The sequence below is a fragment of the Capnocytophaga ochracea DSM 7271 genome, assembly GCF_000023285.1.
GTDB lineage: Bacteria > Bacteroidota > Bacteroidia > Flavobacteriales > Flavobacteriaceae > Capnocytophaga > Capnocytophaga ochracea.
The window spans coordinates 2106200-2163870 of sequence record NC_013162.1 but is presented as its reverse complement, the minus strand read 5'-3'; the positions used below and the strand labels follow the sequence as shown (position 1 = coordinate 2163870).

Genomic DNA, 57671 nt, shown 5'->3' with positions numbered 1-57671 from the left:
CGTCTTTTCTTTATCTGCTCGTGCAGCTCGTACCATTTTTTGTTCGCCTTTTCTTTATCTGCCCGTGCGACTCGCACCGTCTTTTGTTCGTCTTTTGTTCGTCTTTTGTTCGTCTTTTGTTCGTCTTTTGTTCGTCTTTTGTTCGTCTTTTGTTCGTCTTTTGTTCGTTAATTGTTTATCTGTCTGTCGTGCTACTACTACTTTGCGTGTTTTAACAGAAGAAATAAAATATTTAATTTATAATAGTCAATTATGAAAATAGCTTTACTCGGATATGGCAAAATGGGTAAAACCATTGAACAAATAGCCATCGCTCACGGACACGAAATCGTGTTAAAAATAGATAATGCCGAAACTTCTTACGACATTACAATAGCCGATGTGGCTATAGAATTCAGCACCCCCAGCAGTGCCTTTGCTAATATTAGCAACTGTCTCACACACAAAGTACCCGTGATTGCAGGTACTACCGGTTGGTTAGCCCAATACAATGAGGCAGTAGCTTTGTGCCAAAAGCACCAAACCGCTTTTCTCTACGCCTCTAATTTCAGTATAGGGGTAAATGTATTCTTCGCACTGAACAAAACCTTAGCCAAACTGATGGCTAAACTCAAAGACTATGAGGTAGCTATCGAAGAAATTCACCACACTCAAAAGCTCGATGCCCCCAGCGGTACTGCGATTACTTTGGCAGAAAGTATTATCGCTGAAACTGATAAAACAGGTTGGCATTTAAACACAGCTACCGAGAACGAAATCCCTATCGTAGCCAAGCGTATAGATAGTGTCCCAGGCACTCATATCATCACCTATACCAGTGAGGTAGACACCATAGAAATTAAACATACCGCTCACAATCGCAAAGGCTTTGCTCTCGGTGCCGTTATGGCAGCCGAATGGATTGTAGGTAAGCAAGGAGTATTTACGATGAACGATGTACTCAACCTTCATTAAGCGTATTTTTTAATCAAAAAACTACTTATCTTAAAAAAAGGCATTATCTTTGCACTCTAATAACTCATAATTTTTAACATAGGACTCTTAACTAAAAGAATGTATAAAATTATCTTTTCTGATATCGATGGCACTCTATTAAGTGGTTCGCGAACCCTTACGCAGAACACCATTCACGAAGTAAAACAACTGAAAGACAAAATACCTTTCATTTTAGTATCTTCACGTATGCCTGAGCAAATGTATCACATACAAAAAGACTTAGGCATCGCAGGATTACCACTTATCGCTTATAATGGCGGATTAGTGCTCAATGGCGAAAAGGTGCTACACTCTACTACTATCCCCTACTCTATTCTCGAAGAAGTAGTCGCCCTCAACGAACAAGAGTTCAATGCTGAGATACACATTAGCTTTTATTATAACGACGAGTGGTATGTACCCGCTAACGATGAATGGGCACAACGTGAAGAAACAATTACCAAAGTAACTCCTACCGTGCGACCCAATCGCGAAGTTCTCACTCAGTGGAAGCAAGCAGGACACGGCGCTCACAAGCTAATGTTAATGGGAGAAGAAACTCTTATAGAGCGAATGTTCAAGCTACTAAACGAGAGATATACAGAGGTAATGCAAATCTATCGCGGGAGAGAAACTTATATAGAACTATCAGATATCAGTATTTCTAAACTCACAGGAGTGAAAATAGTATCAAACGAGATATATCATTTACCTTTGAGCGAAGCAATAGCTTTTGGCGATAACTATAACGATTTGGAGATGCTCAAAGGCGTAGGTTGTGGTGTAGCAGTTGCTAATGCTCGCGACGAAGTAAAAGCTGTAGCCAAACAAATAACACTTCACCACTCCAAAGATGGTGTGGCAACATTCTTAAAACAATTAAGAGAACAAAAAGTAATGAACCTTTAAACGTTAATCATTCATCATTATGATATATTTATATATTTTAATCATTGCACAGCTCATCAATGGGCTATTCTTTTGGAAAGGATATGAAAAAGCAGGTTACAAAGCGTGGCAAGCCTTTGTTCCCTTTTACAATACCGTTATTTTCTTACGTATTATCTCTCGTCCTTGGTGGTGGGTATTCCTGCTCTATTTGCCTGTAATAGGTAATATTATGGTAATTGTGATGACTTACGAATGGTTACACGTATTTAACTATCGCAAGAAGCGTTACACCCTGCTATCAATAATTACTTTGGGACTTTTTGCTGCCTACATAACCTATTTACCTTCTACACACTACGTAGGTAAAGATGTAGAAGCCATCAAAAAGAATGTTTCCTCTTGGGTGAGTGCTACTATCTTTGCGGTAGTAGCAGCTTCGGCTATTCACACCTACTTTATACAGCCTTATATGATACCTACTTCTTCTTTAGAAAAAACCCTCTTGGTAGGCGATTTTCTTTTTGTAAGTAAGTTTCACTACGGAGTGCGTGTGCCTATGACTCCTCTATCATTACCTATGGTACACGATTCAATTCCTATAATAGGCACAAGATCGTATATCAAAACGCCTCAGTTACCTTATTTGCGTTTACCTGCTTTGCAGAAAGTACAGCGCAATGATATTACGGTATTCAACTGGCCTACCGATACAGTAAGGTACTTCCGAGACAATTCGGGCATTCACGTAGATAAGCCCATAGATAAGAAGTCTAACTATGTAAAACGCACAGTAGCTATCCCTAACGATGTATTAGAAATCAAAAACGGCGATGTATGGATAAATGGTAAAAAGGAAATCTATCCTGTACGTGCCAAGTTACAAACTTCTTATATAGTGGTTACACAGCCCAATTTATTCAGTCATCCCGATGAGTTTAGAGTAGTGATGTACCAACAGTACGGTGTTACCGATCCCGCTTATCCCATCAACAACGACACTTATATTTTTACTTCCCTTACAGATGACGTAGCTAAAGCATTGGAGGCTAACACGAGTATTGTGTCAGTTACTCGCAATGTAAATAAGGCTGGGGTCTACAATCCTGCAATCTTCCCTCACAGTCCTACTTTTGCTTGGAATGAGGATAATTACGGACCTATTACCATTCCTGCTAAAGGAAAAAACGTAATACTTACTAAAGAGAATTTGCCTTTGTATAAACGCATTATTAGTGAATATGAACACAATAAATTAGAAACAAAGGGTGATGATATTTACATCAATGGGCAGAAAGCTTCCTCTTATACCTTCCAACAAGATTACTACTGGATGATGGGAGATAACCGTCACAATTCTGAAGACAGTCGTTTTTGGGGTTTTGTACCTGAAGATCACGTACTTGGTAAACCCGTACTCATTTGGATGAGTTTAGACAAGAATGCCTCAGGATTTAAGAAAATACGTTGGCAACGTTTGTTCACTACCGTAAATGGTGAAGGTGAACCTGTGTCCTACCGATATATTGTATTTGGGTTACTTGGTTTGTGGTTGGTATATAGTTTGGTTAAAAAGAAAAAAGTAAAAGAATAATATGGTTGAACAAGTATTATTACACCCTACTTATTTTCCTTCTATTGCTCAATTTCACTTGATGTTGAACAAACCTTGCGTTTTAGAAGTCTCTGACAACTATCAGAAACAAACCTTGCGCAATCGCACATATATTTACGGTGCCAATGGCAAGCAATCCCTAAACTTACCTATTAAGCACGTAGGAGGTGAAACTGGACGACAGTTGTTCAAAGATGTGAAAGTAGAGAATAATTTCCTATGGCAACGTCTGCACTGGAAAAGTTTAGAGACAGCCTATCGTACATCTCCTTATTTTGAGTATTATGAAGACGATTTGGTTCGTATTTTTGAAAAGCAATATACTTACTTACTCGATGTAAATATCGACACAATTGAAACTGTTTTAGCCTGTTTGTTAGTACATATTAACTTTGACAAGACAAAAACGTATGAAGCCGAGCCACAAGGAGTGAAAGACTATCGTTTTTTGAGTAGTGCTAAAAAAAAATACTCTGTAACAATGCCCCCTTACCACCAAATATTCTCAGATAAATATGGTTTTATTCCTAACTTATCTATTTTAGATTTGCTTTTCCACGAAGGGCCTAATACACAAGAGTTTTTAACTAAGGTAAAAGTGTAGCACTATAATACAGTGTGTAAATACACATCATAAACGTATAATTACACAAATTAAAAGAAGGTTACAAAAAATAATTACTTTTTTATTATCAAAAAATACTTCCTTATAATCAGTAATTTACAAAATATAATGTAAAGGAATATTTTTTTGGCACAGAGTTTTCAATATAGTAAACAGAAGATTGCTAAAAGAAACATTGTTAAAACAAGAATTAGAAAAAACATTTTCATTAAAACTATCAAACTTAAAACAAAATCTTATGTAAAAAAACTTTATTACTGAGAACAGTAATAGAGATTCTAAAACTGAAAAATTTTCTTCATTTTTGGAGTTAGTAGTAGTATTTATATGCATTGTGAAAAAGGCTCTCTAAGAAATTAGGGAGCTTTTTTTATATTTAGAATGCTATTACTAACTTCTTTTTATATAAATACTCATAATAGAATATTTTTTTCTTAATTAATTTGGTACTTTAAAAAAGTCGCTGTACTTTTGTGGTTCATTTTAACACCAATTCATTTATGAAAAAATTCGTATTCTTCTTTGGGCTTTTATATGCCACAACAGTTTTTGCACAAAGCAAACCTAATATTATACTTATTGTTTCAGACGACCATTCGTATCAAACGATTGGAGCTTATAACAATGGGGCTACTAATGCAACTCCTGCAATTGATAAACTTGCTAATGAGGGTGTAAGGTTCAACAAAGCTTTTGTAACCAACTCCATTTGTGGTCCTAGTAGGGCTTGTATTCTCACGGGTAAGTATAGCCATAAGAATGGCTTTATGGACAATGAGACATCACACTATAATTCTTCACAACAACAGTTTGTGAATCTCTTGCAACAAGGAGGCTACCAAACTGCTTGGGTGGGAAAATACCACTTAGGTGATGACCCCAAGGGCTTTGACTTCTTTAAAATCTTAGTAGACCAAGGTCGTTATTTTAACCCCGACTTTATCATTGAAGGTAAAAAACGTGTAAACGAGCAAGGTTATGTAAGCAATATCATTGAAGATGAAGCCGAAAAATGGCTCGATCGTCGTGACCCTAATAAACCTTTCTGCTTGGTTGTGGGGCATAAAGCGGTGCATCGTACTTGGATGCCCGATTTACCTGAATTAGGAGCTTATGAACAGGTAAACTTCCCATTGCCCGATACTTTCTTTGACGATTATGCAACTCGCAAGCCCGCAAGTTTGCAAGAAATGTCCATTGGTAAGGATATGATAATGGGTTACGATTTGAAGATGTTCAAAGATGAAAAAGAAGAAGTGCAAGATGCAAACTTCTCTCGTATGACCGCTATTCAATTAGCACATTACAACGATTTTTACAATCCTATACGTCAACAGTATTTCAGCGCAAACCTCAGTGGTAAAGAATTAGCACAATGGAAGTTTCAACGCTATATGCGTGATTATCTATCTACCGTAAGATCGATGGATAAGAACATTCAGCGTATGCTCGATTACTTAGAAAAGCACAAATTGAAAGACAATACTGTGATTATATATATGTCCGACCAAGGTTTTTATATGGGCGAGCACGGTTGGTTTGACAAACGTTGGATGTACGAAGAATCTTTCCGTACCCCAATGATTGTCTCTTACCCTAAGCTCTTTCCTAAAGGCACAACCAACGATGATTTTGTGTTGAACATCGACTTGGCGCCTACTTTCTTAGAATTAGCCGGCTTGCCTATCCCTGCTGACATACAAGGCAAATCGTTCTTACCTTTGTTTGCTAAAAAAGCCAAACCTATTCGCAATCAAATATTCTATCACTACTACGAAAACGGAGAACACGCAGTATCACCTCATTTTGGTGTTCGCACTGATCGTTATAAACTCATTCGTTACTACAAACGCGTGAATACTTGGGAGCTATTTGACCTCAAAACCGATCCTAAAGAACTCAGCAACGTCTATGGCAAAAAAGAATATCTGAAAATTACTAAACAGTTAGAAGCTTTACTTTTAAAAGAAATTCGAGACAAGCAAGACGATTTGGCTGAAAAGGTATTTTTCAATAAAGAGTTTCCTGTGAAATGAATTTTATAACGATTCAACTTTGCCAAAATTTGTAACATATTATTTGTATGAAGAACTACCTATACATTATTATATCATTTTTTCTAACTATAGTCTCTTATGCCCAACACTTGGATTCCATTTTTGAAAATCCAGCACTGCAAGAAATCAATCGAATGTCAATGCGTGCCTCCTACTTTCCGTTTGAGAATATAGCTAAAGCAAAAAATGGTATGATAGAGCAATCAGCACGTTTCCTAAATCTCAATGGCTTGTGGTCATTCCTTTGGAAAGAAGACTACCGTCAGTTGCCAAAAGACTTCTACAAAACCAATTTTAACGAAAGTCAGTGGAAGAAAATTCCTGTACCTTCTAATTGGGAAGTACAGGGATATGGCATTCCAATTTACGTGAACGCTTCTTACGAATTCAATCAAAAGAACCCTACTCCTCCCGATATTCCTGATAGTCTCCAACAAAATGCTGGTCTGTATCGCAAAACTTTTGATTTGCCCACTTCTTGGCAAGGAGAAAAGGTATATCTACATTTAGGAGCAGTGAAATCGGCATTTAAACTGTATATAAACGGTAAATTTGTGGGTATGGGTAAAGACAGCAAGTTGGCTTCTGAATTTGACATTACACCTTATATCACTAAGGGCAAAAACCTTATTGCAATGGAAGTGCGTCGATGGACGGACGCAAGCTATCTCGAATGCCAAGATATGTGGCGCTTTTCTGGGATTTCTCGTGATTGCTACCTATATATGCGACCTAAAGTGCATTTATACGACCTTAGTATCAGCGCTGGTTTAGATAAAAACTACACCAATGGCAAACTCACCACTTCGGTAGAAGTATGGAACGAAACTCCAAGCGATGTCTCCAAATACCAAGTGGAAGTAAGTCTGTTCGACAAAGAACAACTGCTCTACCAAGAGCAAAAAGCAACTATCGGACTCAAAAAAGCCTTTGGTAAAACCGAATTGCAATTCGAAGCACAATTGCCACAAGTGAGAGCGTGGAGTGCTGAAACGCCTTATCTGTACCGTTTACAAATGGCGCTGTACGATGCTGAGGGAAAGGTGAAAGAAGTAGTAAGTCGTCCCATAGGCTTTAGAACGATTGAGATAGAAGGGGCTAACATTTTGGTAAACGGCAAACGCATACTCTTCAAAGGGGTGAACCGTCACGAAACCGACCCGCATACGGGACAAGTAGTGAGTCAAGAACAGATGGAGAACGATGTAAAGCAGATGAAAGCCCTCAATTTTAATGCGGTACGTACCTCTCATTACCCTAACGACCCTTATTTCTATGACCTTTGTGATAAATATGGGCTTTATGTAATGGACGAGGCTAATATAGAAAGCCACGGTATGCATTATGAAATGGATAAGACTATCGGTAATGACCCCGTGTGGGAATATGCTCATTTGCTACGTATGGAACGTATGGTAAAGCGCGATAAAAACCACCCATCAGTATTGTTTTGGAGTATGGGCAACGAGTCAGGTAACGGTTGGAACTTCTACAAAGGTTATCAACACATAAAAGGCTTAGACTCCTCACGCCCTATTCACTATGAATTAGCTCACTACGATTGGAATACTGATATTGAGTCGCGTATGTACCGTCGTATTCCTTTCCTTATCGACTATGCGCTCAGCAATCATACTAAACCCTTCTTGCAATGTGAATACGCTCACGCAATGGGTAACAGTGTAGGTAACTTTCAAGAATATTGGGACGTGTATGAACATTATCCTAAACTACAAGGTGGTTTTATTTGGGATTTCATCGATCAAGGGCTTTATAAAACCTTATCTAATGGCAAGAAAATAGTAACCTACGGGGGTGATTATGGTGATAAAAATACTCCCAGCGATAATAATTTTCTTATCAATGGAGTAATAGCTTCCGACAGAAGTTGGCATCCTCACGCCTATGAAGTACGCAAAGTGCAACAAGAAATAGGCTTTCAATATCAAAATAACCAACTGATATTGCGCAATAAACATTTCTTTAAAGATTTATTAAACTACGAAATATATTGGCAACTGCTCAAAGAAGGTGTTCCTGTTCAAAGTGGTAATATTACCAACTTAATAGTATTACCACAAAGCGAGGCTACTTTTTTACTACCTCCTCTTAAAACAGACGATAAAGCAGAATATATCTTGCAATGTACCGCCCGTCTCAAACAAGACGAAGGCCTTTTAAAGAAAGGTACAGAACTCGCTTTTGCCGAGTTTCCTCTCACCTCCTACTCTCCTCAAAAAGCTATTGCTGATACAACACCTTTACAGGTAGAAGAAACAGCCAGTCATATTCTATTGTATAATAAGCACTATACAGCCAAAATAGATAAACAAACAGGCAAATGGGTATCGTTTCAAGTGAAGAATGAAGAACTCTTTGCTCCCGAAGGCTTAGAGGTGAATTTATGGCGAGCTGGGACTGATAATGATTTTGGGGCAGGTTTACCTAAAAAACTACAACAGCTACAAGAGGCAGATAAAAAAGCTGATAGTGTCCGTATATCGGTAGAAAAACTCAACTCCGGTCAAGTGAAGATAACCCTACGCAAGCGATTGGTAGAAGGTACAATTAATTATACTCAAGAGTTGCTTTTTGATGGCAAGCCTTCCGTAACGGTGAGCAATCACTTCAAACCGCTAAAGAACGACAAAACGCTTACTTTTAAGATAGGCAATCATCTTACACTACTGCCTTTTCAGCGCATTCAGTGGTATGGTAGAGGTCCTTGGGAAAGTTATTGGGATAGGAAAACATCGGCTATGGTAGGCTTGTACGAAGGTGCTATTGTTAGCCAGTATTACCCTTATGTGCGTCCGCAAGAGAATGGTAATAAAACTGATGTACGTTGGGCAAAGCTCAGTAAGAAAAAAGGAGTAAACATTGCCATTTATAGTACAGGTTCTTTACTAAATATAAATGCCCTGCCTTATAGTCCTGCACAGTTATTTCCTGGTATAGAAAAAGGACAAACACACGCAGGTGAACTCACCCCTGATAAGTATACTCACTTAGACATCGATTTGCAACAATTAGGTTTGGGAGGTGATAACAGCTGGGGCAACTTACCTATGGAACAATACTTACTGTATCTGTATCAGCCTTACAGCTATAGTTACAGAATAGAAGCTTTTTAATGGCATATTCTTATATAAGCAAAGCACAGACTTCTTGATAAACTCAAGTCGTCTGTGCCTTTTTGTTAAACCCCTTATAAAATTCTTTCCTTCTAATATATATCAAGTGTTCTTTCTTCTTCAAAGCTGTCAGGAAGCGTAAATATAATAGTGTAGCGTCCTTTGGGTAGATATACTTTACCATCAGTAGCAATAGGTAAAAATATCTTTTGAAGACTCTTCTCATAGGCTGTCTTACCCGCATAAGACATCGTCAAGTCATAAGGTATATAATTAAACCCAACATTTGTCTTATAAGTAAATGTTTGCAAGGTAACACGTCCTTTCATCACTTTTATAGGTATTGATAAATTTTCCTTTGAAGCAAAAGCATAGAAATACACATTAGGCTTCACAGGTTCTTCCCATTCGTTATTGGCATTTCCCCAATTCGTAGAATAAGGAAGCGTAATAGGTGTTTCAAGTGGATAAAAATCTTGCGAGGTAATCGCCACTCTTAGCTCTTGCATCATCTTCACCGAGGTGCGAAAAATACCACGTCCCAATGTCGCAACTGTCATTTCACCATTTGTTTCGTCTATATAAATATCGTAAACACCTGTTTCCGGCAATCCTTTGCTGAATGGTTGCCAACTTTCACCTAAGTTAAACGAAATATACACCCCATTATCAGTTCCTGCATAAAGAATCTGACTGTTTTTAGGGTCTTCTTTGAGTACATTTACTTTACTATCGGGCAGGTTAGAATGAATATCTGTCCAACTCTTGCCATTGTCATTACTCATAAAAATAATAGGGTCGATATTGGAATCATCAGTACTAATAAGGGTTGCCAATACCCGGTTACGCTGGTGTTTAGAGGCAATGAGGTTGTTCACTTTTAGCGGACGCGGAAAGGCGTTGTATATCTGTTTCCACGATACCCCTCCGTTGTCGCTGGTGTAAATCATACCATCGTCACTACCCGTATAAAGCAAACCAAACATAAAAGGCGATTCAGCTATAGCCGAAATTGTACCATATGCCTTGTTGCCCTGCTTGTTACCATTGGTTACATCGTCCGAAATAGTCCGCCAATTCCGACCTTTGTCCATAGAAATGTGCAATTTATCGCTTCCTATGTAAATAATATCTTTGTTTTGTGGCGAAATAAGTAGCGGTGCATTCTTGCCAAAACGCAACGGTTCCTTGTTTTCACCGTAATAAGCACTTCCTAACGGAAAAAGCTGGTCTCTATCAGGCAAAAAAGTAAAGAACTTGCCATAAGGTTCTGCGGCATAGCTATCATTGCCAAACGATAGCAAATGAATAGCTTTTCTGAACGTATTCCAATGACTGTTATTTTGTGCCAATACCACTTGGTCACTCACATAGTAAGGTGTTTTGTTAGCTTTGTCGTAACTCAGCTGGGTAAAAGCCATTGCCTGTGGCACATTCTTAAAAGCAAAACTTTTTCCGTTGTCGTAAGATACCTGTAATCCACTGCGAGTTGTACAAAATAGAGTACCCTGTTGTAAGTAAAGTTGTTCATAGCTATTGTCCAACGAAATCGGTTGTTTGCTTTTCCACGTCCTGCCTCCATCGGTAGATTCCAATAAGGGATATCCTCCTATAAATAAGTGTTTTTTATTACTAAGGTCTACACTGATGCCCCCAAAACGCTCTCCGTTTTGGTAATACACATCATTCAGAGGTTGAATATTCGTCTTTTGCCAAGAATTACCCCCATCTTCGGTTACGTACACTTCCGCACCTATAACCTCTTGGGTACTTACACCCAAATAACTCAGTAGTTTAGCAGGAGAGGTTACCTCTGCAGCTATCATATCTTTGAGATTCTGAGCTGTATATTTCTCGTCCTGACCTATATTGTGCAAAAACACATTTAAACGGTTGTTATCTAACGCGAGGAAATCGGCTTTGCTCATCACATCAAAATCTTGAACGGAGAGATGAATGCGCACTACTTTCTGTACAGTATTAATGCTCTCTTTCTTTTTGGCATTGCGATTATCTACTACTGCATAATAAGTCTGACTGTTAAAGCAACTCACCCCTATCTTGCCAATGTTATTCCCTTTGAGAAATCCATTGTTTACCGTGATTTTCGTCCACGTATTGCCTTTATCAGCGCTCTTGTAAATACCACTATTACTGCCATAAGGAGCACTGTCCCACTGACTATTATTCACTTCCCACGATACAGCCAAAAGCATTGCCCCATCGGGCGAAGCAGTAATTTGCGTAATCCCGGCACGCGTGCTTACAAATAGTTTTTGTTGCCACGTTTTTCCGCCATCGGTAGTTTTGAAGATACCGCGTTTTTCATCAGCTTTATAAGGGTTACCCAATACTCCCGCCACAAGTTCTTGGGGGTTAGTAGGGTTGATATACAAACTGCTAATGCGTTGCATTCCTCCCAATCCCTTAAAGTCAGTTGTTTTTCCTTTATCGGTAGAAATAAAAACACCATAAGGGGTCGCAACCGCCAAAGTCCCCGATTGCCAATCTACTGCCAGTGCTGTGATACTTTGTGTAGGGAGGGTTGAGCATAGTACTTGGTAGGTTTCCCCGCCATTTTGGGTAAGCCATACACCTCCGTTTTCTGGAGCAACTATAAACTCACTGCTATTTTTAGGGTTTACACTCAGCGCACTGATGCGATTGCCTATCTCTTTTACTGTTACTTGCTCAAAAGGTGTTTCGCGCACCCACGAACGTGCTTTGAGCTCCTCTTTCTGACGCAAAGGAAGCGGTAGCAGTTCTTGGGCAGTGAGAGTTGTCGTGATGATTAATAAAGAAAATACAAAAGTAAAGATTTTATTTTTCATATTTATTTGCAGAATTCTCTTTAAGTTGTTGTTTTTAGGGTGCAAAAGTACAACAATTTATTGAAATGAGCTAATATTCTAAGAATATTTATCCCATTACCCTTGTCATTCTACTCATTTGTCACTCGTCATTTCTTCTTTTTCCCGTCTCCACATTCCCCCTCTCCGAGGAAGCCAGCGAAAGCTGGGTATGTGTAAGGGGGAGGTTTCTTTTAATTTTTCGTCACATCCCCCCTATTGCCTATGACCTAAGACCTATCACCTCTTCCCTTTTCTTTCGCCTCGAAACCCCATTTTTAACATTTTTAGCCTTGTTGTATTATATTATGAGTCAATTATTTATATACCCTTTCTATACCAATCGTCCAAGATTCGTATAAGCTTCCTATAAGCTCTCTATAAGCTAACCCCACCCTCCTAATAGCCTTTTTTCGCTAAAATCCCTCTCAGTCCACTTCTGATATTTTTCGTTTTCCTCCGAAGTCTAAGCCCCTCCGATATTCTCCAACTAATTCCCACATTTGCTAATTCCCTCATTTCCTCATTTCCTCATTTCCTCATTTCCTCATTTCCTCATTTCCTCATTTCCTCATTTCCTCATTTCCTCATTTCCTCATTTCCTCATTTCCTCATTTCCTAATTTCCTCATTTCCTAATTTCCTCATTTCCTAATTTCCTAATTTCCTCATTTGCTAATTAATCTCTTACGTCAAACTCCCTGTCAATTCATAAAATCATTATTAATCATTAACCGCTAACCATTAATCATTGATATTTATTTTTGTAATTGTATATTATTTTGTACTTTTGCGCCCTCAGAAAATAAAGAGATATCAAGATGTTTAGATGGATAAAAGCCAGCTTCTGGGGTACCATTGCGGGCTTAATATTGCGCAACCGAATTGCTTTTTTACTACTCATAGCTGCTATCACTGGGGGCTTAGCTACACAGTGGAAGAACGTTCACTTTACCTTCACCGAAGCAAATATGCTCCCCGATGATCACCCTGTGAATATGGAGTACAAGCACTTTCTCGATAAGTTCGGCGAAGAAGGTAACTTGATATTAATGGCGTTAGACGACAAAAAAATCTATACACCTGAGGTACTCAACAAATGGATTGCCCTTAGTAACGAACTAAAAAAGTTCAAACAGATAGACGCTGTTATCTCTATTGACAACTTGCCTATCTTAGTGAAAGACACTGCACAGCAGCGCTTTGTTACCCATAAGTTTATCGAAGGAAAAGTAAAAAACCAAACTGAAGCTGATAGTCTCAAAAAAGTACTTTCCGAGAAACTACCTTTCTACGAAGGTCTCATCTACAACAAGAAAACAAATACCTTGCAAACAGCCGTGTATATGAACAAAAAGATTGTCAATACACAAGCCCGCAAGGATTTTATCCTCAACGATTTTATTCCCATAGTCGAGAAGTTCGAAGCGCAAACCGGACTCAAAGTGCACACTTCGGGTATGCCTTATATTCGTACCCTCAGCGCTCAAAACATAATGGACGAGATAGGTTTATTCATCTTGGCTGCCTTACTCTCTACTTCAGCCATCTTCTTTTTCTTTTTCCGTTCATTCAGGGCGATGTTTATCTCTATGGGCGTGGTATCGATTGCAGTAATGTGGGTATTTGGCTTTTTAGGGCTTTTCGGCTATGAAATCACCATTCTCACAGGACTTATTCCGCCTTTGGTCATTGTAATTGGTATCCCGAACTGCGTATTCCTCATCAATAAATACCAACAAGAAATCAGTAAGCACGGCAACCAAGCTAAGTCGCTTATTAGGGTAATCCGCAATGTAGGCAATGTAACCCTGCTCACCAACCTCACTACGGCTATCGGTTTTGCTACCTTTATCTTTACCGAAAGTTCTTTGCTCAAACAGTTTGGGGTCATTGCTTCTATCAATGTAGTATCTATCTTCTTCATCTCTCTATTGGTAATCCCGATTATTTACAGTTATATGCACATACCTCAGGAAAAACACCTAAGGCATTTGCATCGCAACTGGATGGGTGGACTTATCAAGTTCATTGAGAATACAGTAAAGCATCACCGTATTGCAGTATTCACTACGGCTATCGCTCTGCTTATCCTCAGTATTATTGGTATTTACAAAATAAAGATTTCGGGTAGTCTCATCGAAGATATGCCTAAGTCAGCTGATTTTTTTGACGATATCACTTTCTTCGAGAAGAATTATGGCGGAATTATGCCTTTGGAAATCACTATTAATACGAAGCAGAAGAACGGTGTTACTCGGTTAGTGAATCTCAAACGCATTGACGAACTCTGCACTCATATCGAGGAAATCCCCGAAATATCCAAACCGCTTTCGTTGGTAAACTTGGTAAAATACGCCAAACAAGCCTATTACAATGGCAACCCTAAATATTATAGCCTGCCCACTACCCAAGAGCAAAACTTTATCCTTTCATACGTCAAAAACTCTAAAGGTAATGCCAATATGCTCTCCGCTTATGTAGATTCATTGGGGCAAACGGCACGCATCACTACTTTTATGAAGGATATTGGTACTGAGAAGATGCAACAAATCGAGGACAATATTTACACCAAAGCTCAAAAGCTTTTCCCAAGTAATAGGTATGAAGTGAAGATTACCGGTAAAGCCTATTTGTTTACCAAAGGTACTAATTATTTAGCTACCAACCTCATTTGGTCATTAGCCTTGGCTATTTTGCTCATTGCGCTCATTATGGCGTATATGTTCCGTTCGTTCAAGATGATAGTTGTCTCACTCATTCCTAACCTCTTACCGCTACTCATCACCGCAGGACTGATGGGCTATTTTGGCATTCCGCTCAAGCCTTCTACTATACTCGTGTTCAGTATTGCCTTTGGTATTTCGGTAGACGATACTATTCACTTCTTGGCTAAATATCGCTTAGAGTTAGTAGCGCGTAATTGGAAGATAAGCAAATCGGTATATGCAGCTTTACGCGAAACAGGGGTAAGTATGTTCTATACTTCTATCGTGCTACTCTGTGGTTTCTCAGTGTTCTTGCTCTCCAGCTTCGGAGGTACCAAAGCACTCGGCGGACTCATATCAGCCACTTTGCTTTTCGCAATGATGACGAACTTACTACTCTTGCCAAGTCTATTGCTTTTCTTAGAACGCAGTCTGTCAAACAAAGAAACTATCAAAGAACCTAAGATTGAGATATTCCCTAAGGACGAAGAAGAAGAAAACACTGAAAAAGAAAATAAAACACTATAATTACACTCTATTATTGGCTAATCGACAAATTTGTTAATTAGCTAATTAAAATAATCATTATGGAAAACAAAAAACATATCGTAATTGTGGGCGGTGGCTTTGCTGGCTTAGAGCTAGTAAAAGTGTTGAACCGTTCTGGTAAATATAAAATTACCTTGGTGGATATGAATAACTACAATTTCTTTCCACCCCTACTATATCAGTTGGCTGCAGGCTTTATGGAGCCTTCATCTATCTCCTACCCTTTCCGCCGTCTATTTCGCAAGTATAAAAATACACGTTTCAGAATGGCTACCTTGCGAGAAGTCGTTCCATCGGAAAACAAACTCATCTTGAGCAATGGAGAACTGCATTATGACGTATTGGTAATGGCTACGGGAGCTGAATCAAACTTCTTTGGTAACAAAGATGTAGAAGAAAAAGCAATGCCTATGAAAACCGTAGGCGACGCCCTTATGCTTCGTAACTTAGTATACACCCGTTTGGAGCGCGCTACCCGTACTGAGGACAAAGAATTGCGCCGTAAGCTACTCTCTTTTGCTATTGCAGGAGCAGGTCCTACTGGGGTAGAGTTATCAGGTATCTTTGCTGAAATGAAACAGAACATTATGCGCAAAGATTACCCTGAGCTTACTTATGATGATTTAGGTGATATTTATCTCATCGACGGACAAAACACCGTACTTGCTCCTATGAGTAAAAAAGCCCAAGCATATACCGAAAAAATCTTGCTTAAAAAAGGTGTAAAACTCAAATTAGGAGTACAGGTAACCGATTTTCTAAATGACGAAGTATACCTTTCGGACGGTACAGTGCTCGATGCTCGTAACCTAATATGGGCAGCGGGGATTTCGGCTAAAACCTTCAAAGGTATTGACGACAAGCAACACTTGGGGCGTGGGCGACGTATGAAAACCGATGCTTATAACAAAATGGAAGGATTTGAAAACATCTATGCAATCGGCGATTCGTCTATTATGACTTCCGACCCTCACTTTCCTCAAGGGCACCCTCAGCTCGCACAAGTAGCCATACAACAAGCCAATAACTTAGGAAAAAACTTCAATAAAGATTTTGTAAACCCTACTCCTTTCAGTTATGTCGATAAAGGTTCAATGGCAATTATTGGTCGTAACCAAGCCGTCGCCGATTTGCCTAAACACATTTTCCTCAAAGGTTTCGTAGCGTGGGCTATTTGGGCGTTTATACACATAATGTCGCTGGTAAACTTCCGCAACAAGCTGAAAGCTTTGTACAATTGGGTAGGTTATTACATCAGCAAAGACCAGTCGTATCGTATGGTATTACGCCCTACCGAAAAAGCTAAAGGATAAAGTCTGGCTTTCCTATATACTTTGCCAATGTTTGAAACATTGGCAAAGTTGAACCTACATAATTACAAAAACATAATTTTTTTTAATTTTTAAAGAATTCTTATTCAATTTCTCTCCCGTAACGGAGGCTTCTTTCACTAAAAAGCAAAGAATGGAGAACACTGCTAAACAATGGAAACAACAACTGCAATACCTGCTGAAAGGGAGGGACTACGAGTCGCTTATATACACTTCAGCAGAGGACGTTCCTATCTTACCTTTTTACACTTCCGAGAACGTAAAAAGCCCTTATGCAGTTGATATCCAAACACAAGTAGCTATTCCTCTTTTTGTATCCAATAAAGAACAGACCCTCAAACGCATTGCTTTTTGGCAAAGCCAATCAGTTCACTTTTTTTTGCTCAACCTGCACACTGAGCTTATTCAAGACGAAGTACAACAATGGTTACCTACTGATTTACACTACTTGTTCACCAATGCCCTCACTGTAGATACCTCAACCTACCAAAACACAGGAGCTTCAATGGTGCAACAAATCGCTTTCGGAGTAGCCCAAATGCAGGAAATACTGACTACTTCAAAAGTAACCACTGCTTTTATAAAAATAGCAGTTGGAGGTAGCTTTCTGTTAGAAATTGCCAAACTGCGGGCTTTTCGTCGCTTATTTAGCGAGCTCTACCCTACCCTACCCTTCCATTTGATAGCCGAAGTATCTCATAGAGGTTTATCTCTTCTGAAATCGTCGCATAACCAAAACTATGTACAGTTAGCTTACGAGGCTACTGTATTAGGAGGTGCTGATTATTTATTGCCTAAAAATTCCCTTTTCTTTAAGAAGAACAGCGTAAATACCGAAAAAGCAAATGTAGCTACCATTCAGCAACTCACTGCTACCCGCAACGCAACACTGCTCAACGGAATGTATGCAATTGAGGCTATCAGCTACGAAATGTACAAGAAAGCTCTTGTGTTATACCAGCAAGTTCATAAACAAGGAGGTTTGTCGGTTATGCTAAAAAGCCACAGCCTGCAAAAACAAATAAAAGCTAAGGCATCGCAAGAACAACAGCTTTTTAATACACAGTGTACTACTTTCTTTCCTGAAAATAGTACCGTTGAAGTTTATCCACGTAAAGAATGGGATTTCTATCCTTTTACCAAAAATCACACCGCCGACTCATTAACACCTAAACGCCTCTGGGAACCCTTTGAAAAAAGAATAAAACAAGAAATGTATGAGCAAAAACAATGAAACTATGGCTGGTTTGCCACCTTATGAACGCGGGTATCGCGCAATGGGGTATTTAGAAGGAATGCCCTCTTTGCGCATCGTGGCTATGGAAGAAGAAAGCATTTCGCGTAGCGAACCCACTGAAATACTTTATCAGAACATCGAGAATTTTACACAAAGCAAAGCATCTTGCAAATCATTGGTAATAACTGCTATTGATACTTTGCCCCAAGCCCTATCGCTCAAAGAAGCTCAATACCTCTATATCCCTGCATCTCTTCTTTTAGAAAACACTATTAGGGAAACTTTTATTCACATTCTTACTCCTAACGACAAACTGCGTATTTTAGTAGATAGTGCTCATAATGGTTTTGAAATCATTGCAATGCTCCGTAGCTTGCGCGCTCTTGCCCAACTGCCTATCACCTGCTTAGTCCACTCTATCACCGATTATCTATACGCGCTCATCGCCCAATCCGACGATTTGATATGTGATATCAAAAACAAAGAGTTGGCTTCACCTGAAAACCAATTCCTAATAGAAAATAGTTTAGTTACCAAAACTATCGACCCATTCTTCCCCTAAGCCTCACTTTTATTAGGCAAAACGTTCAAAACAGTATTTCATTAGCTCCACTTTACCTTCACTTTGAGAGCAGTATTTCTTCGTTCATTCTTCGTCTTTTGTTCGTCTTTTGTTCGTTGTAGACCCACTGTAGACCCACTGTAGACCCACTCATTGTTCGTTTATCTTATAAGCTTCCTATAAGTTCTGCATAAGCCCCCACCTAATTAACCATTAATCATTAATCATTAACCATTAATCATTAAACAAGGCTTTCTCCCTCCTAAGAGCCTTTTCTCTTAAAAATTACTCTTAGTGCACTTCTGATGTTTTTAGTTTTCTTCCGAAAACGCCACCTCCCTCCGACCAATCAAATAACTATTTTAATCTCTCCCCATCATTTGCTAATCCTCACATCTGCTAATCGGCTAATTCGCTAATTAATATTTTTAAAGATTTATACGTAATTCAGATTTTTAATGTATATTTGCAAAATGAAAAAGAAAAAGCTACAAAGAAGTAAGTCTCGTATATCTGCAAAAAAGAAATCTCTATTTGGGAACTTTTTTACTGTAAGCCTCCTATGCATTTTGTTGTTGGGAGTAGGTAGCGTTTTCTATATCAGAACCTATTATCCTGCCATTTACCAAAAAATACTAAACAAAATTACAGCCCGTAAAATAAACTCTACCTACGAAAGCAATCGTATTGAACATATCGTAAGCCTCTACTACGATAAAGTCTTCGGTATCGACCTTTCGCACTATCAAGAACGCGAAGAAATAGAATGGGATAGCCTCTACATCCGAAATAAAACTGCAAAATACCCTATCCAATTTGCCATTTTTAGAGCAACAATGGGGAACGATGGAACCGATAAGAACTTTGCACACTTTTTTTCAGAAGCTAAAAAACACCAACTTATCAGAGGAGCTTACCATTACTATCGTCCAGACGAAGACCCTAAGCTACAAGCAAACTCCTACCTGAAGAATGCTCGGTTGGAAAAAGGAGATTTCTTACCTATTTTAGATATAGAACAATTGCCTAAAAAGAAATCCAAAGAACAGTTTATTAAAGATGTACAAACGTGGTTAGATATTGTTGAAAAACACTACAAACGCAAACCTATTATCTATACTTACATCAGTTTTTACGAAGATTATTTGTATCCCACATTCAAGCAATACCCATTATGGATAGCCAATTATAATAATGTGTCAGTCCCCACCTCTGTTTTTTCTTGGCAGTTATGGCAATTCACTGAAAATGGTATTACTGCGGGAGCAAAAGTCAAAATAGATTTTAATATTTTCAATGGTGATAGTAGCGAACTGAACAAACTCTTATTGTAGTATGACAAAAAAAGAACTCAGGACACTCTATAAGCAAAAACGCAATGCCCTATCAGCTGAGGAGCGAGACCTCCTCAGCCGACAAATAGCTGAAAGGTTACTTCTTTTTCCTAATTCTTTATGGGAGCATCACACTTACCATATATTCCTCCCCATAGAACGATTAGCTGAAATAAACACGAATTATATATTAGACATACTACGCGATAAGAATAAGCAAATAGTAGTCCCTAAAATGGATAACAATACTCGCACGCTGTCCTCTATTCTTCTCACCAAAGATACTCAGCTCATTAATAACGCTTGGGGTATTCCCGAACCTAAACAAGGTGTTATTATAACTCCCAAAACCATAGATGTAGTATTCGTTCCTCTTCTTTCCTATGATAAATATGGCAATCGGATAGGCTATGGTGGTGGCTATTACGACCGTTTTTTGAGTGAATGCAGAGGTGATACACTCAAAATAGGACTCTCCTACTTCCCTCCTGAAAATAACTTTTATGCTTTGAGAAATGCTACTGATGTTTTTTTAGATTATACTATCACTCCTTCCGCAAATTACACACTCACAAAAAGAGAATATTGATAAGTTTTTATTGAGGGAAAGTTTGCTTATATTGAACTTTTCAAAATAAAATACCATATTGTTTTGTATAATTCTAAATAAGTAGTATCTTTGCACCGTCAAATCAAAATACAAACAATATTATGAGATTAAATTTTTTAGCTCCTGCGCTTATCGCAGGAATGATGGTGCTTACTACTTCTTGTAGTAAAGACGACAATCCGACCCCTATACCTTCTACTGCTAAAGAAGTTAAAGAATTAAATGTTTCTTCACAAACAGAGTGGGTGTATTTTTCTTTTTCAGAAGGGAAACAAGTAGAGGTAACCAATCCTCGCACAAGTGATAATTGGGATATCGCTTTCAATCGTTATAACGTAAAAACTAATGGTGGCACTTCAGGTATTGGAGGCGTGGAAGTAGCTAATACAGGAAGTAAAGATTTTGCTACTGTTACTCAATACCCTGGCATAGGATATGAGAAAGACATATTAGTAACTTCTTATGGGCGTCCACAACCAGGACAAACAACTCCTACTACTACAACTATCTCAGTTAATCCTGCCATTACAGGTACAGTACAAAGCCCTGACCCTAAAGGTTTCTATAACTATAATCCTCCTACACCAGGAAGCAATACTCCTCATATTACACTTACCAAATATGTATATGTAGTAAAAACAGTAAAAGGAAAGTATGTAAAATTGCAAATTACTGAGTATACTAACGCTAAGGGTGAATTAGGTTATCTTACTTTTAAATATGATACTCTTACCTCACAAGCTCCAGTAGAAAAAGTAAACCTTACTTTTACCAAAGCAGTTGGAGAAGTACAATTAGATGCTACTACCGATTGGCAATACTTTTCATTGGCAACAGGAGCTGTAGTAAGCGTTACCACTCCAGAAACTGATACTACTTGGGATATAGCTTTCAAAAGTTATTATGTAAAGCTCAATGGTGGTGTGAATGGTAAAGGAAAAGGAGAAGCTCTTAAAACAGAATCAAAAGATTTTGATGCTGTAAAAGAAACTGTAGTAGTAGGTTTTGAAAAAGACAAAGAAGTAACTTTTACTGGTAGAAACAGCTCTACTAAAGTAAACGTTTCACCAGTACTTACAGGAGGCTTTGGTTCTACAACAGGTACTATAAACATCAGTCCTAGCAATATAAACAAATGGGGAGACGTTTACGCTCCTAATGAATGGGTATACATTATCAAAACAGCTGATGGTAAATACGCTAAAGTGCAAGTAACTGATTTTTATAAGGAAGTAAACAGCAAAAAAGCACCTAATTATCCTAAACTAAAATATCAATTGAGTGATAATCAAAGCAAATAATAAAGATTATGAAAGTTAGATTATTACTATCAGTTTTAGCTATAGCCCTTACTTTTGCTTCTTGCAGTAAGGACAATGATAGCAAAGAAGAGAAAAAAATCTCAAAAGGAACACAAGTGAAGAACTTGTACACTTTCAACAAAGATAATTGGGTATACTTTTCTTTTAAAAAAGGAGTCATAACTATTCAAGATCCTGAAAATAGCTTAGATTGGGATATAGCTTTTTTTGCTCATTATATCAAAACTAATGGTGGTATATCAGGTAAAGGAGAAGGAGGAGCTATAAAAACTGACTCTAACAACTTTGACACTGTTACTTCTGCTCCTACTGAAGGTTACACACAAGATGTAAAAGGTACAATGTCTTATGGATCTTATCCTAATCTAACAAAAAAAGAAGGTACTTTTTCCCCAATTGTATCTGGAGATTTTGAAACAAAGACAGGTTACGTTTCTCTTTCACCCAACAATATAGGAAAATGGCCAAGTGTGTATGCTCCTACAAAGTATGTTTACATAATCAAAACTGCAAAAGGAGAATATGCTAAATTTCAAGTTACCGATTTTTATAACGATGGAGCTAAACCTAACTACGTTACTTTTAGCTATCTAATTAGCAAAGATGGTAAGTTTTAAGCCTAAACAATAATCACACTGAGGCTGTCTTGATATAGGCAGCCTCTTTTGTCTAAATTAAATTATCAATATGCGAAAGATTTTTATCACTGCTTTTATTTCATTATTCTACTCACTATCTACTCTTGCCCAAAACGACAAAAAGGAAGATGAACCTATAAAACTCAATGAAATAATTGTAACAGCTACACGCGCTCAAAAGAACTTAAAAAACGTACCTATCACTGTGCAAGTAGTTACCGCCGAAGATATTCGCAAATCGCAAGCTACCGACTTTCAATCGTTTTTAGAAACGGAATTTGCAGGTATCAACTTTACTTACGATGGAGGTATGCCCAATATTAATATGATGGGATTTGGAGGTAAATATGTGCTCTTTTTAATGGACGGAGAGCGTATGGCAGGAGAAACTTTTGACAATATTGACTATAATCGCATTGACTTGGATAATATTGAACGTATTGAAATCATCAAAGGGGCTTCTTCTTCTCTTTATGGCTCGAATGCGCTAGGAGGGGTAATTAATATTATTACCAAAAATGCTAAGAAACCTTTTGAAGGTAACGCGAGTTATCAGTACGAGAGCATCAAAAGTCATAAAGCGAATGTAGGCGTGGGGAGCAAGCAGAAATGGGGTAGTATCCGCCTGACATCTTTTTACAATTTCCGCGAACCTTATGTTTTGGAAGACAGCGAACCATTAACAGTTTATAAGAATGGTACAGCTGTTACCTCTGAAAAAGGAGAACTCAATATTGCGGGGTTTACTACTTATGGGGTTACCCCTAAACTTACTTTCAACTTATCACCTAAAATAGACCTTGCCCTTACGCCTAACTACTACTTCAGCGAACGCAATCAAGGGACAGAATCTTCAAGGAAACTACGTGATAGATACTATAACTACACTTTATCGGCTAAATCTAACATTGCACTCACTGAGAGCAAAAAATTAAGTCTATCAGGAGCTTTTGACCGTTACGACAAGTTTAACTACTTTCCGTTATTAAAAGAAAAAGAAAAGAACTATGAAAACACCATATGGCGTGCAGGAATGCAATACAACCAATCGCTATGGGAAAAACATTCGTTAGTAGCAGGAGCAGAAATATTTTCAGATGAACTACTCAGTTTTCGTTTTGATAATACGGGTACTGAAGCCAAAGAAAACGCACAAAACTACACCGCTTTCACCCAACAAGAATGGACACTTTCTTCTGCCTTCACCTTGGTAACTGGGGCACGTATAGATTATCATTCACTTTTTAAAGAACACTTTACCTATCGCTTGTCAGGGATGTTTAAGGTAGAGCAGTTTACTTTTAGAGGAGGTTTTTCCACAGGTTTCCGGTCGCCTACCTTGAAAGAACTCTACACTAATTGGTTTCACCCTTGGGGGGGTGGCTTCCAAATAATGGGTAACAAAGACCTTAAACCCGAAACCAGTAATAACCTTAACCTTTCAGTAGATTTCGACAGCAAGAAGGTGAATATTACTGCGATGACGCAACTCTCGTCGGTAAGAGATAAAATAGCCTTCCGCTGGACGGCTGCCAGCGATACTATTCGTTATGTAAATTTTAATGGCAATACTGAGATTGTAAGCTCTGAGATATCGGCGACTTATCACCCTACAAAAGCTTTCCGCTTTAAAGGTTCGTATGCGTACTACTACATTAGCAATAGCACAGGTGAAAACCGCCCACATACCTTTACTGTAAAAGCTGAATACATTCCTAAGCGTGATGCCCTCTATATTCCTAACGTTGTGTTGAGTGGCAAATACGTAAGTGCTACCCGCATTCACGATACCGATAGTAATAACAATGAGCTCTATACCTATTATGAACCTTATAGTATATGGCATTTGCAACTATTCTCTAAACTTCCCTACCACCTCACCTTCACAGCAGGTATTGACAATCTTTTCGATTATGTAACTAAAACCACGAGTTTCTATTCCAGTATTTCTCCGGGGAGAACTTATCTGGTAGGATTGAAGTGGACCTATTGATTTTCAAAAATAAGTTAGGTTAGAGGTAAGAATTTATATAAATTTTCATTGTGCTTTGTTTTTTCACTCAAAATAACTCCATCTTTTTTTCGAAATATATCAGAAGGATTCGAAAGGAGAAAATTAGGTGAAGAGTATAAGATAAGAGGTAAATTGGGTATGGTTAGCTTATAGGAAGCTTATAGGAAGCTTATACGAATCTTGGACGATTGGTATAGAAAGGGTATATAAGTAGTTGATTTATACTATAATACAACAATGCCAAAAATGTTAAAAACGGGGTTACGAGGCGAAAGTAAGAGAAAGATAAAATCCTTTTAACACGCACTTACTCGGCAGTTATTGAGAAACTCTCCTAAAAAGAGGGGGCGTAGCGATGCAAAGGTAAAGGCTAAAATAAGGCAAAAGTGGAGTAGATTAGTAAATTTTACAAATTTGTTAGTTCATAATTATTTTATACCTTTGCACCAAAACTAAAAATAAAATGATGTCAGAAGCTTCTTTGTCAGGATTTATACAGACTATCCTTATTATCATATTAGTGTTTTGGGGACTGAGAATCCTCCTGAGAATATTGGCTCCTTATATGATGCGTTTTTTCATAAACAAGGTAAGTGAAAGAATGCAAAAAGAATTCGAGCGTACCCAAAATCAGTACCAACAAAATGCTTATGGGCGAAATCGCTCAGAAGAGAAGGAAGGCAAACAAACTATTATAAATAAGAATTCTCATTCTAAAAACCCTGAAGCTACTAAGCAAGTGGGTGAATACATAGATTATGAGGAAGTTTGATTTAAGTAAGAGATAAAAGGTAAAAAATAACCAAATGAAAAAAATAGTCCCTCACGTTGTAGTAATAGCGCTATTTGCTGTAATAGCGCTTGCTTTCTTTTATCCTGTATTACAGGGAAAAGGTATCTTCCAAAGCGATATTGTTCAGTATACCGGTATGGCGAAGGAGCGCAATGATTACCGTCAAACAGAAAACAAAGAGACATATTGGACAAACAGCGCTTTTGGGGGTATGCCTACCTATCAGTTAGGGGCACAATATCCTAATGATTTTGTAAAGCAGCTAGACAGAACGTTGCGCTTTTTACCTCGTCCTGCCGATTATCTCTTCTTGTACTTTATAGGCTTTTACGTCCTACTTTTGGTGTTAAAAGTGGATTACAAGAATGCTTTCTTGGGGGCTATTGCCTTTGGTCTTTCTACTTACTTGATTATTATTTTAGGGGCAGGGCATAATGCCAAAGCACACGCCATTGCTTATTTTGCTCCTTTATTAGCGGGTATCTTATTGGTATTTCAGCGGAAATACCTTTGGGGAGGATTACTCACAGCAGTAGCACTGGCGTTAGAAATCTGCGCTAATCACTTCCAGATGACGTATTACCTGCTTTTATTGGTATTGCTCTTAGGTGTAGGCTTCCTTTATAAAGCTATCAAAGAGAAACAACTCAAAGATTTTGCAAAAGCGATGACGGTACTACTTGGGGCTTTAGTGGTGAGTGTACTGGCAAATGCTACTTTACTGCTCACGACTCGCGAATACGCCGATTGGAGCACCCGTAGTAAATCGACACTTACTATTACTCCTGATGGAACTCCGAAAGAGCAGAACAGCGGTCTAGCAAAAGAATATATCACCGAATATAGTTATGGCATCAGTGAATCACTAAACCTTATCGTGCCTCGCCTTTTTGGAGGTTCTAACCACGAAAACTTAGGAGAAAACTCTAAGACGTATCAGTATTTGGTACAATTGGGGGTACCCCCTATGCAGGCATTACAAGAAACACAACGTTTACCCACTTACTGGGGCGACCAGCCTATCGTGGCTGCCCCTGCCTATATAGGAGCTGTGGTGTTCTTCCTATTTGTCTTAGCACTTTTTGTAGTAAAAGGAAGAATTAAATGGTGGCTTTTAACGGGCTCAGTAATGGCACTCGTACTTTCGTGGGGCAAGAACTTCGGACTGCTTACTGATTTTATGATAGACTACTTTCCGTTATACAATAAATTTAGAGCGGTATCATCTATACAAGTAATTTTAGAACTCTGCGTGCCTATATTGGCGATAGTAGGGTTACAACAGTTCTTAAAAACACCTGAAGAGGAGCGCAAAAAATACTTACTTTACAGTCTTTATATTTGTTTGGGGGTAATGTTATTGCTTTTCTTAGGAAAAGGATTCTTTGATTTCCAAAGTGCAAACGATGTGTATTACGGCAACAGAGAGATTGTGCAAATGATAGTGGAAGACCGCAAAAGTATTTACACTGCTGATTTGCTGAGAAGCACTGTACTTATACTGCTCACGGCTTTGGCTTTGGTACTTTATCAGTACAACAAAATTCCTCTTAGGGGAATGCAAATAGCACTCTTAGCATTGCTTTTCTTTGATTTGGGAGGAGTAGCCAAACGCTATGTAAACAAAGACAATTTTGTAGATAAATACCTAATAGAAAATCCTTTTGAGGCAACTCCTGCTGATATGGCGATTCTTCAAGACAAGAGCTATTATCGCGTATACGAACCTCAAGTGGGTATCAATGGCGCACGTACTTCGTTTTTTCACCATTCGATTGGAGGCTATCACGCAGCGAAACCCAAGCGCTTGCAAGAGCTCTTCGATTACCAAATAGCCAAAGGAAATATGGAAGTGCTCAATATGCTGAACGTAAAATATATACTTTTGCGCAACCAAGAAGGAGAAATACAACCAATGCACAACGAAGATGCCTTAGGTAATGCGTGGTTTGTAAAGCAACTTAGCTTAAAAAACAGTGATGATGAGGTAATGAAAGCTTTAAAAGAGTTTCACCCTTCCGAAGAGGCTTTAGCAACGCTCAAAGATTTGAAAACAAACCTTCCATCACAATACACTGTGGATAGCACGGCTACGATTGCACTAAAACATATGCGCCCTGATGAATTAACTTACGAAAGTAACAATTCTCACGAAGGCTTTGCGGTTTTCTCGGAGATGTTCTACCCTCACGGCTGGAAAGCGACTATTGATGGCAAAGAGACGCCTATCTACCGTGTAGATTACACTTTACGAGGAATGTCTGTACCCGCAGGAAAACACGAGATACGCTTTGCTTTTGACCCCGAAGTAGTAAAAACAGGTAGTAGATTAAGTCTTGTAGGGTGTATTTTATTGCTTTTATGGCTTGCAGGAGGTATTTTTGTACAATTTAAAAAATGAAAACATTTTTTACTACTATTGGACTACTGCTAATCAGTGTTATTCACGCTCAAGATTTTATAGGCAAAGAATGGCGCATTGATAATTTTTTAGGGGAGTTCCCTGACGTGACCGATGTCTATTTCCTAAAAACGCCTGAGAGTAAATATACTTTTGGCGACCGTATTCTCTTCAATTCAGATGGTACTTTCTCCTCCTGGTTAGTAACCGAATGTGGTAATACCTGCTCTTCTCCTACTATAGGGACTTATCAAGCGGTAGGTAAGTATTTATCTATTCAGGTAGAGAAAATGGAAAAACGAGGGGTGGAATGTGATAGTATTCCTATAGAGCTCAATCTTAATCTCAGTAGTTATTATCTCCACAAAATCTCCAACGATGAATACTACCTCATTAAAAGTACTGGTAATTTTGCTGCCGACAAACAAAAACTAAATGACGTAGCCACTTTACTGCGCTTTATCAAAATTTATGGTATACGAGGCAAATCGCCTAATCCTTCTTTCCAACTGAAAAGTGATATTCCTAAAGACGAGCGCATTGGTAAATTCGTACGCAAACTCTTTCATCTCACTACTTATGAAATCCTCAAAGGCTTCCCTGACAACCATAGTACTCATTACCTTGTAAAAGACCTTAAAACTAACACCTATTACTACCTACGAGAGGAATATTTTAGCAATAAAGTTACTGTTTACTACTTTACTGAAAAAGACTTAAAACAACGTGCTAAAGAATTGAAAAAACAACGGTAAATAAGAAAGGAGAAAAGACAAAAGAGGTATCTAACAGAAGAAGTAAAACCTAAAAAATAAATAGTTCTCAAAACTACTTTATATTAAAAAAACAAAAAGGAGCCACAATAATGTAGCTCCTTTTATTGTACCTGAGGAGGGAATCGAACCCTCACTCCGAAGAACACGAGTTTGAGTCGTGCGCGTCTACCAATTCCGCCACTCAGGCTCCTTTTTAATTCGGTTGCAAAAGTACATAAGTTTTTTAAATATACAAAAAAAACGAGTACTTTTTTACAAAATAATTTATAACAACCTAAACTTCAATAGTCACTGCTTTGTTTTTTACAAAGCTACCTTCCTCAAAAAAGAAGTCTACTCTTCCCAAATTAATACCATAACAACCTACTTGATTTACCAAAGTAGTTTTTCCTCTTTTATTTGTAACCAAAGTAGGATGAGGTAAAAAAGTATGTGTATGACCTCCTATAATTAAATCGATATAAGAGGTTTGAGCAGCTACTTTTAAATCGGAGACCTTAGGGCTATTTTTGTAATCATATCCTAAGTGAGACAGACAGAGAATTAAGTCACAATGTTCTTCATTATAGAGTTTGCGTTCCATATCTTGTGCTATCTCTATAGGGTTCAGATAAACTGTTTCGCCGTATTGTTTTTTATTTACCAAACCTTCCAATTCAACGCCCAGACCAAAAACTCCTATTTTAATACCATCTACCATATAAATTTTATAGGGGTTTGTGTACCCATTGAGGAGCGTTTTACTTACATCGTAATTAGAAATAATAAAATCAAACTTGGCGTGAGGAAGCTGTGCAAAAAGCCCCTCTACCCCATTGTCAAAATCGTGATTCCCTAAGGTAGCAGCGTCGTATTTAAGCATTGACATTAGCTTAAACTCTAACTCACCTCCATAGAAATTAAAATAAGGAGTGCCTTGAAAAATATCTCCTGCATCGAAAAGCAAGGTATGAGGATTTTCTTTACGTACTTGGTCGATGAGATATGCCCTACGTGCTATTCCTCCTTTATTAGGGTTATGAGGGTCAGTAATAGGAAAAGGGTCGATGTGACTGTGTACGTCGTTCGTATGCAAAATAGTAATTTGTTTTGCATTGCTTGGCTTCATTGATAGTGATAGACCTCCTACCCCCATTAGCAAAGATGAAGCTCCTATGTTTTTAATAAAAGTACGTCTTTTCATAATCTTATTATAGTTTATATTCAAATCGGTTATCTTTTTTAGCGTCTAATACGTCTATTTTTTTGAAATAGTCAATCAGTACATTGCGAAGTTTATAATCTGTTTCATCTACTTTTAAAGAATTTTCGAAGAAGTACATCGCATCTCCCCCATTCATTAAATAATCGGAAGTAGCAACTATATAAGTAGCTTTAGAATCGAAAGGTTTCCCATTGATATTGAAGTGAACCACCTTACCATCTTTGGTGATTTGCAAATCTATTTGCTTTGACAGAGGGTGAGGTTTTCGCTCTTTAATCAGATAGTTAAGAAGCTCTTGTACTTTCTCTCCTGACATTGTAAGTACTACTACTTTATTCTCAAAAGGCATTATATCATAAACTGAACCTACTGTAACGTCACCTTTGGGCAAATCGGAACGAATACCTCCCCAGTTGAGCATTACAAAGTCGATATCCTTACCTGTACGTTTTTTGTAAAGAGGATTTACAATTTCGAAGGTAGCATCAGCCATAAAATTACCAATAGCGGTATTTAATGCTTTTTCTTTTCTATCTTTCACCAAATCGGCTGGGTTTTGAGCTAAGACGGTAGACATCTCAGTGGATATATGTTCGCGATATGGTGTGATAAAGTTTTCTATTTCAGCTTTTTGTGAAATAGTATCGGTAATAGGAATGTTTATAGCTTTTACTCTTGTAAGCTGCGTTTTAGACGAAGAGCAAGAGGCTAAAAATCCTATTGTTACAAGCAATACAAAAAAATAATGCTTCATTACATCAAACTTTTTCATAAATATATTTCTATTTTAAAAATTATTTTTACCTTTGCAATCACACGCAAAATTACAATATATTTTGGACATCGTAAAAAATTATAACATAAAAAATAAAATTCGGAAGAATTTTAAAGCCTTAGAAAGTTATAACAAAAGGTTAGACAACAACTTAGCAAAAGTTGGTTGCATTGTGGATATGGATGTAGTGAAGAATGTAGACCCCTTATTGGAGCTTATAAAATACTATTCCATTCGCCCTGAGAACTATATTGTCTTAGGATATAAGCGTGAATCAGAAGAAACTCACGCTAATGGAACTCCTTTTCTGATTGATAAGGAAATTAATTGGCAAGGAAAGATTAGGAATTACCACGCCGATAGATTAGCTGAACAAGAATATGACTTGCTCATTAATTATTTTAGTGAGCCTAAGTTGCCATTGTTGCTATTATCTTCGTCTATCAAAGCTAAATTAAGAGCTGGTTTTGAAGGAATAGGACTACAGTACAACGATATTGTGATAGCTTGTTCTCCTGCTGATGAAAAGGTTTTTGCTAATGAATTAAAAAAAATATTAGAAACCATTATTCGTAAATAAAAAAAATTATGACAAAACAACTAAGAGGAACTGGTGTGGCTCTTATCACACCCTTCACAGCTGAGAAGCGGGTGGATACTAAGGCTCTTACCCGTATAGTAGAATATGTAACTGATGGTGGAGTAGATTTCATTGTAGTTTTGGGAACTACCAGCGAAGCTCCTACTCTCAGTAAGGAAGAAAAGGCTCTTGTGCGAGAGACTATTATCAAGGCTAATAAAAAGCATTTACCCTTAGTATTAGGTATTGGGGGCAATAATACCCAAAGTGTTATTGAGGAAATCAAGAGTACGGATTTAACCCCTTTTGATGCGATTCTATCTGTAACACCTTATTACAATAAACCTTCGCAAAATGGTTTATATGCACACTTTGCAGCAATAGCCAAAGAGAGTCCTTTACCTATTATTTTATATAATGTACCTGGGCGCACAGGGGTATGTATGACCGCTGAAACTATATTACGATTGGCTAATGACTTTAAGAATATTATAGCTGTAAAAGAAGCTTCTGGCAATTTAGTGTTAGATATGAATATCTTAAAAGATATGCCTAAACATTTCACTTTCTTATCAGGAGATGATACTACGACCCTTCCTTCAGTATATATGGGTGGTAGTGGAGCAATTTCGGTGATTGGGATTGCTTTCCCTAAAGAATTTTCTGAGATGGTACGGTTAGGGTTAAACGGTAATACTTCTAAAGCTAATACATTGCAATACGAATTGTTACCTATGATGGCTTTAGCTTTTAAAGAAGGGAACCCCACAGGAATTAAAGCTATTTTAGCTGCTCAAGGCTTATGTGAGCCCTATGTGCGTTTGCCTTTGGTAGAGGCTTCGGATAGTTTAAAAGAAGAAATAAGAAAAGCTTTAAAATAAAGGGCATTAAAATAAGTGACAAATAAAAAAAGCGGTTTGAAAGTTAACTTTCAAACCGCTTTATGTCTTTCAACTGTTCGTTATCAAGATCGTAGATATCATTCTTTATAGTTGCTTCACCTTTCTTATCTACCGATATGGTGTAGTACAGAATATTAATCATATATTTTGTATTGAGTTTTACACGATACTGATTGCGCTTATTATTGTTCATAAAGTCTTTGACCTTCTCTTCTGTCCAAGACTTTCCATCACCTTCATTCTTCAGTAGATAATAGGCTAATTGCGAAGGATTTTGCACGCGTACACAGCCGTGACTAAGTGCACGTTGCTCACGTTCGAACAAATACTTCGATGGTGTATCGTGCAAATATATACTCATATTATTATTGAGCAGGAACTTCACTAAGCCCAATGAGTTGCGCTCGGAGGGAGCTTCTACAAAATAAAAAGCACGTTTATGTACTAATGGATTCGTCCAATCTACCTCTAAGGGGTCTATCACCTTGCCATTTTCATACATAGTATAACCTCTATTTTTGTATCTTTCGGGGTCTTCTTGCAATAGCATTTGAGGAATCATTTCCTTTCTGATAATACTCTGAGGCACAGACCACGTAGGGCGAAATTCTATTGAACGAATAGAATCGGTGAAAATGGGAGTTGAGCTTTGAGCTCGCCCTACCACTACTTTGGTTTGATATATTAATGAGTCCTTATGATATAAAAAAAGTTTATAATCAGGAATATTCACTATTATATAATCATCACCTAAATCATTATTGAAAACACGCATACGCTCCATATTGAGCCTAAGTAAATCGCGCTGGCGTGCTTTATTCATATTCAGACGATTGAGTGTTTGGATACCTAAGGAACCATCGGGAATAAGCCCATTACTGCGCTGAAATCTTTTCAATGCCCATATAAGGGTACTATCTACTTCCTGAGGGTCGATTTTGGGAACTGACCCAAAGCCTTTTTTAGCTAAGGCATTGCGCAAGCTCTCAACCTCAGGATCGGTATACCCGTAAACAAAGTTTTTAGGGTCTGAAAATTTAATGATACGAATAGTGTCAAGAGGCTGATTTTTGAGTTGTATATACTTATATTTCATTCGTCTATACTGTTCTCCTTTGGGATAAAGACTTGCTAATTTTGCTTCTAAATCATCATTATCTCCTAAATGTAAGAGCATATCAATATTCCGATACTTATACTTTGGCTTTATCCACGTGTGTTTTCCATAGGCTCTTTTAGAAAAGCGACCAGAAGTAAGGTGCTTGGCAAAAAGCAAAAAAGAGGCGGTAATTTGTTTATCTAAATAAACCTTATAATCATTAGGGAGTTTATATTTATAGGTACTATCTACCACTTTTTTCAAAGCAGAACGCCTATAAGTTTCGGGGTTTAGACCATCTTCTTCAATACATTTTAAAGCTTCTATATATTGCGAAAAGATGCGAGAAGGGATATCTTCGAAGAGCCAACGAGTTTTTCCTCCATTTTCTGTATAATAACTATGGGTTTCGGACTGTATTCCTTTTTTATAAGTAGCATCAAGAACTGTAAGATTTTCAAATGAAGTTACAGAGGTATCTACTGCAATAGTAAGAGCCTCAGTATAAACCTCTTTACCAGCCTCATTTAATGAAGAATTGGGGTGAGAAGTAGTGGGAGTAGTTTTTCTACAGCTTTGTAAGGTGATAAAAACAGCTATTAAAACTGCAATTTTTATCTTTAAATCAATATGAATCATATTAAAAACATATTTTGGGTGCAAAGATAAGGATAATTAGGGAATTAGCAAATTTGGAAATTAGGAAATTAGGGAATTAGCAAATGTGAAAATTAGCAGATTAGCAAATTTGGAAATTAGGAAATGATGGGGAGAGATTAAAATAGTTATTTGATTAGTCGGAGGAAGATGGAAATTTCGGAAGGAAACGAAAAATATCAGAAGTACACTGAGAGTAATTTTGAAGAGAAAAGGGTGTAAGAAGGGTGGGGGTAGCTTATAGAGAGCTTATAGGAAGCTTATACGAATCTTGGACGATTGGTATAGAAAGGGTATATAAGTAATTGATTAATAATATGATACAACAACGCAAAAAATGCTAAAAACGGGGTTACGAGGCGAAAGAAAAGGTAAGATGAGATATTGGAGAAATATGGAGGAACTCTAAAAAACTCGGAGGAAAAATATGCTTAGCTTATAGGAATCTTATACGGAATCTTGTACGATTATTATAGAACAGCCTTTTAAACTTCTATAAAATAAGGAGTTATATTATAGAAAAACAGCTTATTAACCATATCAATACACTTTTTTAGCTGTTTAGTTTTTAGTTTCCACTTTTTTTCAGTACCTTTGCACAACTTTTTAAAATAGACAAAAATGTTTGATAATTTAAGTGATAAATTAGAGAAAGCCCTACATAACTTAAAGGGACACGGTAAGATTACCGAAATAAACGTAGCTGAAACACTGAAAGAAGTGCGTCGCGCTTTGCTTGATGCCGACGTGAATTATAAGATAGCCAAAGATTTTACCAATAACGTAAAAGAAAAAGCCTTAGGACAACAAGTGCTCACTACCCTACAACCAGGGCAGTTAATGGTGAAGATTGTAAAAGATGAGCTCACCCAGCTAATGGGAGGAGATGCTGCTGGAGTGAACCTATCGGGGAATCCTACTGTTATATTGATGTCGGGGTTACAAGGTTCTGGTAAGACTACTTTCTCAGGAAAATTGGCTAACTACCTCAAAAATAAAAGAAATAAAAAACCATTACTCGTAGCGTGCGACGTGTATCGTCCTGCTGCGATAGATCAATTACATATTGTAGGAGAACAGGTGGGGGTACCTGTTTTTTCGGATAAAGGGAACAATAACCCTGTGGATATTGCCAAAAAAGGGGTGCAATACGCCAAAGAAAACCACTTGAACGTGGTGATTGTGGATACCGCAGGTCGGTTGGCAGTAGACGAGCAAATGATGACCGAAATATCGAATATCCACAAAGCACTGAACCCACAAGAAACCCTTTTTGTAGTAGATGCGATGACGGGGCAAGATGCTGTAAACACGGCTAAAGCCTTCAACGATGTGCTCAACTTCGATGGGGTTATCCTTACCAAACTCGATGGAGACACCCGTGGTGGGGCGGCTATCACTATTAAATCGGTAGTGAATAAACCTATCAAATTCGTAGGTACCGGCGAGAAAATGGACGCTATTGATGTGTTCTATCCTGATCGTATGGCTGACCGTATTCTCGGTATGGGCGACGTGGTATCATTAGTAGAACGCGCTCAAGAGCAGTTTGACGAAGAGCAAGCGCGCAAATTGCAAAAGAAAATTGCAAAAAACCAATTTGGGTTTGACGACTTTCTTGAACAAATACAGCAAATTAAGCGTATGGGTAGTATGAAAGACCTCCTTGGTATGCTCCCCGGTGTAGGGAAAGCAGTGAAAGACCTCGATATCAAAGACGACGCTTTCAAGCATATCGAAGCAATTATCCATTCGATGACTCCAAAAGAGCGCAATACGCCTGCTATCATAGATTTAAACCGCAAAAAACGAATTGCCAAGGGTAGCGGTCGCGATATTCAAGAGGTAAACCAACTAATGAAACAGTTCGAGCAAATGAGCAAGATGATGAAAATGATGCAAGGTGGCGGTGGCAGAAAGATGATGCAGATGATGCAGGGAATGAAGTAAGTGAAATGTTAAAAATATAACTATGCTAAAGAAATTCATAGAGACTGTAGTAAAAAATAAAGAAGTGTTTTACCTAGAAGTAGACGAATCGTTTGCTATGTGTGGTTCGCAAGCCTTCTACATTGAGGAAACCAAAGAAGCTATTCCTGTAGCCCTCTTTTGGGAAGACGAAGATAAAGCAGTAGCTTGTAAAGCCGACGAATGGGCTAAGGGAATTGTAAAATCGGCTACCTTAGAAGAGTTTATTGAGATTTGCTTTGGAATGCAAGTAGAAACAATGGCAGTGGGTATTGGGTTCAACGCTGATTTATCAGGAGGAGAAGAACTCGTACCTGTTGATTTGATAAAAGCATTGATAAAAGAAATTGACAGAACGAAAACTGCGGTTACTTTTAGTGACTCGTTCGAATCATTAGCCCAAGTAAAACAACTTTTGAACCAAATAGAGCTTGACATCACCGATGAAAAAGCTCTTTAACCACTAAAAACACAATCAGTAATGACTATCTTAGACGGAAAAAAGACTTCAGAAGCCCTCAAACAAGAAATTGCTGAGGAAGTAAAGCAACTAAAAGCTGAGGGAAAGAAAGTACCACATTTGGCTGCCGTATTGGTAGGCGACGATGGGGCAAGTCTTACCTACGTGGGGAGTAAGGTGAAAGCTTGCGAACAAGTAGGTTTTGAGTCTACTTTAGTAAAACTCCCTACTAACATCAGTGAAGAGGCGTTACTGCAAGAAATTGAAAAGTTAAACGCTAATCCTGAAATTGACGGCTATATAGTACAATTACCACTACCTAAACACATCGACGAGCAGAAAATACTTTTAGCCATAGACCCTACAAAAGATGTAGACGGCTTTCACCCTGCTAACTTCGGTAGAATGGCACTGGATATGGAGGCTTTTATTCCTGCTACACCTTTTGGTATTATGGAGTTGCTGAAACGCTACGAAGTGCCTACCAAAGGCAAACACGTGGTAGTAGTAGGACGTTCACACATCGTAGGTCGCCCCATCAGCATATTGCTCAGCCAAAAGGGAGCACAAGGCAACGCTACCGTTACACTTACTCACAGTCATACTCCTAACCTCGCTGAGCTTACACGTCAGGCAGATATTGTGGTAATGGCATTAGGTATTCCAGAATTTCTAAAAGGTGATATGGTAAAAGAAGGCGTAACTGTAATAGATGTAGGAATCACACGCCTAAAAGACGATAGCACCCATAAAGGTTATCGCATTGTAGGCGATGTAGCTTTCGATGAAGTAAAAGAAAAAGCGAGCTACATTACTCCTGTACCAGGGGGCGTAGGTCCTATGACCATAGCAATGCTCTTGAAAAATACTTTATTAGCTTATAAATGGTATCGATGAAAATAAAAGAATCTAAATATTATCACCCTGTAAACCTCTTGCAGATAGACTCCGATGACCACGTAGAGGTGTACGATAAATACAAACTTCTGACTTTCAGCAACCCGTACCGTTGTTTGTTAGACGACTTGATGGCAAGAATTTATATAGGAGGAGAGGATTTGGTTATCCAACGAGACAAACTGAAACACTTTGTGAAATGTACTGACTATTACACCATAGAATACGCCTCCAAACAAAATGAGCTATACGAATCGGAAGAATGCTATTTTCACCCAGAGCTCGAAATCTTTTTGGTAATAGACAAAAATCTCTCCAACGAGTACGATAACCAGATTTTTGAAGACGGATTATACAAAGTAAACTCAGTATACTACCAAAACGACAATCCAAAGGCTAAGGAACACCTCAACACCTTGTTTTCAGAATATATAGAGAAGTATATCTCTAAAGAATCTAAGGTTTCTATACTACTAAAAACGCAAATAGGATTAGAAATCAAAACCCATAGCATCAAGCCTTACCGCATAGATTTTGAAACTATGTACAACAATGATTTCTTCGAAGTACATACTCGAGTGAAAAATGCGCTAACGAATGACAACAAGGGCGTGGTACTATTTCACGGGATTGCTGGTTCGGGGAAAACAAACTACATCAAATGGCTTACAAGTCAAATCCCGAATAAAAAATTTATCTTTGTACCTACTACAATGATAGGGTCGCTCACCGACCCTGCTTTTATTAGTCTGCTTATAGGCAATAAGAACTCTGTATTGGTACTCGAAGATTGTGAGAACTATATAGCTGAACGCACCTCCTTCAACAGTAATACCGATGTAGTGTCGTCTATCCTCAATATAGCTGACGGTATGCTTTCTGATGTATTAGAATGCCAGCTGATATGCACGTTTAACTCCGATATTTCTAAGATAGACTCGGCATTATTGCGCAAAGGCAGATTGATAGCCGAGTATAAGTTTAAAGAGCTAACTGTTGAGAAGTGCAATAAGTATTTGCAATCTACCGATAGAGATTTTAGAGTAGATAAGCCTTACTCATTAGCAGAACTGACCAATATAGACATAAAGGAACTCAAAGAACAAGACAAGCAAACTAAAATAGGTTTCAAATAAATGATACGTATATTTCTGACTTTTCTCTTCGTCTCGATAACTTTTGCCCAAGAAACAGGTAACCGAATGTCATTGCTTTTTATGGGGGATATAATGGGGCACGTGCCACAAATAGAAGGAGCTTACGATATTGAGACGAAGCAATACAATTATATGCCTGTATTTGACAAAATCAAACATAAGTTTGCGCAGGTAGATTTTGCTATTGCTAATTTGGAAGTAACTTTGGCAGGAGAACCTTATACAGGTTACCCCCAGTTTTCGTCGCCTGATGCTTTAGCAGTTGCTTGTAGAGATAGCGGAATAGATGTATTGGTAACTGCCAATAATCACACTTGCGATAGAGGCAAAAAGGGAATTATTCGTACTTTAGACGTACTCGACTCTTTAAAAATAGCTCATACAGGAACCTTTCGCAACAAAGCAGACTTTGAGAAACATAATTTATTGGTGCTTTCCAAAAATGGGATTTCAGTGGGAATACTCAACTATACTTATGGTACTAATGGTTTACCTGTGCCTGAACCTACCATCGTAAATAAAATAAATCTCAACCTAATGAAGCAGGATATTGAGAAAGCTAAAAAAGTAAATCTCGATAAACTGATAGTAGTGATACACTGGGGGATAGAATACCAGCAAAAGCAAAACAAAAAACAGGAAGAAGTAGCACAATTTCTTTTTGACAACGGAGTAGACATTATTATAGGAGGTCACCCACACGTCTTACAACCTATGTATTACTATCCGCAAACGGGACTTCATAAGGAACAGATGGTAGTTTATTCACTGGGTAATTTTGTATCTAACCAGCGCAAAAGCTCAACAGACGGAGGTGCGATGGTAGAGCTGACTCTCTTCAAAGATGCTTATGGCACTCGTATCCTTGATAAAGGATATTATTTAGTTTGGGTAAATCGCACTCCAAAAACTAATAAGAAATATCTTTTTGAAATATTACCTTGCAAAGAATACGAAACTACTCACTACAAAGACCTTACTGAGAGCGTTAAGGATAGTATGAGTATCTTCATAAACAACTCCCGAAAGTTATTCAAATCTAATATTTTAGTTAAAGAGAAACTATAGCTTATTACAACATTTCTTTTATGTATCAGCTTTAGAAAATAAATAAAGACTTTCTAATGATCATTATTTAGATAGCCTTTTCTTCTATATTACTTTTATAGCTACTTAGCTTTTATCATACGATCATTTCCAAAAAGGTCTTGACGTAAAGTTATCTCAGTAAAATGCTTTTGTTCTAATAATGTTTGCATTTCTTGCCCTAAATACTGATTAATTTCAAAGAAAAGACTCCCATTAGGATTTAAACTCTGCTGAGCAAGAGTAGCTATTTTATCGTAAAATAATAATGGATTATTATCAGGGACAAAGAGTGCTAAATGAGGCTCATATTCTAAAACATTATGGTGTATCTCTTTTTTTTCTAACTCACGTACGTAGGGCGGATTAGAGATAATGATATCATATTTATCAGAAAGAGTTTCTATTCGCAAGATATCTTGTTGTAAAAAATGAGTAACTACACTGTTTAATTCAGCATTACGCTTAGCTACTTTCAAAGCTTCTTCCGAGACATCTATAGCTGTTACTACGGCATTAGGAAGAGCTTTAGCAAGTGAAATAGCAATACAGCCACTGCCTGTCCCTACATCTAATATTTTGATTTTCTCGCTTTTGTCAGGATATTCTTGAAGTACCCAATCCACTAGCTCTTCTGTTTCTGGTCGAGGTATCAATACATTTTCATTTACGAAAAAACGATTAGAGAAGAACTCAGTTTCACCCAAAATATACTGTATGGGTTTCGCTGTTTGTAATTCTCTAATCGCTTGCAAAATAGGTTGTGCTATATCTTCAGTAAGTAAAGTATCAGAATTTGCTAATATTGTAGCTTTACTGTACTTCCCATAATGCTCTAAAAGAATAAAGTAAAACGCATTTATTTCACTCTTAGGATAAAGTATTTCTAATTTATGATGTACATACTCTCTTAGCTCACTAAAAGTCATTAGTTCACACGAATTTGTTGTCCTACTTTTAGGTTACTACTAGTCACATCATCAAAATTATTAAGCTTCATCAATTGTTGTACAGGTACTTGTTGCTCCCGTGCTATTTTATAAAGAGTGTCACCTGTTTGTACTTGATAATAGACTTCAGCAATAGCCTCTTTTTCAATGGTAGTGGTATCAATAGTATTAGTAGGTTTAACGATTGTTTTTGTTACAGTGGGTTTAGACACCGATTTAATGGCTGTAGCTGGTTTAGATACTTCTTTTTTAGGGGTTGAAACAGTTGCTACTTGGGTATTAGAAGAAGTTATATCTCCTCCTTTAGCTGCTATTACTTGATTGTCATACTGATGTAATTCAAACTTTTTGATAAGAGCTATCAATTTTTTTGCATAAGTAGGGTCAGTGGCATAACCTGCTTTTCTGAGCCCGTGTGCCCAACCTTCATAATCTGTAGGACTAAGGTCAAACAGTGCTTTATAACGATTGCGATTTACAAGAAATTGTGAATGGTCTTCAAACGATTCGTATGCATATCTATATTTGCGAAAACATTCGCTCTTCTCATCGTCGTCGTGGGTGATAGTCTTACCGTCCCAAGTAGCGTGACATTTAATTCCAAAGTGGTTATTGCCATAACGTGCCAAGCGTCCTTGCCCCGAGCCACTTTCTAAAATGCCTTGTGCCAAAGTAATACTCGCAGGAATATTGTAACGTTGCATCTCTACCATTGCAATATCCTTATAATCCTGAATATACTTTTGGGTAACGGCTGTCGTAACTTGTACCGCAGGAGTTATCTCGTGAAAGCTGTCTTCTGAGACATCTCTACAATTGTGTTTTGAATCAGCTAAAGCCTTATTTCTTTGGGCTATCTCCGAATGGGTAGGCTTTTTCATCTCCACTCTCGGAGTCGGCTTTTGTCCTCGATAGATTACCGAATGAGAATTTCTCCCTTTCCTGTAAGGCTGATCAGAGCACGATGATATTATAAAGAGAATTAGCAATAGCAAACTAAATCTTTTCATCATAATTCAATATACTTTTATGTTTTTTAATTCGTTCGTTGTTAAAACCTTTAATCCCTTGCAAACCACCAGTATGAATGGCTAATATACGGGTATTGGGTGCAAAATATCCTTGCTTTGTGAGGGCAAAGATAGCAAAAATCATCTTACCTACATATATCGGGTCTAATAAAATTTTCGTCTGACTGTTAAAATCATTTAAAAAATCTACTAATTCATCAGTTACTTTAGCATAACCACCAAAGTGATAATCGTGCACTAATTCCCAATTGTTTTTGGTTGTATATTGTTTGATTACCTCACTTAAAAACGTTCCTCTCAAAGCTGGAAAACCAATGACTTTCTGATGATTAGCACTTGCATTGATAAGCCCTGAAATCGTCCCTCCTGTTCCTACAGCACTGCATATCACATCAAAAGCGTTGTCCTCAGGAGTAAGGATTTCTTCACACCCCTTCACTGCCAGCTCGTTAGTACCTCCTTCAGGGGCTATATAGATGTTTTGTCCATAGCGTTTCCTAAGATTTTCCAGGAACTCTGGCGTGTGTTTTCGTCGGTAAGCCTCTCTTGTAACAAAATAAAAATCCATACCACAAGATTTAGCAAACTTTAACGTAGGATTAACATCTATTTTAGAACCTAACTCATCGCCACGAATCACACCTATGGTTTTCAAACCTACTATTTGTCCCGCAGCTGCTGTCGCAGCAATATGATTGGAATAAGCTCCTCCAAAAGTGAGAATTGTATCCTTGCCTTCCTGCTGGGCTTGTACTATGTTGTACTTGAGCTTTCTGAGCTTATTCCCTGATACAAAAGGGTGATTTTTGTCCTCTCGCTTTATCGTAAGGGTAACCCCATCAGGTAACGGGATATTCACGGGTTCGTTTTCTATATGTAAGTTATTGAATAATAAAGGCTGCATAGTTATTCATATCTCAACGCTTCTACAGGATCTAATTTCGAGGCTTTTACTGCCGGATACAATCCTGATATTACCGCTACTACAAGAGCTATACATATAGCAATAATAATAACACCCCACGGAATGGTAAAATCAAACTTAACGGCTTTAGATATCAAATATCCTAAACTGATACCTAATACAATACCCGTAAGTGCTCCCAATTGAGCTATTATTAGGGTCTCGGTAAAAAACTGTAAGGTAATAGACTTGCGTTTAGCTCCCAACGCTTTGCGAATGCCTATCTCCTTAGTGCGCTCGGTTACAGAAACGAGCATAATGTTCAATAGGGCGATTGAAGACCCCAAGATGGTAATAAGCCCAATCACAAAACCAGCAACAGAAAGGGTACCTGTAATACTGCCTATGCGTTGCAATAAGTCGTCACTGCGTTCTATCCCGAAATTATTTTCTTGTAAAGGTGCTAAGCCTCTCAGGTTGCGCATCACTACGGTAGCATCATCTATAAGTCCGTCCAACTGGTCTTTGCTCTGAGCGCTTATTTTGAGTTGAAAATTAGGATTGTCTATCGGGAAAATACTGCGTGCAATTCCTAAAGGAATCAACACTTGAAAGTTTTCGTAATTGCCAAAGGAGGAACTTTGTTCTTTAAGTATACCTATGACTTTGAACTTATAACCACGTACCGAAATGCTCTTTCCTAATGGATTTACATCTTTGAGTAGTGTCTTCTTAAAATCCGGACCTATCACGCACACATAGCTATTGTTCTGTATATCGAAATCGCTAAAATTGTGTCCCTCTTCCACTTCTAACCCCGAATTGCCAATGTAGTATTCATCTACGCCTATCACTACGGCTAATGGGTCAGTTTTTTTGTTCTCGTACTTCACCTCAGCTGAGGAGGCAACATTCATAGAAATACTCGTTTTTGCAAACGGATTATCTAACTGTTGTTTAAAAGCTACTGCTTCTTGATAGGTAATTAAAGGGTGTGGCTTTTGGGTGGTTCCACTCCCCTCAGCTCGCTGACTGTATTGATACCTTGTAATCGAAAAAGTATTAGCTCCCATACTCGAGAAATTACCTTCAAGCGTATTGCGCAAAGCAGTAATTACGCTCAGAATTCCTACCAATGCCGTAATGCCAATAGCGATGATGAGCACGGTGAGAATTGTGCGCAATAGTTGCCCTCTGATACTGTCAAGAGCTATTTTTATATTTTCACGAATTACAATCCACACGGTTTATAACAAATGCTTATGAGCGCGGTAAGACGAACGTACTAACGCTCCACTTTCCACGTGACGAAAACCTAATGATAAGCCTATTTCTTTATACTTGGCAAACTGTTCAGGAGTGACAAAATTCTTTACAGGAAGGTGCTGTTTCGAAGGTTGCAAATACTGACCGATAGTCACAATATCCACTTTTGCCTCTTTAAGGTCGTGCAAGGTTTCTATCACCTCTTCCTCGGTTTCTCCAAGTCCTAACATAATCCCCGATTTAGTACGGTTCGCACCGTTTTCCTTTAAGTAACGCAACACACCCAAACTTCGGTCGTATTTAGCTTGTATACGCACTTCACGAGTCAATCGGCGTACCGTCTCCATATTATGCGAAATGATTTCAGGTGCAGCTTTCAGTATACGGTTTAAGTTGCGTTCCACTCCCTGAAAATCAGGAATCAAGGTCTCCATTGTGGTATTAGGGTTCATTCGGCGCACGGCTCTCACCGTTTCAGCCCATATAATGCTTCCCATATCCTTTAAATCATCTCGGTCTACCGAGGTTAGTACTGCGTGCCTAATGTTCATCAGCTTGATAGAACGAGCCACTTTTTCAGGTTCTTCCCAATCCAAACTTTCAGGTCGCCCTGTTTTTACGCCACAAAAGCCACACGAGCGCGTACAGATATTCCCTAATATCATAAAAGTAGCAGTGCCTTCTCCCCAACATTCTCCCATATTGGGGCAACTGCCCGAAGTACAAATTGTGTGAAGGTTATATCTGTCCACCACACTCCTCAGTTCAGTATACTTTTTACCAGTGGGTAATTTTACCCGTATCCACTCTGGTTTATTGCTCTTTAAGGTAGTAGTGGTAGTGGTTTCTATTTCATCTACAGCAAGTGTTTCTGTATTCATTATTTTTTAATGTTCTATATAATTTTTTACAAAGATACTACAAAATTGATGATTACAAAAGTTTTTAAACCGAAAAAATATCTATCCCCTATCGGAAGTACTGATTATAACTGAAGCACAAAAAGCTATTTCTTATATCTAACCCAAGTTTTACTAAGGTAAAAGCCAAATATTTTCTTATATGAAGAAAAGGCTAAAACAGAAACAACCGCTCTATTTTAGCCTTAAAAATAATTTTATCAACATTCTGACTTTGGCGGAGAGAGAGGGATTCGAACCCCCGGAGGTGTTACCCTCAACGGTTTTCAAGACCGCCGCATTCAACCGCTCTGCCATCTCTCCAAGTGCACAATCACAATTGTTTTCTCAATTATGCGGGTGCAAAGGTACAACTATTTTTATTATCTGCAAATTTTAAAAGCAAAAAATTACATATTTTTTCTCTCCTTTCTATAATTTATTGTTTTACAGATATGAACTATATTGCCTTTGTAAAAAACTAATTGTTCATCGTTGCCAAAAACTCTTCATTATTGCGCGTTTGCTTAATTTGCTTTTCCATAAATTCCATCGCCTCTATCGGATTCATTTCTGCCAAATACTTGCGTAATACCCAAGTGCGATTAAGCGTGTTTTCATCAAGCAACAAGTCATCTCTACGAGTAGACGAAGCTATTAGGTCAATAGCTGGGAAAATACGACGATTCGAAATACGTCTATCCAATTGTAATTCCATATTACCCGTTCCTTTAAATTCCTCAAAAATTACCTCGTCCATCTTTGAACCTGTCTCGGTAAGAGCCGTAGCGATGATAGAGAGAGAGCCTCCGTTTTCAATATTACGAGCTGCTCCGAAAAAGCGTTTAGGCTTATGTAAAGCGTTAGCATCTACCCCACCAGTAAGCACTTTCCCCGAAGCTGGTTGCACTGTGTTATAAGCGCGAGCTAAACGAGTGATAGAGTCTAACAATATAACCACATCGTGACCACATTCTACCAATCGTTTTGCTTTTTCAAGTACGATATTAGCTATTTTCACGTGTTCGGCAGCTTCCTTATCAAAAGTCGAAGAGATAATCTCTCCTCGCACACTGCGTTGCATATCAGTTACCTCCTCAGGGCGCTCATCAATCAAGAGTACCATTAGGTACACTTCGGGGTGATTTTTGCTAATGGCATTCGCAATATCTTTTAAAAGCATTGTTTTACCCGTCTTAGGTTGTGCCACTATCATACCGCGTTGTCCTTTCCCAATAGGAGCAAAAAGGTCTATCAAGCGAGTAGAAACAGTAGAGCCTTTGCCTGCCAACTCAAATTTTACATCAGGAAAAAGAGGCGTAAGGTGTTCAAATAGTACTCGGTCGCGCACCACTTGGGGGTCAAGTCCGTTTATCTTTATAACTTTTAGTAGCGGATAATACTTTTCGCCATCTTTAGGCGGACGCACTTCTCCATATACAGTATCTCCTGTTTGCAAGCCAAAAAGTCGGATTTGTGAAGAAGATACGTAAATATCATCAGGTGAAGCCAAATAGTTATAGTCCGAAGAACGCAAGAAACCATAACCGTCAGAAGTGATTTCTAAAACCCCTTCGCAGTCTACCACGCTGTCAAATTCAAAATCGGGGGCGCGATAACGGTTTTTCTTTTCTTTATCAAAATTCTCATTATTAACAATAGTATTACCATTGTTCACATTTTGATTGTAATTACCATTATTGCCATTGCCATTTTGTACAGGGGAACTGTAGTTTTTTGTTGGGGTAGCATTATTCTGATGATTGTTAGAAACAACAGAAGTAGTGTTTTTCTTCTGATACGTTTTAGATTCATCTGCCGAAGAAACCTTTTTAACGGTTGGTGTTTTTGAAGTCTTTTCTTGTTTAGAACTGCCTACTTTTTGAGGTATTTCTATTTTCTTTTTACGACTGTTTTTTTTGGATTCAGTTGTGTTCTCAGTTGTAATAATAGGAGAATTGTCGTTTTGAACTTCTTCTTTTTTGTTGGGGAGTTCTTTTTTTTGATTTTTTAGAATTAGGTCTATGAGTTCAGGCTTATTTACATACCGAAATTTAGGTATATCCAAATGTTTTGCTATTTCCTGTAACTCAGTTAGCTTTTTAGATTTTAACTCTACAATGTTAAGCATTTTAAATAGTTATTATTAAAGTAAGTGATTTTTTTCAGTAGTCAAGATAAGTGAAATTCCTCTTTTTATATAGTTAAGATGGGATATTATTGAAAGTATTTTTTAATCAGAGGTACTGAAATCGGGTGCAAAGATATAAAACATTTAGCAATTAGCAAATTATTTTCTTTTTTTTATTGTCCCGCCAATTCCTTTATCAAGTGCAATTTTTTTTATTAGCTTTTGATAGAATAAATCTTTTTGTTTTTCAAAATCTAATACTTTTCTTGCTCTATACAAGTTCCCATCGCTACATTACCTTGTGTCATTCGTCTCCCATCATTCGTCATTCCTTCCTTTTTCTTTCGTTTTAACATTTTCTACCACACACTCTTAATCATTCATTCCCAACTACTTAAATACCTTTTCTATACCAATCTTCCAACATTCGTATAAGCTTCCTATAAGCTTTCTATAAGCTAATCCCATCTTAAAAGCACTTTCACACCTGCTACGATACCCTTCGTTTCCTTCCGAAAAGCCCTAATATGCCACTTTTGTAGTACACACTTTGTTAAAGTTTTTTTATTGCCTCAGGTATTTCTGGCATCATTGGCATTATTGACATTTCTGGTATGAATCAATTATTTTGTAGTATCAAAAAAAGAATGTATTTTTGCCTCATAAAGAAGTAACTATGAAAGAACGCAACCCTCTTATCGATGTGCTCAAAGGTTTTGCTATCATCTTGGTAGTGATAGGGCACGCTTCGCAATGGTTTTCGGGTGATGACCGCACCAACCCCTTGTATGTAACCATTTACGCTTTCCATATGCCCCTTTTTATGTTTCTTTCAGGCTATGTAAACTTCAATATTCGTGGCGAACTGAACCTCAGCAAACGCTTTCAGGTGTTGGTGATTCCTTTCTTCGTCTGGTTTTTAATTTCTGCCACCTATCACGGTTATATCCTCAATATAGAAAAAGTATGGGAACATCTTTGCGTGCTCATTTATAAACCCACACAAGGAATGTGGTTCTTGTGGTTGCTATTTTGGGAGTGTGCCTTGCTCTATCTGGCTTTGAAGATTAATAAACATCGTGAAATATGGGTGATGATAGGTCTCTGGAGCATTCTCATCTTCTTGCACCGAGTTACAGGAGCACAACCTATCTTTTATGGATTGCCCGAATTGTGTTGGTATTTCATCTATTTTTCATTGGGTTACGCCACACACAAGTACAAACCTCAAGCACTGAAAGTTCTGCGCCCTATGGGTTGGGTGAGCTTTATTGCCTTTCCGCTCCTATTGCTCTTCCCTGTCGATAAAACTCATTACATACTCCACTCTCTCCGTTTGTATGCTTTAGCACTTACGGGTATCGCTGCTTCTTATGTTTTATGGGAATGGTGCTGCCGTTCTGAAAATAAGGCAACACAATGTTTGAAGTATTTAGGAGGCATTTCTTTAGAAATATACGTCACCCACTATTATATGCGCTTCTTAGTAGTTTACATCAAAGAATATATAAGCGATAATTTCTATTTGAACGTAGCTATATTTACCGTTTTAGCCATCATCGCTTGCGATATAATACAACGATTGGTACAGCGCATAAAATGGCTAAGAAGAATACTCTACGGCAGATTTTAGATAGGTGAAAAACTTTTAACTTTTCACTTCTCCATTTCTTTTTCTGCCTTGCGAGCTTCTTCTATATAGTTTTTGAACTCTTTGCCGTATTTAGAATTGGCAACCTCTTTATTGAGCTTTCCATAAATAGAATCTAAGTATTTTACGCGAGTATTGGGGGCATCAACCAATACCACATAAGGGGTGATATACGAATCGGGGTGCGTGAGGGCATAGTTCAGCACAAAGAGGTGACGACGGAAGTTATTTTTCTCCGATGCTGCATTCAGCGAGTCAGCTAAGGTTGTATTACCCGCCTTAAAAGCATTCACTTGCTGTTCAAGGAGTTCAGCATTGCGCATTCCGAACTGTCGCATAGTGTGGGCATACTCTCCATAATCCTTTTGCGATTGCGAACCACTGATATTGGCTTTCACTTCAAACATATCATAAGAACTGTTAATAGTAATCTGCTTAGGTTCACCAAAGAACATTAGGCGGTCACCGAGGTCGGTACCTGCTTGTTTTTTTAAATCGAGGTAAATAAAAAACACTTCAGGACTCTCTAAGTGTCGTTTGAAGGTAAACTTACCATTACCATTTGCCACTACCGAATCGATATTGGTGAGCTTATCGTTTACGAATTGTTGTAGGTAGATAGTACCCACCTTCAATCCGTCGATATTTCCTTCCACGATCATTGTGTTCTTGTCTTCCTTGTCGCAAGCTATCATCAATAGTGCGGACATTGCCATTACTATTCTTTTCATTATAATTTAGTTATTAATAATTATTACATTTGTGTTTCTACCCTTCATCAATTGATAATTACGTGTCACACTTTGTTTTCAATTCATTTTCTATAGAAAATTATCTCCCGCAGTTTGAGGAAGGTCGTGTTCTGTAAAATTTTGTCTCCCACAGCTTGGGGAAGGTCGTGTTCTATAGAATTTTGTCTCCCACAGCTTGGGGAAGGTCGTGTTCTGTAAAATTTTGTCTCCCACAGCTTGGGGAAGGTCGTGTTCTATAAAATTTTGTCTCCCACAGCTTGGGGAAGGTTGTGTTCTGTAGAATTTTACTCAAAACACTTTTTTCCTATTTTTCAACAGAAATTACCGATTTCATTGTTTGCGTTTTGTTCTGTGTTTCCTCATATTCTTTTTCAGGAATGGAGTCTTTGGTAATACCTCCACCTACATACAAATAGGCTTCGTTATCAGTGATTTGCATACAACGCAAATTCACATAGAATGCTTGGTTATTGCTGGACACCCAGCCACAATAGCCTGTGTAATATTGCCTTTTATAAAGTTCGTTTTCTATAATAAAAGTGCGAGCTTCCTCAGTAGGATAACCACAGACGGCTGGTGTAGGGTGCAGACGTTTTATTAACTCATATACTTTATCAGGAGCTATCTTTCCTTTAATTTCAGTACATAAATGCATCACATTTCCTGCTTGCACAGTTTTAACTGCTGAAACTTCAAGTTCATTAACATACTCTTGTAACTGCTGCACGATGGTATCAGTAACTATTTGCTGTTCTTCTTTTTCCTTAGTATGCCAATGTATCTCACCTTCTTTAAAAGGTTGTGTCCCTGCTAATGCCATTGTGCAAAAATCTTCGCCATTACCGCGGAAGAGTGTTTCGGGCGTAGCAGCCATCCAAGTTCCTACTTTTGGGTGATAAAACAAATAGCAAAATGCCGAAGGATATCGTGTTACCATATTGGCAAAGCTCTTAAACGGATTTACCACTTCTTTGATAGTTATCTTGCGCGAAAGAACCACTTTCTCAAAATGACCTCTGTGTATCTCATCAATAGCTTTGGTTACTAAACCTATGTGCTTTTGTTTTTCAGCTTCGGTATCTTCTAAAATATCAATATTAGTATTTTCTACAATCGATTGTGTAGGCAAATGACTTACGGTAACTTTGTTAGCAGTGATGATAACAGCAGGTTCGTTAGCATCGAAAGGAGCGAAAACAAATCCCTCTTGTTCTTCTTTATCAGCGTTAAAAAAATGAAGTGTATCATCTTCTTGTTGCAACAATATTACTGAAGTGTGATAAGGGGGCTTGTAGCACACAAAAGGTAAGTGTTCAGCATATTTGTGCTGTACTTGTTTTAAAAGTTCTTCAAATGAAATATAATCTTCAGTTTTAATCTTCATATAAATTAAATGCTTACCGTGCTACGGCTTATATCGTTTGTGAATCATAAAAAGCTTTAAAAGCACCATTTCGTGCCAATAGCTCATCTTTGGTACCTTGTTCTACTAATTTTCCTTTGTCGAGCATCAGTATTTTATCGGCGTATTTAGTGATAGACACACGATGACTCACTATAATTACGGTCTTGCCTTTTAAGGTATCGCGCAAATTAGTTAAAATCTTCTCTTCGGTATCAGTATCTACGGCTGATAAACAATCGTCTAACAAATAAATTTCGGCTTCTTTAAGCAATGCTCTTGCGATAGCTACTCGTTGGCGTTGCCCGCCACTGAGTGATACCCCGCGCTCTCCAAGCACCGAGTCGTATTGATGGGTGAACTCTGTAATATTGTTGTGTACCACTGCTTTTTGGCAGGCTTGTATTATCTGTTCTTCGGTAGCATTTTTATTGCCAAAGCGCAGATTGTTGCGAATAGTGTCCGAAAACAAAAAGTTCTCTTGTGGCACTACCGAAATGGCTCTGCGCAAGCTGTGTAGATTCAATTCTCTTACGGGTTTGCCTCCTATCAGTACTTCACCCTGATTTGCATCGTACATACGTGCAATGAGGTCTAACAATGTAGTCTTACCACTACCGGTTTTGCCTATAACGGCTACTGTTTGTCCTGCTTCTATATGGAAAGATACATCTTTGAGAGCTTCTATCCCCGTATCTTCATAACGGAAAAATACTTTATCAAATGTAATATCTCCTTTAATAGGCGTAAGCTCTCCTACCTGATTGCGTATCTGAGGTACTTCGGAAAGAAACTCGTTGATGCGCTTTTGTGAGGCTTCTGCTTGTTGTACAATAGAACTTACCCAACCTACGGTAGCCACAGGCCAAGTGAGCATCATCACGTAAATACTGAACTCTACAATTACTCCAATAGATTGTATTTCACCGGTGTAATAGAGCTTTCCCCCAATAAAGATTACAAAGATAAGGCTCAATCCTATCATCAGTATCATTGTAGGGATAAAGAAAGCCTGTATCTTAGCGAGCTTGATGTTTTTCTGACGACCATCTTCGGCGAGTACTGCTAATTGCGCATCGGTAGCCGCCTCATTATTATACGATTTTATCACCCCGATACCTGAGAAAGTTTCTTGCGAGAAAGTAGAAAGGTCAGATAGGTAGGCTTGTACCTTCATCGTTTCGATATTAATCTTTTTGCTCATTTTGTAGATAAGCAAAGAGAGAATAGGCAATGGGATAAGGGTGTAGATAGTAAGTTTGGGAGAGATGATAAACATTAGCGGAATTACGCAAGCAAAAAGTGTAATAGTTTGCACACTATACATAATAGCAGGACCTGCGTACATACGCACTTTCGATACATCCTCGCTGATACGGTTCATCAGGTCACCTACTCGGTTGCGCTTGTAGAAGCTAAGCGATAACTGTTCATATTTCTTAAATATCTCGTTTTTCATATCGTATTCGATGTAACGAGATACATTGATGATAAGCTGACGCATAAAGAACATCAGCACCGCCGATATGATAGTTGTACCGATGATAATAAGTGCGTATTCTATAAGTAAGGAAGTCATTTGTGAGGCATCTTTGTTAGCCGATTTAGCAAAGTCCTCAATGGCTGCGATAGAGTTTTTTACATATCGCGGCATAAAGAGTGAAAACACTCGCGACACTATGGTAATGAGTATCCCAAGTAGTAAGTGGTATTTATATTTATAAAAATATTTACGTATATGTCTCAGATGTGCCATTGGCTTAAATTCTCAATCAGAGTGCAAAAGTAATAAATAATGAGCAAATAACAATAGAAACTCAATTATTAAAACTTCGGCAACTCCCAATGGTATTTTACCGATAGCAATCGCACAGCTATAACTACTATTATGGTAATAAATACTACTAAGTTGTGATTTACAAAGTTATCAATAAGGAAATAAACAGTACCTCCTGCTATGCAAGCCGTTGCGTAAATCTCTTTGTGGAAGACAGCAGGTAGTTTGTTGGCTAATATATCCCGAATAACTCCTCCGAAGCTACCTGTCATCGTACCTAAGATGATAGCAATAGTAGGCGACAAGCCAAAACGCAATGCTTTTTCTATCCCGATGATAGTAAACACTCCCAGCCCTATAGTATCAAACACCATCAGCGATTTGCTCCAATGCTCAGAGAATTGCTTTTTGAAAACAACGGTAATCACTACACTAATGACTATCATCAATATATACGTAAGATTGTTCATCCAGAATACCGGTACACTGCCTATCATAATATCGCGGAGCGTTCCCCCTCCTACCCCTGTTACAAAGGCTAAAATAAGCATTCCAAATATGTCCATACGGCGTTCTAACCCCACTAACACGCCCGAAATACCAAATACAGCCGTTCCTATTAAGTCCCAGAGATAAATCTGGTCTATCTGTGATAGTACATTAATAAAATCTTCCATTCTAAGTTTTATTTTAATTTCTGTGACTCGTCACACTTCTCTTAGCATTAATGCCAAATCTCCAAAAGTCGCCAAGTGTCCCCTACTGGTACAAACACAAACGCAATAGCTTTTTCCGTATTTTTACAACATACCCCATCGGGATAATAACTAAAAGTATAGGTTTGCAAGGCATTGATATCATCGGTGAGTAACTCTTCTTCGGTAAGAAGTACACTGCCGTCTTTCTGTACCAACAAACGCATTAAAGGTTCTGCCAAATGCTGTTGCCTAAACGCCATATCAGTAGTGAATTGCTTGAAGAAAGCGGGGAACTGCTTTTGCTGGTCTAGCAACTGTTTAGTTTGCTTTTCCATTTCGGCATAAGGTAATAAGCTACCGCCCTTTTGCTGTAAGAATACCTGTTTGCAATCATCTTTAGCTACACAAAAGGTGTACAAATGTATATCGGCATAAGGCAATTGGCTCATTAACTGATAGCGGTAATACGTTTTACTATCTTGTTGCAAGCTATCTTGCACCCAATAGGTACGATTACTACCCGCAAGACTTTCTATCTGTTGTATTTTTGCTTTTACTTCTGCTAATTCAGCAACCGTTTGTTTAGCGGTCTCGGCATTACAGTTCTTTTTTAAGCTAATAACAGAGTTATCGCAAGCTAAAACCAGTAGTGAAAGGGGTATTGTTAAAAGAAATTTCATTTTATATCTCACCTTTTACCTTAAACAAATTCAAATCTTACCATACCGTCTGCATCTATCTTAGTGAGCTTTACTTTGTGCAATGTATTCACTAAGGAAGGATCCCACGGGGCTTTTACCTTTACATAATTCTCAGTAAATCCGTGAATGTAACCCTGTTTGTTGTCGCTCTCAAAAAGCACAGTCTTCTCTTTTCCCAGCTGACTCGTATAAAAGGCATTGCGTTTCTTTGCCGAGAGTCCACGTAACATCTTACTGCGTTTAGCGCGTACGGCATCGGGCACTACCCCGTCCATTAGCACCGCCTCAGTATTGTCGCGCTCGGAATAAGTAAATACGTGCAGATACGAGATGTCCAAATCATTCAGGAAGTAATACGTTTCCAAGAAGTGCTCATCGGTCTCCCCCGGAAAGCCTACAATTACATCTACCCCTATGCAAGCATCGGGCATCACTTCGCGTATTTTGGCTACTCTACTCACATAAAGCTCACGCAGGTAGCGGCGTTTCATCTTTTTGAGAATTTCATTACTTCCACTTTGTAACGGAATGTGAAAGTGAGGCACAAAGCTCTTAGATTGCGCTATAAAGTCGATTGTTTCGTCCTTAATGAGATTCGGCTCAATCGATGAGATGCGCAGACGCTCTATGCCTTCAACCTTATCAAGGGCTTGCACAAGTTCCAAAAAGGTATGCTCGTGCTTTTTGTTGCCAAATTCTCCCTTGCCGTAATCACCTATGTTCACGCCCGTAAGCACAATTTCTTTGATACCTTTATCCGAAATTTTCTTAGCATTAGCAATGATATTTTCAATAGTATCACTGCGCGAAATACCTCGTGCCATCGGTATGGTACAGTAAGTGCATTTATAGTCGCAACCGTCCTGCACTTTTAGGAAAGCCCTCGTACGGTCTCCAATAGAGTAGCTCCCCACATAGAAATCAGTTTCCGAAATCTCGCAGGAGTGTACCACACCCTCATTGTTTTTGGTAAGGTCGTCGATATATTGGGTAATGTTGAACTTTTCTTTTGCTCCCAATACCAAATCTACCCCATCTACCGAAGCGAGTTCTTCGGGTTTCAGTTGGGCATAACAACCCACTGCCGCCAAGAATGCTTTAGGGTTTGTTTTCAGTGCTTTACGTACGATTTGTTTGAATTGCTTGTCAGCATTTTCAGTTACCGAACAAGTATTGATGACATATATATCAGCAGGATCGTCAAAATCTACGCGCTGGTAGCCTTCTTCTTCAAAGCTCCGCGCAATAGTTGAAGTTTCCGAGAAGTTCAGTTTGCAACCCAAAGTATAAAATGCTACTTTCTTCATTATTAATTGTCAATTATCAATTGTCAATTGTTAATCGTTAAAAAATTCTCTCTCTAAAAAATACTGTACAATGGCTTTTTTCATCAGTATGGTTTGTTCACCAGGCTTTAGGTCAGGGAGGTTTTGCACCAAACGGTAATGAGGCCAGCCGTCAGGGTCTGTAAATTCGTATTGGTAATAGCCAAAGGGTTCTAAGAGCTTACAAATGCCAATGTGCATCAAGTCTACTTTCTCATCTTTGACGTAAGTGCGTCCCAATTGTCCCAATTCTTGTACCCCGATGAGATAGATAATCCCATCTACCCCCAATGTTTCTCCTTCGGTAAAAGTATCGGAAAGGCGTTGTACCACCTCTTCCCAACGGGCTTTTAGTAGCTCGTGTTCGGTCATAATAAATTCATTTAGGGTGCAAAAGTACAAAAAAAAATCATATTGCAAATTCGTGCTACATCTGCCTTACCTTCATCTTATCCCCTCTTTAGTTCCACCTTATCGTCGTTCTTGGTTTGTCTTTTCTTCGTCCTTTCTTCGTCCTTTCTTCGTCCTTTCTTCGTCTTTTCTTCGTCTTTTGTTTATCTGCCCGTGCGGCTCGCACCGTCTTTTGTTTGTCTTTTGTTCGTCTTTTGTTCGTCTTTTGTTCGTCTTTTGTTCGTCTTTTGTTCGTTCATTGTTCGTTCATTGTTCGTCTTTTGTTCATCTCTTTATTATCTGCCTGTCGTGCTACGACTGCCCGTGCGGTTCGCACCTGCCTATGCGACTCGCACATTTGCTAATTTGCCAATTATTCCCTATCTTTGCACCCTAATAAATCATTATATCATTTTTTATGAAGAAAATCAGTCTTATACTGTTGGCTTTTTTATTGCTCACTCCCATAGCAAAAGCCGACGAAGGAATGTGGTTTTTGATGTTCATCGAACGTCTCAACCAAAGAGATATGCAGAAGTTAGGCTTACAACTCACTGCTCAAGAAATTTATAGCATCAATAATAACAGTCTCAAAGATGCTATCGTACAATTTAATGGAGGTTGTACTGCGAGTATCATCTCCAAAGATGGCTTAGTGCTCACCAACCACCATTGTGGCTATGGCAATATCGCTCAGCTCTCCACACCTGAAAACAACCATCTAAAAAACGGATTCTGGGCACGCTCTCACGCCGAAGAACTTTCTCCTAAGCAATCATTCGTGCGTTTCTTTGTGCGTATGGACAATGTAACCGACCGTATGCTATCAGTGGTAAAACCTTCAATGAACGAAAAAGAACGCGAAGCTGCTCTTAACCAAGAAATGGCTAAAATACAAAAAGAGAACAGCGAAGGGGGTAAATACGTAGTTTCAGTACGTCCATTCTTCCAAGGTAATGAATATTATTACTTCGTATACCAAGATTTTAAAGATGTACGACTTGTAGGTACGCCTCCTGAAAGCATTGGAAAATTCGGTGGCGATACCGATAATTGGGAATGGCCTCGCCAAACAGGCGACTTCTCACTTTTCCGCGTTTACACTGATAAAGACGGTAATGCCGCCGACTATTCACCTAATAACGTACCTCTTAAAGCAAAACGTTATCTTAAAGTGAGCCTTAAAGGCGTGCAAGATAAAGATTTTGCAATGATTATGGGATACCCAGGACGTACCAACCGTTGGGAAAGCTCTTATTGGGTAGACCAAAACGTAAAATATGCCTATCCTGCGTGGGTAGAAGCCTCTAAAACAGCTATGGACGCAATGAAGCGCTTTATGGATAAAGACGATGCTGTACGCTTGCAATACGCTTCACAATATTCAAGCATTGCCAATTATTGGAAAAACCGCCAAGGTATGATTGATGCACTTACGGCTCATAAAACAGCAGCTACTAAGCGTAAAACCGAAGCTATTTTCGCCAAATGGGCTAATAAAGCTGAAAATAAGGCTGAATATGGCGACGTACTGAACACTTTATCTAATTTCTTTGAAAAAACCAATGCTAAATCAGCCGATGAGAATTATTTGGGTATGCTATGGCGTGCTTCTTTCTTCGTAAAGATTCCTACACGTTACATTAGCTTGGTAAGTAATGCTAAAAAAGGTGGTATGCCTACCGACGAATTGGAGAAAAGAGTGGACGACCTACTCACTGAGTACGATAAAGTAAACTTAGACGTAGAAAAGGCTATCCTTGCCGATATGCTGAAATTATACACTAACAAAGGTACTGATGTCCCCTCTGAACTCAAAACTATTAAAACACAGTACAAGGGTGATTTTAACAAATACGTAGAAGAGCTTTTGGCTAAGAGTATCTACCGTAGCAAAGAAACTGCTAAAGAAGGTGTTTTTCCTAAAAACAAAGTCTTTCAAAATGAAAAGCAGATAAATATGGCTTTAGCAAGCGACCCTATTTTAGCACTTTCTATAGCACTTTTTGTTAACTATCGCAACCCTTCAGAAGAACAACTTAGCTTAGAAGACAGCTATGCCAAAGCCTTCCGCAAGTTCATAAAAGGTATGCGCGATTCTAAAATCAGTACTATCTTGTATCCCGATGCCAATTCTACCCTGCGCCTTACCTATGGTACGGTCATTCCATTGGCTGCCGATAAACGCAACCCCGATGTGAAGAAGAACTACTATACTACCTTCAATACCCTAATGGCAAAGTACAAAAAAGGCGATGCCGAATTTGATATGCCACAGCGTATGCTCGACCTTTATAAGAAGAAAGAGTTTGGAAGGTATATAGACAAAGACGGTTCTATGCACGTAAACTTCCTTACTAATAACGATATCACAGGTGGTAACTCAGGTTCGCCTGTAATGAATGGTAAAGGAGAACTCATAGGGCTTGCTTTCGACGGCAATATCGAAGCAATGGCAGGCGATGTAATCTTCGACAAACAACTACAACGCACTATCAACGTAGATATCCGCTACGTCCTCTGGGTAATCGATATTTATGCCGGAGCCAAGAACATTATAAATGAAATAGAAACAGTACAGTAGATAAAAGA

44 protein-coding genes and 2 tRNA genes are annotated in these 57671 nt (G+C 38.3%); 27 read left to right on the top strand and 19 right to left on the bottom strand.

The features are described 5' to 3' along the window. Window positions 1-252 precede the first annotated feature (252 nt). The 6 genes from dapB (at window position 253) to COCH_RS09090 (ending at window position 9294) form a co-directional block, all read left to right on the top strand. Window positions 253-954 carry a 4-hydroxy-tetrahydrodipicolinate reductase gene (gene dapB, locus COCH_RS09115; protein ID WP_015782851.1) on the top strand — a complete coding sequence of 234 codons (702 nt, stop codon included), beginning with the start codon at window positions 253-255 and terminating at the stop codon, window positions 952-954. A gap of 99 nt (window positions 955-1053) precedes the next feature. Further along, on the top strand, window positions 1054-1884 hold the full coding sequence (locus tag COCH_RS09110; RefSeq protein WP_015782850.1) for a Cof-type HAD-IIB family hydrolase: 831 nt from the start codon (window positions 1054-1056) through the stop codon (window positions 1882-1884). Between the two features lie 19 nt (window positions 1885-1903). Continuing rightward, a complete protein-coding gene (gene lepB, locus COCH_RS09105; RefSeq protein WP_009418898.1) occupies window positions 1904-3457 on the top strand; it encodes a signal peptidase I in 1554 nt (517 codons plus the stop codon). Between the two features lies 1 nt (window position 3458). Further along, window positions 3459-4082: a WbqC family protein gene (locus tag COCH_RS09100; RefSeq protein WP_009418899.1), complete on the top strand. Its 624-nt coding sequence runs from the start codon at window positions 3459-3461 to the stop codon at window positions 4080-4082. 521 nt (window positions 4083-4603) lie between these two features. After that, complete coding sequence (locus COCH_RS09095; protein ID WP_015782849.1) at window positions 4604-6139, top strand: sulfatase family protein; 1536 nt, start codon at window positions 4604-4606, stop codon at window positions 6137-6139. A gap of 47 nt (window positions 6140-6186) precedes the next feature. Beyond that, window positions 6187-9294, top strand: coding sequence for a glycoside hydrolase family 2 TIM barrel-domain containing protein (locus tag COCH_RS09090; protein WP_015782848.1), 3108 nt, complete (start codon window positions 6187-6189; stop codon window positions 9292-9294). A 92-nt stretch (window positions 9295-9386) separates the two neighbouring features. Here the strand turns inward: COCH_RS09090 and COCH_RS09085 are convergent, their stop codons facing one another. Next, the gene (locus COCH_RS09085) at window positions 9387-12125 is read right to left on the bottom strand and encodes a beta propeller repeat protein (protein WP_015782847.1); all 2739 of its coding nucleotides are present in this window, start codon (window positions 12123-12125) and stop codon (window positions 9387-9389) included. Window positions 12126-12963: 838 nt separating this feature from the next. On the opposite strand from COCH_RS09085, the gene COCH_RS09080 reads away from it, so the two are divergent. The 12 genes from COCH_RS09080 (at window position 12964) to COCH_RS09025 (ending at window position 28396) form a co-directional block, all read left to right on the top strand. Continuing rightward, window positions 12964-15378, top strand: a complete 2415-nt coding sequence (locus tag COCH_RS09080; RefSeq protein ID WP_015782846.1) for an efflux RND transporter permease subunit — start codon at window positions 12964-12966, stop codon at window positions 15376-15378. A 59-nt stretch (window positions 15379-15437) separates the two neighbouring features. Continuing rightward, complete coding sequence (locus COCH_RS09075; RefSeq protein WP_015782845.1) at window positions 15438-16712, top strand: NAD(P)/FAD-dependent oxidoreductase; 1275 nt, start codon at window positions 15438-15440, stop codon at window positions 16710-16712. 151 nt (window positions 16713-16863) lie between these two features. Then, window positions 16864-17964, top strand: coding sequence for a methylmalonyl-CoA mutase family protein (locus tag COCH_RS09070; RefSeq protein ID WP_009418439.1), 1101 nt, complete (start codon window positions 16864-16866; stop codon window positions 17962-17964). Next, window positions 17948-18529 carry a hypothetical protein gene (locus tag COCH_RS09065; RefSeq protein ID WP_015782844.1) on the top strand — a complete coding sequence of 194 codons (582 nt, stop codon included), beginning with the start codon at window positions 17948-17950 and terminating at the stop codon, window positions 18527-18529. The genes COCH_RS09070 and COCH_RS09065 overlap by 17 nt, the downstream gene beginning before the upstream one ends. A gap of 473 nt (window positions 18530-19002) precedes the next feature. Further along, entirely contained in the window at window positions 19003-19863 is an 861-nt protein-coding gene (locus COCH_RS09060; RefSeq protein WP_015782843.1) for a glycoside hydrolase family 25 protein, read from the top strand. A gap of 1 nt (window position 19864) precedes the next feature. Further along, window positions 19865-20452 carry a 5-formyltetrahydrofolate cyclo-ligase gene (locus tag COCH_RS09055; protein WP_015782842.1) on the top strand — a complete coding sequence of 196 codons (588 nt, stop codon included), beginning with the start codon at window positions 19865-19867 and terminating at the stop codon, window positions 20450-20452. A gap of 122 nt (window positions 20453-20574) precedes the next feature. Next, a complete protein-coding gene (locus COCH_RS09050; protein ID WP_015782841.1) occupies window positions 20575-21774 on the top strand; it encodes an HmuY family protein in 1200 nt (399 codons plus the stop codon). Between the two features lie 8 nt (window positions 21775-21782). Next, on the top strand, window positions 21783-22412 hold the full coding sequence (locus tag COCH_RS09045) for an HmuY family protein (RefSeq protein WP_015782840.1): 630 nt from the start codon (window positions 21783-21785) through the stop codon (window positions 22410-22412). Between the two features lie 70 nt (window positions 22413-22482). Continuing rightward, on the top strand, window positions 22483-24426 hold the full coding sequence (locus COCH_RS09040; protein WP_015782839.1) for a TonB-dependent receptor plug domain-containing protein: 1944 nt from the start codon (window positions 22483-22485) through the stop codon (window positions 24424-24426). Window positions 24427-24910: 484 nt separating this feature from the next. Next, window positions 24911-25219, top strand: a complete 309-nt coding sequence (locus tag COCH_RS09035; protein WP_015782838.1) for a DUF4834 family protein — start codon at window positions 24911-24913, stop codon at window positions 25217-25219. Between the two features lie 34 nt (window positions 25220-25253). Beyond that, a complete protein-coding gene (locus COCH_RS09030) occupies window positions 25254-27641 on the top strand; it encodes a YfhO family protein (protein WP_015782837.1) in 2388 nt (795 codons plus the stop codon). Further along, the gene (locus COCH_RS09025) at window positions 27638-28396 is read left to right on the top strand and encodes a hypothetical protein (RefSeq protein ID WP_015782836.1); all 759 of its coding nucleotides are present in this window, start codon (window positions 27638-27640) and stop codon (window positions 28394-28396) included. The genes COCH_RS09030 and COCH_RS09025 overlap by 4 nt, the downstream gene beginning before the upstream one ends. A 128-nt stretch (window positions 28397-28524) precedes the next feature. Here the strand turns inward: COCH_RS09025 and COCH_RS09020 are convergent. From COCH_RS09020 to COCH_RS09010, 3 genes are all read right to left on the bottom strand, one after another. Beyond that, window positions 28525-28604: transfer RNA gene (locus tag COCH_RS09020), tRNA-Leu, on the bottom strand. A gap of 87 nt (window positions 28605-28691) precedes the next feature. Further along, entirely contained in the window at window positions 28692-29600 is a 909-nt protein-coding gene (locus COCH_RS09015) for a bifunctional metallophosphatase/5'-nucleotidase (RefSeq protein WP_015782835.1), read from the bottom strand. Window positions 29601-29607: 7 nt separating this feature from the next. Then, the gene (locus COCH_RS09010; RefSeq protein ID WP_015782834.1) at window positions 29608-30393 is read right to left on the bottom strand and encodes a 5'-nucleotidase C-terminal domain-containing protein; all 786 of its coding nucleotides are present in this window, start codon (window positions 30391-30393) and stop codon (window positions 29608-29610) included. Window positions 30394-30457: 64 nt separating this feature from the next. Between COCH_RS09010 and COCH_RS09005 the strand changes: the two genes are divergently transcribed. Further along, a complete protein-coding gene (locus COCH_RS09005; RefSeq protein WP_002675764.1) occupies window positions 30458-30976 on the top strand; it encodes a DUF6913 domain-containing protein in 519 nt (172 codons plus the stop codon). Window positions 30977-30984: 8 nt separating this feature from the next. Beyond that, window positions 30985-31857 (top strand): 4-hydroxy-tetrahydrodipicolinate synthase, encoded by an 873-nt coding sequence (gene dapA / locus COCH_RS09000; RefSeq protein ID WP_002671641.1) that lies wholly within the window; start codon window positions 30985-30987, stop codon window positions 31855-31857. Between the two features lie 43 nt (window positions 31858-31900). Here the strand turns inward: dapA and COCH_RS08995 are convergent, their stop codons facing one another. Further along, entirely contained in the window at window positions 31901-33616 is a 1716-nt protein-coding gene (locus COCH_RS08995; protein WP_015782833.1) for a L,D-transpeptidase family protein, read from the bottom strand. Window positions 33617-34255: 639 nt separating this feature from the next. Between COCH_RS08995 and ffh the strand changes: the two genes are divergently transcribed. From ffh to COCH_RS08970, 5 genes are read left to right on the top strand one after another with little or no spacing between them, the layout of a single operon-like run. Continuing rightward, window positions 34256-35584, top strand: coding sequence for a signal recognition particle protein (gene ffh, locus COCH_RS08990; protein ID WP_002671635.1), 1329 nt, complete (start codon window positions 34256-34258; stop codon window positions 35582-35584). Between the two features lie 22 nt (window positions 35585-35606). Beyond that, window positions 35607-36062, top strand: coding sequence for a DUF2750 domain-containing protein (locus COCH_RS08985; protein WP_015782832.1), 456 nt, complete (start codon window positions 35607-35609; stop codon window positions 36060-36062). A 21-nt stretch (window positions 36063-36083) separates the two neighbouring features. Then, window positions 36084-36959 carry a bifunctional methylenetetrahydrofolate dehydrogenase/methenyltetrahydrofolate cyclohydrolase FolD gene (gene folD / locus COCH_RS08980; protein WP_015782831.1) on the top strand — a complete coding sequence of 292 codons (876 nt, stop codon included), beginning with the start codon at window positions 36084-36086 and terminating at the stop codon, window positions 36957-36959. Further along, window positions 36956-38095 carry an AAA family ATPase gene (locus tag COCH_RS08975; RefSeq protein WP_002675730.1) on the top strand — a complete coding sequence of 380 codons (1140 nt, stop codon included), beginning with the start codon at window positions 36956-36958 and terminating at the stop codon, window positions 38093-38095. Before folD ends, COCH_RS08975 begins: the two co-directional genes overlap by 4 nt. Then, window positions 38096-39184, top strand: a complete 1089-nt coding sequence (locus COCH_RS08970) for a CapA family protein (protein WP_015782830.1) — start codon at window positions 38096-38098, stop codon at window positions 39182-39184. It abuts the gene before it with no gap. Between the two features lie 101 nt (window positions 39185-39285). Here COCH_RS08970 and prmC read toward each other — a convergent pair whose 3' ends face one another. The 7 genes from prmC to rho all read right to left on the bottom strand — a co-directional run bounded on the left by prmC (window position 39286) and on the right by rho (window position 46383). Next, a complete protein-coding gene (gene prmC / locus COCH_RS08965; RefSeq protein WP_009418378.1) occupies window positions 39286-40131 on the bottom strand; it encodes a peptide chain release factor N(5)-glutamine methyltransferase in 846 nt (281 codons plus the stop codon). Then, window positions 40131-41165, bottom strand: a complete 1035-nt coding sequence (locus tag COCH_RS08960) for a glucosaminidase domain-containing protein (protein ID WP_041546813.1) — start codon at window positions 41163-41165, stop codon at window positions 40131-40133. The genes prmC and COCH_RS08960 overlap by 1 nt, the downstream gene beginning before the upstream one ends. After that, entirely contained in the window at window positions 41149-42087 is a 939-nt protein-coding gene (locus COCH_RS08955) for a 1-aminocyclopropane-1-carboxylate deaminase/D-cysteine desulfhydrase (RefSeq protein WP_015782828.1), read from the bottom strand. The genes COCH_RS08960 and COCH_RS08955 overlap by 17 nt, the downstream gene beginning before the upstream one ends. 2 nt (window positions 42088-42089) lie before the next feature. After that, window positions 42090-43331, bottom strand: a complete 1242-nt coding sequence (locus COCH_RS08950; RefSeq protein WP_015782827.1) for an ABC transporter permease — start codon at window positions 43329-43331, stop codon at window positions 42090-42092. 3 nt (window positions 43332-43334) lie between these two features. Further along, window positions 43335-44234 carry a lipoyl synthase gene (gene lipA / locus COCH_RS08945; protein WP_015782826.1) on the bottom strand — a complete coding sequence of 300 codons (900 nt, stop codon included), beginning with the start codon at window positions 44232-44234 and terminating at the stop codon, window positions 43335-43337. Between the two features lie 254 nt (window positions 44235-44488). After that, window positions 44489-44576: transfer RNA gene (locus COCH_RS08940), tRNA-Ser, on the bottom strand. 157 nt (window positions 44577-44733) lie between these two features. Beyond that, window positions 44734-46383 (bottom strand): transcription termination factor Rho, encoded by a 1650-nt coding sequence (gene rho, locus COCH_RS08935; RefSeq protein ID WP_015782825.1) that lies wholly within the window; start codon window positions 46381-46383, stop codon window positions 44734-44736. Between the two features lie 676 nt (window positions 46384-47059). Here rho and COCH_RS08930 point away from each other — a divergent pair. Continuing rightward, a complete protein-coding gene (locus COCH_RS08930) occupies window positions 47060-48016 on the top strand; it encodes an acyltransferase family protein (protein ID WP_015782823.1) in 957 nt (318 codons plus the stop codon). Between the two features lie 23 nt (window positions 48017-48039). Here COCH_RS08930 and COCH_RS08925 read toward each other — a convergent pair whose 3' ends face one another. From COCH_RS08925 to COCH_RS08895, 7 genes are all read right to left on the bottom strand, one after another. Beyond that, window positions 48040-48765 (bottom strand): DUF4369 domain-containing protein, encoded by a 726-nt coding sequence (locus tag COCH_RS08925; protein ID WP_002671609.1) that lies wholly within the window; start codon window positions 48763-48765, stop codon window positions 48040-48042. 325 nt (window positions 48766-49090) lie between these two features. Further along, window positions 49091-50170: an isochorismate synthase gene (locus COCH_RS08920; RefSeq protein ID WP_015782822.1), complete on the bottom strand. Its 1080-nt coding sequence runs from the start codon at window positions 50168-50170 to the stop codon at window positions 49091-49093. 28 nt (window positions 50171-50198) lie between these two features. Continuing rightward, complete coding sequence (locus tag COCH_RS08915) at window positions 50199-51944, bottom strand: ABC transporter ATP-binding protein (protein WP_015782821.1); 1746 nt, start codon at window positions 51942-51944, stop codon at window positions 50199-50201. A 68-nt stretch (window positions 51945-52012) separates the two neighbouring features. Next, window positions 52013-52642, bottom strand: a complete 630-nt coding sequence (locus COCH_RS08910) for a trimeric intracellular cation channel family protein (protein ID WP_015782820.1) — start codon at window positions 52640-52642, stop codon at window positions 52013-52015. A 47-nt stretch (window positions 52643-52689) separates the two neighbouring features. Then, window positions 52690-53343 carry a hypothetical protein gene (locus tag COCH_RS08905; RefSeq protein ID WP_015782819.1) on the bottom strand — a complete coding sequence of 218 codons (654 nt, stop codon included), beginning with the start codon at window positions 53341-53343 and terminating at the stop codon, window positions 52690-52692. A 20-nt stretch (window positions 53344-53363) separates the two neighbouring features. Further along, window positions 53364-54671, bottom strand: a complete 1308-nt coding sequence (gene mtaB / locus COCH_RS08900; protein ID WP_015782818.1) for a tRNA (N(6)-L-threonylcarbamoyladenosine(37)-C(2))-methylthiotransferase MtaB — start codon at window positions 54669-54671, stop codon at window positions 53364-53366. A 30-nt stretch (window positions 54672-54701) separates the two neighbouring features. Continuing rightward, on the bottom strand, window positions 54702-55061 hold the full coding sequence (locus COCH_RS08895; protein WP_015782817.1) for a hypothetical protein: 360 nt from the start codon (window positions 55059-55061) through the stop codon (window positions 54702-54704). A gap of 436 nt (window positions 55062-55497) precedes the next feature. Between COCH_RS08895 and COCH_RS08890 the strand changes: the two genes are divergently transcribed. Continuing rightward, entirely contained in the window at window positions 55498-57663 is a 2166-nt protein-coding gene (locus COCH_RS08890; protein ID WP_015782816.1) for a S46 family peptidase, read from the top strand. The last annotated feature ends 8 nt before the right edge of the window (window positions 57664-57671 follow it).

Excerpts from the sequence above, each read along its gene's own strand:
- dapB (WP_015782851.1), top strand. The coding sequence starts at position 253 with ATGAAAATAGCTTTACTCGGATATGGCAAAATGGGTAAAACCATTGAA.
- COCH_RS09110 (WP_015782850.1), top strand. The coding sequence starts at position 1,054 with ATGTATAAAATTATCTTTTCTGATATCGATGGCACTCTATTAAGTGGT.
- lepB (WP_009418898.1), top strand. The coding sequence starts at position 1,904 with ATGATATATTTATATATTTTAATCATTGCACAGCTCATCAATGGGCTA.
- COCH_RS09100 (WP_009418899.1), top strand. The coding sequence starts at position 3,459 with ATGGTTGAACAAGTATTATTACACCCTACTTATTTTCCTTCTATTGCT.
- COCH_RS09095 (WP_015782849.1), top strand. The coding sequence starts at position 4,604 with ATGAAAAAATTCGTATTCTTCTTTGGGCTTTTATATGCCACAACAGTT.
- COCH_RS09090 (WP_015782848.1), top strand. The coding sequence starts at position 6,187 with ATGAAGAACTACCTATACATTATTATATCATTTTTTCTAACTATAGTC.
- COCH_RS09085 (WP_015782847.1), bottom strand. The coding sequence starts at position 12,125 with ATGAAAAATAAAATCTTTACTTTTGTATTTTCTTTATTAATCATCACG.
- COCH_RS09080 (WP_015782846.1), top strand. The coding sequence starts at position 12,964 with ATGTTTAGATGGATAAAAGCCAGCTTCTGGGGTACCATTGCGGGCTTA.
- COCH_RS09075 (WP_015782845.1), top strand. The coding sequence starts at position 15,438 with ATGGAAAACAAAAAACATATCGTAATTGTGGGCGGTGGCTTTGCTGGC.
- COCH_RS09070 (WP_009418439.1), top strand. The coding sequence starts at position 16,864 with ATGGAGAACACTGCTAAACAATGGAAACAACAACTGCAATACCTGCTG.
- COCH_RS09065 (WP_015782844.1), top strand. The coding sequence starts at position 17,948 with ATGAGCAAAAACAATGAAACTATGGCTGGTTTGCCACCTTATGAACGC.
- COCH_RS09060 (WP_015782843.1), top strand. The coding sequence starts at position 19,003 with ATGAAAAAGAAAAAGCTACAAAGAAGTAAGTCTCGTATATCTGCAAAA.
- COCH_RS09055 (WP_015782842.1), top strand. The coding sequence starts at position 19,865 with ATGACAAAAAAAGAACTCAGGACACTCTATAAGCAAAAACGCAATGCC.
- COCH_RS09050 (WP_015782841.1), top strand. The coding sequence starts at position 20,575 with ATGAGATTAAATTTTTTAGCTCCTGCGCTTATCGCAGGAATGATGGTG.
- COCH_RS09045 (WP_015782840.1), top strand. The coding sequence starts at position 21,783 with ATGAAAGTTAGATTATTACTATCAGTTTTAGCTATAGCCCTTACTTTT.
- COCH_RS09040 (WP_015782839.1), top strand. The coding sequence starts at position 22,483 with ATGCGAAAGATTTTTATCACTGCTTTTATTTCATTATTCTACTCACTA.
- COCH_RS09035 (WP_015782838.1), top strand. The coding sequence starts at position 24,911 with ATGATGTCAGAAGCTTCTTTGTCAGGATTTATACAGACTATCCTTATT.
- COCH_RS09030 (WP_015782837.1), top strand. The coding sequence starts at position 25,254 with ATGAAAAAAATAGTCCCTCACGTTGTAGTAATAGCGCTATTTGCTGTA.
- COCH_RS09025 (WP_015782836.1), top strand. The coding sequence starts at position 27,638 with ATGAAAACATTTTTTACTACTATTGGACTACTGCTAATCAGTGTTATT.
- COCH_RS09015 (WP_015782835.1), bottom strand. The coding sequence starts at position 29,600 with ATGAAAAGACGTACTTTTATTAAAAACATAGGAGCTTCATCTTTGCTA.
- COCH_RS09010 (WP_015782834.1), bottom strand. The coding sequence starts at position 30,393 with ATGAAAAAGTTTGATGTAATGAAGCATTATTTTTTTGTATTGCTTGTA.
- dapA (WP_002671641.1), top strand. The coding sequence starts at position 30,985 with ATGACAAAACAACTAAGAGGAACTGGTGTGGCTCTTATCACACCCTTC.
- COCH_RS08995 (WP_015782833.1), bottom strand. The coding sequence starts at position 33,616 with ATGATTCATATTGATTTAAAGATAAAAATTGCAGTTTTAATAGCTGTT.
- ffh (WP_002671635.1), top strand. The coding sequence starts at position 34,256 with ATGTTTGATAATTTAAGTGATAAATTAGAGAAAGCCCTACATAACTTA.
- COCH_RS08985 (WP_015782832.1), top strand. The coding sequence starts at position 35,607 with ATGCTAAAGAAATTCATAGAGACTGTAGTAAAAAATAAAGAAGTGTTT.
- folD (WP_015782831.1), top strand. The coding sequence starts at position 36,084 with ATGACTATCTTAGACGGAAAAAAGACTTCAGAAGCCCTCAAACAAGAA.
- COCH_RS08975 (WP_002675730.1), top strand. The coding sequence starts at position 36,956 with ATGAAAATAAAAGAATCTAAATATTATCACCCTGTAAACCTCTTGCAG.
- COCH_RS08970 (WP_015782830.1), top strand. The coding sequence starts at position 38,096 with ATGATACGTATATTTCTGACTTTTCTCTTCGTCTCGATAACTTTTGCC.
- prmC (WP_009418378.1), bottom strand. The coding sequence starts at position 40,131 with ATGACTTTTAGTGAGCTAAGAGAGTATGTACATCATAAATTAGAAATA.
- COCH_RS08960 (WP_041546813.1), bottom strand. The coding sequence starts at position 41,165 with ATGATGAAAAGATTTAGTTTGCTATTGCTAATTCTCTTTATAATATCA.
- COCH_RS08955 (WP_015782828.1), bottom strand. The coding sequence starts at position 42,087 with ATGCAGCCTTTATTATTCAATAACTTACATATAGAAAACGAACCCGTG.
- lipA (WP_015782826.1), bottom strand. The coding sequence starts at position 44,234 with ATGAATACAGAAACACTTGCTGTAGATGAAATAGAAACCACTACCACT.
- rho (WP_015782825.1), bottom strand. The coding sequence starts at position 46,383 with ATGCTTAACATTGTAGAGTTAAAATCTAAAAAGCTAACTGAGTTACAG.
- COCH_RS08930 (WP_015782823.1), top strand. The coding sequence starts at position 47,060 with ATGAAAGAACGCAACCCTCTTATCGATGTGCTCAAAGGTTTTGCTATC.
- COCH_RS08925 (WP_002671609.1), bottom strand. The coding sequence starts at position 48,765 with ATGAAAAGAATAGTAATGGCAATGTCCGCACTATTGATGATAGCTTGC.
- COCH_RS08920 (WP_015782822.1), bottom strand. The coding sequence starts at position 50,170 with ATGAAGATTAAAACTGAAGATTATATTTCATTTGAAGAACTTTTAAAA.
- COCH_RS08915 (WP_015782821.1), bottom strand. The coding sequence starts at position 51,944 with ATGGCACATCTGAGACATATACGTAAATATTTTTATAAATATAAATAC.
- COCH_RS08910 (WP_015782820.1), bottom strand. The coding sequence starts at position 52,642 with ATGGAAGATTTTATTAATGTACTATCACAGATAGACCAGATTTATCTC.
- COCH_RS08905 (WP_015782819.1), bottom strand. The coding sequence starts at position 53,343 with ATGAAATTTCTTTTAACAATACCCCTTTCACTACTGGTTTTAGCTTGC.
- mtaB (WP_015782818.1), bottom strand. The coding sequence starts at position 54,671 with ATGAAGAAAGTAGCATTTTATACTTTGGGTTGCAAACTGAACTTCTCG.
- COCH_RS08895 (WP_015782817.1), bottom strand. The coding sequence starts at position 55,061 with ATGACCGAACACGAGCTACTAAAAGCCCGTTGGGAAGAGGTGGTACAA.
- COCH_RS08890 (WP_015782816.1), top strand. The coding sequence starts at position 55,498 with ATGAAGAAAATCAGTCTTATACTGTTGGCTTTTTTATTGCTCACTCCC.